Source organism: Glaciibacter sp. 2TAF33, assembly GCF_052114945.1.
In the GTDB taxonomy this organism is placed as follows: domain Bacteria; phylum Actinomycetota; class Actinomycetes; order Actinomycetales; family Microbacteriaceae; genus Cryobacterium.
Window position 1 is genome coordinate 55,433 of record NZ_JBFRFS010000011.1, and the last position, 56,558, is coordinate 111,990.

Annotated in this window: 55 protein-coding genes (2 of these 55 running past the window's edge); 30 read left to right on the forward strand and 25 right to left on the reverse strand. The window is 67.5% G+C overall.

Annotated features, from left to right (window positions below):
• Nucleotides 1-1,463, reverse strand: the 5' portion of a protein-coding gene (locus AB4Y94_RS12880; protein WP_441728231.1) for a leucyl aminopeptidase. It extends 25 nt beyond the left edge of the window; 1,463 of the gene's 1,488 nt are visible here — the first part of the coding sequence; the start codon lies at nt 1,461-1,463; its stop codon lies off the left edge, out of view.
• A gap of 123 nt (nt 1,464-1,586) precedes the next feature.
• Here AB4Y94_RS12880 and AB4Y94_RS12885 point away from each other — a divergent pair, with 123 nt between their 5' ends.
• The 5 genes from AB4Y94_RS12885 (at nt 1,587) to AB4Y94_RS12905 (ending at nt 7,530) form a co-directional block, all read left to right on the forward strand.
• Entirely contained in the window at nt 1,587-2,510 is a 924-nt protein-coding gene (locus tag AB4Y94_RS12885; protein WP_441728232.1) for a proteasome assembly chaperone family protein, read from the forward strand.
• A gap of 68 nt (nt 2,511-2,578) precedes the next feature.
• Entirely contained in the window at nt 2,579-3,925 is a 1,347-nt protein-coding gene (locus AB4Y94_RS12890; protein WP_441728233.1) for an MFS transporter, read from the forward strand.
• 210 nt (nt 3,926-4,135) lie between these two features.
• Entirely contained in the window at nt 4,136-5,467 is a 1,332-nt protein-coding gene (locus tag AB4Y94_RS12895; protein ID WP_441728234.1) for an RNA polymerase sigma factor, read from the forward strand.
• 9 nt (nt 5,468-5,476) lie between these two features.
• Nucleotides 5,477-6,808: a MurT ligase domain-containing protein gene (locus AB4Y94_RS12900; protein ID WP_441728235.1), complete on the forward strand. Its 1,332-nt coding sequence runs from the start codon at nt 5,477-5,479 to the stop codon at nt 6,806-6,808.
• Nucleotides 6,805-7,530: a type 1 glutamine amidotransferase gene (locus AB4Y94_RS12905; protein WP_441728236.1), complete on the forward strand. Its 726-nt coding sequence runs from the start codon at nt 6,805-6,807 to the stop codon at nt 7,528-7,530. Before AB4Y94_RS12900 ends, AB4Y94_RS12905 begins: the two co-directional genes overlap by 4 nt.
• Nucleotides 7,531-7,539: 9 nt before the next feature.
• Here the strand turns inward: AB4Y94_RS12905 and AB4Y94_RS12910 are convergent, their stop codons facing one another.
• Nucleotides 7,540-7,779 (reverse strand): DUF7455 domain-containing protein, encoded by a 240-nt coding sequence (locus AB4Y94_RS12910; protein WP_441728237.1) that lies wholly within the window; start codon nt 7,777-7,779, stop codon nt 7,540-7,542.
• 184 nt (nt 7,780-7,963) lie between these two features.
• Here AB4Y94_RS12910 and AB4Y94_RS12915 point away from each other — a divergent pair, with 184 nt between their 5' ends.
• Entirely contained in the window at nt 7,964-10,045 is a 2,082-nt protein-coding gene (locus tag AB4Y94_RS12915) for a DNA gyrase/topoisomerase IV subunit B (protein ID WP_441728238.1), read from the forward strand.
• Nucleotides 10,046-10,142: 97 nt separating this feature from the next.
• Here AB4Y94_RS12915 and AB4Y94_RS12920 read toward each other — a convergent pair whose 3' ends face one another.
• Complete coding sequence (locus AB4Y94_RS12920; protein ID WP_441728239.1) at nt 10,143-12,632, reverse strand: DNA gyrase/topoisomerase IV subunit A; 2,490 nt, start codon at nt 12,630-12,632, stop codon at nt 10,143-10,145.
• Between the two features lie 81 nt (nt 12,633-12,713).
• Here AB4Y94_RS12920 and AB4Y94_RS12925 point away from each other — a divergent pair, with 81 nt between their 5' ends.
• The gene (locus AB4Y94_RS12925; RefSeq protein WP_441728240.1) at nt 12,714-13,862 is read left to right on the forward strand and encodes an alkaline phosphatase family protein; all 1,149 of its coding nucleotides are present in this window, start codon (nt 12,714-12,716) and stop codon (nt 13,860-13,862) included.
• Between the two features lie 106 nt (nt 13,863-13,968).
• Here the strand turns inward: AB4Y94_RS12925 and AB4Y94_RS12930 are convergent, their stop codons facing one another.
• On the reverse strand, nt 13,969-14,568 hold the full coding sequence (locus AB4Y94_RS12930; protein WP_441728241.1) for a DUF3043 domain-containing protein: 600 nt from the start codon (nt 14,566-14,568) through the stop codon (nt 13,969-13,971).
• Nucleotides 14,569-14,606: 38 nt separating this feature from the next.
• Between AB4Y94_RS12930 and AB4Y94_RS12935 the strand changes: the two genes are divergently transcribed.
• The 6 genes from AB4Y94_RS12935 (at nt 14,607) to AB4Y94_RS12960 (ending at nt 20,515) form a co-directional block, all read left to right on the forward strand.
• Nucleotides 14,607-16,061, forward strand: a complete 1,455-nt coding sequence (locus AB4Y94_RS12935; protein WP_441728242.1) for a dipeptidase — start codon at nt 14,607-14,609, stop codon at nt 16,059-16,061.
• Between the two features lie 35 nt (nt 16,062-16,096).
• Nucleotides 16,097-16,465, forward strand: a complete 369-nt coding sequence (locus AB4Y94_RS12940) for a HesB/IscA family protein (RefSeq protein WP_441728243.1) — start codon at nt 16,097-16,099, stop codon at nt 16,463-16,465.
• 230 nt (nt 16,466-16,695) lie between these two features.
• Nucleotides 16,696-17,586 (forward strand): aa3-type cytochrome oxidase subunit II, encoded by an 891-nt coding sequence (ctaC, locus tag AB4Y94_RS12945; protein ID WP_441728244.1) that lies wholly within the window; start codon nt 16,696-16,698, stop codon nt 17,584-17,586.
• A gap of 2 nt (nt 17,587-17,588) precedes the next feature.
• Nucleotides 17,589-19,316, forward strand: a complete 1,728-nt coding sequence (ctaD, locus tag AB4Y94_RS12950; RefSeq protein ID WP_441728245.1) for an aa3-type cytochrome oxidase subunit I — start codon at nt 17,589-17,591, stop codon at nt 19,314-19,316.
• On the forward strand, nt 19,317-19,739 hold the full coding sequence (locus tag AB4Y94_RS12955; RefSeq protein WP_441728246.1) for a cytochrome c oxidase subunit 4: 423 nt from the start codon (nt 19,317-19,319) through the stop codon (nt 19,737-19,739).
• Between the two features lie 14 nt (nt 19,740-19,753).
• Nucleotides 19,754-20,515 (forward strand): GNAT family N-acetyltransferase, encoded by a 762-nt coding sequence (locus tag AB4Y94_RS12960; RefSeq protein ID WP_441728345.1) that lies wholly within the window; start codon nt 19,754-19,756, stop codon nt 20,513-20,515.
• Here AB4Y94_RS12960 and AB4Y94_RS12965 read toward each other — a convergent pair.
• From AB4Y94_RS12965 to ctaE, 5 genes are all read right to left on the reverse strand, one after another.
• Nucleotides 20,466-21,296 (reverse strand): methyltransferase domain-containing protein, encoded by an 831-nt coding sequence (locus tag AB4Y94_RS12965; protein WP_441728247.1) that lies wholly within the window; start codon nt 21,294-21,296, stop codon nt 20,466-20,468. The genes AB4Y94_RS12960 and AB4Y94_RS12965 overlap by 50 nt on opposite strands.
• A gap of 106 nt (nt 21,297-21,402) precedes the next feature.
• Nucleotides 21,403-23,031: a cytochrome bc1 complex cytochrome b subunit gene (qcrB, locus tag AB4Y94_RS12970; RefSeq protein ID WP_441728248.1), complete on the reverse strand. Its 1,629-nt coding sequence runs from the start codon at nt 23,029-23,031 to the stop codon at nt 21,403-21,405.
• Nucleotides 23,028-24,104, reverse strand: a complete 1,077-nt coding sequence (qcrA, locus tag AB4Y94_RS12975) for a cytochrome bc1 complex Rieske iron-sulfur subunit (RefSeq protein WP_441728249.1) — start codon at nt 24,102-24,104, stop codon at nt 23,028-23,030. The genes qcrB and qcrA overlap by 4 nt, the downstream gene beginning before the upstream one ends.
• Before the next feature lie 47 nt (nt 24,105-24,151).
• Nucleotides 24,152-24,964 (reverse strand): cytochrome bc1 complex diheme cytochrome c subunit, encoded by an 813-nt coding sequence (qcrC, locus tag AB4Y94_RS12980; RefSeq protein WP_441728250.1) that lies wholly within the window; start codon nt 24,962-24,964, stop codon nt 24,152-24,154.
• Nucleotides 24,965-24,988: 24 nt separating this feature from the next.
• Nucleotides 24,989-25,657: an aa3-type cytochrome oxidase subunit III gene (gene ctaE / locus AB4Y94_RS12985; RefSeq protein ID WP_441728251.1), complete on the reverse strand. Its 669-nt coding sequence runs from the start codon at nt 25,655-25,657 to the stop codon at nt 24,989-24,991.
• A gap of 116 nt (nt 25,658-25,773) precedes the next feature.
• Here ctaE and trpD point away from each other — a divergent pair, with 116 nt between their 5' ends.
• Complete coding sequence (gene trpD / locus AB4Y94_RS12990; protein WP_441728252.1) at nt 25,774-26,838, forward strand: anthranilate phosphoribosyltransferase; 1,065 nt, start codon at nt 25,774-25,776, stop codon at nt 26,836-26,838.
• 6 nt (nt 26,839-26,844) lie between these two features.
• On the opposite strand, the gene glpK is transcribed toward trpD, so the two are convergent.
• Together glpK and AB4Y94_RS13000 are read right to left on the reverse strand one after the other, a co-directional pair.
• Nucleotides 26,845-28,359: a glycerol kinase GlpK gene (glpK, locus tag AB4Y94_RS12995; protein WP_441728253.1), complete on the reverse strand. Its 1,515-nt coding sequence runs from the start codon at nt 28,357-28,359 to the stop codon at nt 26,845-26,847.
• A gap of 88 nt (nt 28,360-28,447) precedes the next feature.
• Nucleotides 28,448-29,161 (reverse strand): MIP/aquaporin family protein, encoded by a 714-nt coding sequence (locus tag AB4Y94_RS13000; RefSeq protein WP_441728346.1) that lies wholly within the window; start codon nt 29,159-29,161, stop codon nt 28,448-28,450.
• A gap of 250 nt (nt 29,162-29,411) precedes the next feature.
• Between AB4Y94_RS13000 and dhaK the strand changes: the two genes are divergently transcribed.
• The 10 genes from dhaK (at nt 29,412) to AB4Y94_RS13050 (ending at nt 36,396) form a co-directional block, all read left to right on the forward strand.
• Nucleotides 29,412-30,413 (forward strand): dihydroxyacetone kinase subunit DhaK, encoded by a 1,002-nt coding sequence (dhaK, locus tag AB4Y94_RS13005; protein ID WP_441728254.1) that lies wholly within the window; start codon nt 29,412-29,414, stop codon nt 30,411-30,413.
• Between the two features lie 10 nt (nt 30,414-30,423).
• Nucleotides 30,424-31,080 (forward strand): dihydroxyacetone kinase subunit DhaL, encoded by a 657-nt coding sequence (gene dhaL, locus AB4Y94_RS13010; protein WP_441728255.1) that lies wholly within the window; start codon nt 30,424-30,426, stop codon nt 31,078-31,080.
• Nucleotides 31,080-31,802, forward strand: coding sequence for a dihydroxyacetone kinase phosphoryl donor subunit DhaM (gene dhaM / locus AB4Y94_RS13015; RefSeq protein WP_441728256.1), 723 nt, complete (start codon nt 31,080-31,082; stop codon nt 31,800-31,802). Before dhaL ends, dhaM begins: the two co-directional genes overlap by 1 nt.
• A gap of 50 nt (nt 31,803-31,852) precedes the next feature.
• Nucleotides 31,853-32,194: a hypothetical protein gene (locus AB4Y94_RS13020; protein ID WP_441728257.1), complete on the forward strand. Its 342-nt coding sequence runs from the start codon at nt 31,853-31,855 to the stop codon at nt 32,192-32,194.
• A gap of 68 nt (nt 32,195-32,262) precedes the next feature.
• Complete coding sequence (locus AB4Y94_RS13025; RefSeq protein ID WP_441728258.1) at nt 32,263-32,625, forward strand: VOC family protein; 363 nt, start codon at nt 32,263-32,265, stop codon at nt 32,623-32,625.
• 236 nt (nt 32,626-32,861) lie between these two features.
• Nucleotides 32,862-33,812 carry a patatin-like phospholipase family protein gene (locus tag AB4Y94_RS13030; protein WP_441728259.1) on the forward strand — a complete coding sequence of 317 codons (951 nt, stop codon included), beginning with the start codon at nt 32,862-32,864 and terminating at the stop codon, nt 33,810-33,812.
• 271 nt (nt 33,813-34,083) lie between these two features.
• Complete coding sequence (locus AB4Y94_RS13035) at nt 34,084-34,434, forward strand: PadR family transcriptional regulator (protein ID WP_441728260.1); 351 nt, start codon at nt 34,084-34,086, stop codon at nt 34,432-34,434.
• Nucleotides 34,435-34,436: 2 nt separating this feature from the next.
• Entirely contained in the window at nt 34,437-34,802 is a 366-nt protein-coding gene (locus AB4Y94_RS13040; RefSeq protein ID WP_441728261.1) for a DUF1048 domain-containing protein, read from the forward strand.
• A gap of 26 nt (nt 34,803-34,828) precedes the next feature.
• Nucleotides 34,829-35,635: an ABC transporter ATP-binding protein gene (locus AB4Y94_RS13045; protein WP_441728262.1), complete on the forward strand. Its 807-nt coding sequence runs from the start codon at nt 34,829-34,831 to the stop codon at nt 35,633-35,635.
• Nucleotides 35,632-36,396 (forward strand): ABC transporter permease, encoded by a 765-nt coding sequence (locus AB4Y94_RS13050; RefSeq protein WP_441728263.1) that lies wholly within the window; start codon nt 35,632-35,634, stop codon nt 36,394-36,396. The genes AB4Y94_RS13045 and AB4Y94_RS13050 overlap by 4 nt, the downstream gene beginning before the upstream one ends.
• Before the next feature lie 19 nt (nt 36,397-36,415).
• Here AB4Y94_RS13050 and AB4Y94_RS13055 read toward each other — a convergent pair whose 3' ends face one another.
• Nucleotides 36,416-38,794, reverse strand: coding sequence for an ATP-binding cassette domain-containing protein (locus tag AB4Y94_RS13055; RefSeq protein WP_441728264.1), 2,379 nt, complete (start codon nt 38,792-38,794; stop codon nt 36,416-36,418).
• Between the two features lie 192 nt (nt 38,795-38,986).
• Between AB4Y94_RS13055 and AB4Y94_RS13060 the strand changes: the two genes are divergently transcribed.
• The gene (locus AB4Y94_RS13060) at nt 38,987-39,520 is read left to right on the forward strand and encodes an HdeD family acid-resistance protein (RefSeq protein WP_441728265.1); all 534 of its coding nucleotides are present in this window, start codon (nt 38,987-38,989) and stop codon (nt 39,518-39,520) included.
• Here AB4Y94_RS13060 and AB4Y94_RS13065 read toward each other — a convergent pair.
• Nucleotides 39,507-40,271, reverse strand: a complete 765-nt coding sequence (locus tag AB4Y94_RS13065) for an SDR family oxidoreductase (RefSeq protein WP_441728266.1) — start codon at nt 40,269-40,271, stop codon at nt 39,507-39,509. The genes AB4Y94_RS13060 and AB4Y94_RS13065 overlap by 14 nt on opposite strands.
• A 99-nt stretch (nt 40,272-40,370) precedes the next feature.
• Between AB4Y94_RS13065 and AB4Y94_RS13070 the strand changes: the two genes are divergently transcribed.
• The 4 genes from AB4Y94_RS13070 (at nt 40,371) to AB4Y94_RS13085 (ending at nt 43,056) form a co-directional block, all read left to right on the forward strand.
• Nucleotides 40,371-40,844, forward strand: a complete 474-nt coding sequence (locus AB4Y94_RS13070) for an NfeD family protein (protein ID WP_441728267.1) — start codon at nt 40,371-40,373, stop codon at nt 40,842-40,844.
• On the forward strand, nt 40,841-41,818 hold the full coding sequence (locus AB4Y94_RS13075; RefSeq protein WP_441728268.1) for an SPFH domain-containing protein: 978 nt from the start codon (nt 40,841-40,843) through the stop codon (nt 41,816-41,818). Before AB4Y94_RS13070 ends, AB4Y94_RS13075 begins: the two co-directional genes overlap by 4 nt.
• Nucleotides 41,819-41,827: 9 nt before the next feature.
• The gene (locus AB4Y94_RS13080; protein ID WP_441728269.1) at nt 41,828-42,595 is read left to right on the forward strand and encodes a glycerophosphodiester phosphodiesterase family protein; all 768 of its coding nucleotides are present in this window, start codon (nt 41,828-41,830) and stop codon (nt 42,593-42,595) included.
• Between the two features lie 95 nt (nt 42,596-42,690).
• The gene (locus AB4Y94_RS13085) at nt 42,691-43,056 is read left to right on the forward strand and encodes an RNA polymerase-binding protein RbpA (RefSeq protein WP_441728270.1); all 366 of its coding nucleotides are present in this window, start codon (nt 42,691-42,693) and stop codon (nt 43,054-43,056) included.
• Between the two features lie 108 nt (nt 43,057-43,164).
• Here the strand turns inward: AB4Y94_RS13085 and lnt are convergent, their stop codons facing one another.
• From lnt to AB4Y94_RS13135, 10 genes are all read right to left on the reverse strand, one after another.
• Nucleotides 43,165-44,688, reverse strand: coding sequence for an apolipoprotein N-acyltransferase (gene lnt / locus AB4Y94_RS13090; protein WP_441728271.1), 1,524 nt, complete (start codon nt 44,686-44,688; stop codon nt 43,165-43,167).
• 9 nt (nt 44,689-44,697) lie between these two features.
• Nucleotides 44,698-47,130, reverse strand: a complete 2,433-nt coding sequence (locus AB4Y94_RS13095) for a DEAD/DEAH box helicase (RefSeq protein ID WP_441728272.1) — start codon at nt 47,128-47,130, stop codon at nt 44,698-44,700.
• Between the two features lie 2 nt (nt 47,131-47,132).
• Nucleotides 47,133-47,885: a twin-arginine translocase subunit TatC gene (tatC, locus tag AB4Y94_RS13100; protein ID WP_441728347.1), complete on the reverse strand. Its 753-nt coding sequence runs from the start codon at nt 47,883-47,885 to the stop codon at nt 47,133-47,135.
• Nucleotides 47,886-47,932: 47 nt separating this feature from the next.
• Nucleotides 47,933-48,181 carry a Sec-independent protein translocase subunit TatA gene (gene tatA, locus AB4Y94_RS13105; protein ID WP_441728273.1) on the reverse strand — a complete coding sequence of 83 codons (249 nt, stop codon included), beginning with the start codon at nt 48,179-48,181 and terminating at the stop codon, nt 47,933-47,935.
• Nucleotides 48,174-48,518 carry a hypothetical protein gene (locus AB4Y94_RS13110; RefSeq protein WP_441728274.1) on the reverse strand — a complete coding sequence of 115 codons (345 nt, stop codon included), beginning with the start codon at nt 48,516-48,518 and terminating at the stop codon, nt 48,174-48,176. The genes tatA and AB4Y94_RS13110 overlap by 8 nt, the downstream gene beginning before the upstream one ends.
• 2 nt (nt 48,519-48,520) lie before the next feature.
• Nucleotides 48,521-49,495 (reverse strand): helix-turn-helix transcriptional regulator, encoded by a 975-nt coding sequence (locus tag AB4Y94_RS13115; protein ID WP_441728275.1) that lies wholly within the window; start codon nt 49,493-49,495, stop codon nt 48,521-48,523.
• Nucleotides 49,492-50,595, reverse strand: a complete 1,104-nt coding sequence (locus tag AB4Y94_RS13120) for a helix-turn-helix transcriptional regulator (protein WP_441728276.1) — start codon at nt 50,593-50,595, stop codon at nt 49,492-49,494. Before AB4Y94_RS13120 ends, AB4Y94_RS13115 begins: the two co-directional genes overlap by 4 nt.
• Nucleotides 50,596-50,696: 101 nt before the next feature.
• Complete coding sequence (locus tag AB4Y94_RS13125) at nt 50,697-51,671, reverse strand: FKBP-type peptidyl-prolyl cis-trans isomerase (protein WP_441728277.1); 975 nt, start codon at nt 51,669-51,671, stop codon at nt 50,697-50,699.
• A 108-nt stretch (nt 51,672-51,779) separates the two neighbouring features.
• Nucleotides 51,780-52,781 carry a tRNA (adenine-N1)-methyltransferase gene (locus tag AB4Y94_RS13130; RefSeq protein WP_441728278.1) on the reverse strand — a complete coding sequence of 334 codons (1,002 nt, stop codon included), beginning with the start codon at nt 52,779-52,781 and terminating at the stop codon, nt 51,780-51,782.
• Nucleotides 52,778-53,434: an HAD family hydrolase gene (locus AB4Y94_RS13135; protein ID WP_441728348.1), complete on the reverse strand. Its 657-nt coding sequence runs from the start codon at nt 53,432-53,434 to the stop codon at nt 52,778-52,780. The genes AB4Y94_RS13130 and AB4Y94_RS13135 overlap by 4 nt, the downstream gene beginning before the upstream one ends.
• A 146-nt stretch (nt 53,435-53,580) precedes the next feature.
• On the opposite strand from AB4Y94_RS13135, the gene AB4Y94_RS13140 reads away from it, so the two are divergent.
• Nucleotides 53,581-54,540, forward strand: a complete 960-nt coding sequence (locus AB4Y94_RS13140) for a proteasome assembly chaperone family protein (protein WP_441728279.1) — start codon at nt 53,581-53,583, stop codon at nt 54,538-54,540.
• A gap of 52 nt (nt 54,541-54,592) precedes the next feature.
• Here AB4Y94_RS13140 and mshC read toward each other — a convergent pair whose 3' ends face one another.
• Both mshC and AB4Y94_RS13150 read right to left on the reverse strand, forming a co-directional pair.
• Nucleotides 54,593-55,858 carry a cysteine--1-D-myo-inosityl 2-amino-2-deoxy-alpha-D-glucopyranoside ligase gene (gene mshC, locus AB4Y94_RS13145; RefSeq protein WP_441728280.1) on the reverse strand — a complete coding sequence of 422 codons (1,266 nt, stop codon included), beginning with the start codon at nt 55,856-55,858 and terminating at the stop codon, nt 54,593-54,595.
• 13 nt (nt 55,859-55,871) lie between these two features.
• Nucleotides 55,872-56,558, reverse strand: partial view of an undecaprenyl-diphosphate phosphatase gene (locus AB4Y94_RS13150; RefSeq protein WP_441728281.1) — the 3' portion only. 168 nt of this gene lie beyond the right edge of the window; 687 of the gene's 855 nt are visible here — the last part of the coding sequence; the start codon falls outside the window, past its right edge — the gene reads right to left on this strand; it ends in the stop codon at nt 55,872-55,874.

The following is a 56,558-nucleotide window of genomic DNA, read 5'->3' on the forward strand; positions in this document are numbered from 1 at the left end:
AGCCGAATCAGTGCCCGAACGCTGACCCCGGTCGGTCCGGCTTTGGTGAATCCCCAGCCGCCGCCCTCGTTCTGGGCCGAGCCTGCGATGTCCAGGTGTGCCCACGGGATGCGAGCCGCATCCTCGCTGTCGCCGTTGGTCCCGATGAACTCCTGGAGGAAGACCCCGGCCAGCAGCATCCCTGCAGCCTTGTTGCCGATCTTCGCGTTGGCGATGTCGGCGACGTCCGATCGCAGGAGCCCCCGCAGCTCGCCGGGGAGCGGCATCGGCCAGGCCAGTTCATCCACCGCCCTGCTGGCGGAGAGGACCTGTCCGACCAGCTCCTCGTCGCCCATCACCGCGAAATACCTCGTGCCGAGGGCGACCGTCGCAGCCCCGGTCAGAGTGGCCACGTCGATGATGGCGTCAGGGTGTTCCTCGCCGGCCGCGACCAGGCCGTCGGCCAGTACGAGGCGACCCTCGGCATCCGTGTTGAGCACTTCCACAGTGCGACCTCCGCGGATCCGGAGCACATCCTCCGGGCGGATGGCCGAACCGGACGGCATGTTCTCCGCGATGCAGAGCCACGCGGTGAGCCGTACCGGGATGGCGAGCCTCGCCGCGGCCAGCGTCACCGCGAGCACCGTCGCCGCGCCGGTCATGTCGTACTTCATTCCGACCATCGACGCGGCAGGCTTGAGCGACAGTCCGCCGGTGTCGAAGGTGATGCCCTTGCCGACGAGGGCGACGTGCTTGTCGGCGTCGGCGGGGGAGTAGCTGACCTTGACCAGCCGAGGCGGCCGGGTCGAGCCCTGCCCGACGCCCAGGATGCCGCCGAAGCCCTCGGCGGCCAGTTGGGCCTCGTCCCAGACCTGCACGTCGACCGGCAGCCCCGCCGCCGCCTCGACGGCCCGGTCGGCGAGCGCCTGCGGGAACATGTCAGAGGGCGGGGTGTTGACCAGGTCCTTCACCAGCTTCATGGCCTCGGCAACCGCCAGCGCCCTGCTGAGGGCGTCACCGGCATCCACGCCGGTGTGCACGGTGACCTCGGCGGCGGGCAGCCTCGTGGCCGCGAGCGAGGCCTGGCGATAGGACGTGAACGCGTAGCCGCCGAGCGCCGCGCCCTCGAGCACGGCTTCGAGCTGCTCCGTCGAGTCCAGTGGGAACCCGATGGCGAGCGATCCGACGCCGGTGAGCTGGCGCACGGCGCTTCCTGCGGCCTGGCGGAGCGCATCCGCTGTCAGCTCCGAACCCACGCCGACGATGGCGATGCTCCGGGCAGAGCCGATCGACGCGGGGATTCGCACCACCTCGTCCCGCCCGCCGGTCACGCCGAGGGCCGACAGGGCGTCGGCGATCGAGTCGAACGCCCGGTCCGCAAGGAGGACCGGCCCGTCCTCTGCGGCGCGCGCGCCGAGGATCAGGACGTCGGCGGTCGAATCGAGGGGCGGCTGGGCGGATACGGCAAGAGCGGGAACGGTCATGACTGAATGCTACCCACCGGCGCCAAACCGGCGCCCGGCGGCCGGGAGGGCTGTTCGCTCTCGGCATCAACCGCGCCGGCCGGAATCGAAGGGAGAGCCGGGAGGGGAGTTTAGAGTTGGAACATGCGCGATCCTGCCGACCTGTACGAGCTGACCGGGGATGCCCTGCGCGTTCCGGAAGGGCTGCACCTGGTGGCGGGCCTGACCGGGTTCGCGGATGCCGGCGGAGCGGTCTCGCAGTTCAACGAGTACCTGCTCGACCGGCTCGATTCCACGGTGGTTGCCACGTTCGACGCCGACGTGCTGCTGGACTACCGGGCCCGCCGGCCGATCATCTACTTCGACCAGGACCACCTCACCAACTACCAGGCCTCCACCCTCCGCCTGTACCTCGCCACCGATGAGATCGGCCAGCCGTTCCTGTTCCTGGCCGGGTTCGAACCCGACTTCCGCTGGGAGCAGTTCACCGCGGCGGTGCTGGAACTCGTGCTGCGGTTCAAGGTCGCCTCGACCACCTGGGTGCACGCCATCCCGATGCCGGTGCCGCACACCCGTCCGATCGGCGTCACTGTGAGCGGCAACCGCTCCGACCTGATCGAGACCATGTCGGTCTGGCGCCCGCACACCCAGGTTCCGTCGAACGTGTTGCATCTGGTGGAATACCGGCTGTCGGCCAGCGGCGCGACCGTGGTCGGGTTCGTCCTGCTCGTTCCGCATTACCTCGCCGACACCGAATTCCCCTCCACCGCCCTCTCGGCGCTGGAGAGCACCAGTGCTGCGACAGGCCTGATCTTCCCGACCGACCACCTGCGGGAACAGAACCGCGAGTTCGTCGCCCGGATCGACGAACAGGTCGCAGAGAACCCGGAACTGGGCAAGCTCGTCGGCACCCTGGAGGCGCGCTACGACGCCTACATGGAGGGAAGCACCCTGCGTTCCCCGCTTACCGACGAAGACGGCGAGCTGCCCAGCGCCGACGAGATCGCCGCGGAACTGGAGAAGTTCCTTGCGATCCGGCGCACGAAGGACGACGGCTCCGCGTCGTAGTGGGCCCGGGAGCGGATGTTCGGCCGATTCGACCCGGCAGGCGCCATTGTCCCGGGTAAGTTAGTGGAGTGAACTCCCGTCGGTCCTGGTTAATCTTCATCATCGGGTCGATTGCGTACCTGTCCGCTATTCTGCAGCGCACCTCGCTCGGCATTGCCGGCGTGGCCGCGACCGAACGGTTCGGCGGGTCGGCGGCCGTGCTGTCGAGCCTCGCCGTCGTGCAGCTCATCGTCTACGCGGCAGCGCAGATCCCGGTCGGGGTGCTCATCGACCGCTTCGGCCCGCGGGTGCTGATGATCTCCGGCACGGCGCTGATGGTCGTCGGGCAGCTCACCCTCGCCTTCGCCCCGTCGATCACGTTCGCCGTGATCGGGCGAATCCTGGTCGGCGCCGGCGACGCCACCATCTTCATCTCCGTGATCCGGTTGATCAGTTCCTGGTTCAGCGGCAAGGTCGTGCCGCAACTGTCGCAGTGGTTCGGCAACATCGGCCAGCTCGGCCAGGTGCTTTCGGCGGTGCCGTTGGCGTGGGTGCTGCACCTCTGGGGCTGGACCGCCGCCTTCTGCTCTGCGGCATCCGTTGCCGTGATCGCACTGATCGTGATCGTCATCTGCATCAAGGACCGCCCGGCCGGCTCGGTGGAGACCCCGGTGGCGACCAGCCTGAAGGCCGCGCTCACCCAGCTTCGCCTGGCGTTCAGGAGGCCGGGCACGCAACTGGGCTTCTGGTCGCACTACGTGACCCAGTCATCCGGCGCGGTGTTCAGCCTGCTGTGGGGATTCCCGTTCATGGTCTACGGGTTGGGCTACGAGCCGGCGATGGCCGCGGCGATGCTCACGATCCTGGTCGGGGCCGGCATCGTCTTCGGCCCGTTCCTCGGGATCCTGACGGCGCGGCATCCGCTTCGGCGGAGCAACATCGTGCTCGGCATCGTCACCGCCATGGGGCTGGCCTGGGGTCTCGTGCTGCTCTGGCCGGGGCAGCCGCCGGTCTGGGTGATCGTGCTGCTCCTGGTCGTGATCGGCATCGGCGGCCCCGGCTCCCTGATCGGCTTCGACTTCGCCCGCACCTCCAACCCGCAAAGCAGCCACGGGTCCGCGAACGGGGTGGTCAACGTGGGCGGGTTCACCGCGAGTTTCGTGACCATGTTCCTGGTCGGGCTGCTCCTGGATGTGCAGGATTCCTGGCGGGTGGGCGGCGGCGGGTCCAGCGACCTCTACGCCCTTGGCTCGTTCAAGGTGGCCTTCGCCGTGCAATACCTGGTCGTCGGGATCGGTGTGGCGTTCCTGGTCCGCGCCCGGCGACGCACCCGGCGCCAGCTTTCCCGCGACGAGGGAATACAAGTGGCCCCCTTGTGGGTTGCAGTATCCAAGGCATGGCAGCGCCGCACCGACCGCAGGGCTGATCGCAATTGACGCGCCGTGGCTGGTGTACTAAGCAAAGCGTGCAATAATTGTCAATAGGACCCGGTCTGGTTTCTCGGAACATCGCAGAGTTTTTGATGCTCCAGGAACTTGACATGGGTCTTAGTACTGCCCAAATCTCGTCCCGGCCCGCCCGACGGCCGGAGTATGCCGGTGATTTGGGTGCGCTCCCGCGCACAACCCAGCATGAGAGGTGTTCGAATGGCAACCCCCGCAAATATTGAGGCGACCGAGACCACCGAGACCACTGCGGCAGCAGTGAAGAGCCCCGCAGCACAGGCCAAGACCGCAGCAACCAAGACCGCTGCGGCCAAGGCTCCGGCCGCGAAGAAGCCGGCCGCGAAGAAGGCCGCCGCTCCGGCCGGCAAGGCTGCACCCAAGAAGCGTGCCGCCTCCACCAAGTCCAAGGCCGGTTCGTCGGATGACGAGTCAGCCCCCGAGGTCGACGAAGCCGCCCTCCTTGAGGCTGCCAAGGCCGACGAGGCGGACGAAGACGAGACGGACGAGGACGGCGCCAAGCGCTCCGCCCCGGCCGAACCGCTTCCCTCCGGTGCGCTCGTGCTGTCGCTGGTCGACGATGAGGACGAGGTCCCGGTCTACTCCAGCGCCATCACCGGTGCCACAGCGGACCCGGTCAAGGATTACCTGAAGCAGATCGGTAAGGTCGCCCTGCTGAATGCGGCCGAAGAGGTCGAGCTGGCCATGCGCATCGAGGCGGGCCTGTTCGCCGAGGACAAACTGTCCCAGATGACGGATGCCGAGAAGCGCAACTCCCTGGGACGTGAACTGCAGTGGGTCGCCAAGGACGGCGCCCGCGCGAAGAGCCACCTGCTCGGCGCGAACCTCCGCCTGGTGGTGTCGCTGGCCAAGCGCTACACCGGCCGTGGCATGCAGTTCCTGGACCTGATCCAGGAAGGCAACCTGGGCCTCATCCGTGCGGTGGAGAAATTCGACTACACCAAGGGCTTCAAGTTCTCCACCTACGCCACCTGGTGGATCCGCCAGGCCATCACCCGCGCCATGGCCGACCAGGCGCGCACCATCCGCATCCCGGTGCACATGGTCGAGGTCATCAACAAGCTGGCCCGCGTCCAGCGTCAGATGCTGCAGGACCTGGGCCGCGAGCCCACGCCAGAGGAACTCAGCCGCGAACTCGACATGACGCCGGAGAAGGTGGTCGAGGTGCAGAAGTACGGCCGCGAGCCGATCTCCCTGCACACGCCGCTTGGTGAAGACGGCGACAGCGAATTCGGTGACCTGATCGAAGACACCGAAGCCGTGGTACCGGCGGACGCCGTGGGCTTCACCATGCTGCAGAAGCAGTTGGAGAGCCTGCTCGATTCCCTCTCCGAGCGCGAGGCCGGCGTGATCCGGATGCGTTTCGGCCTGGGCGACGGCATGCCGAAGACACTCGACCAGATCGGCGACACGTTCGGCGTCACGCGTGAGCGGATCCGACAGATCGAGTCGAAGACCATGGCGAAGCTGCGTCACCCGTCCCGGTCGCAGTCACTGCGCGACTACCTCGAGTAAGGCGCACGGGTGCGCTATGCACCGGCGATCCTGGTCGGCAGGATCGTCCGGAAACTCGCACGCTGGCGGAAGCCGGGAGGCGGTTCGGCCGTTCCCGGCCTGATCGTCAACCGGCTGGCTCCCGGCTTCCTGGCGCGAACCCTGAACGGGTTCCCGGAGGGGCTGGTGATCGTCACCGGGTCCAGCGGCAAGTCGACCACGACGAAGATGCTGGTCGCCGCGCTCCGGGCCAACGGAAAGACGGTGTTCACCAACCCGTCCACCGCCAACATCAGCCAGGGGCTGACCTCCGCCCTGCTTGAGCGCGCCAGCATCACGGGCCGGATCGACGGCGACATCGCCGTGCTGGAGATGGATGAGGGTCACGGGGCGCTGATCTCCGGAACCCTCACCCCGCGCGTGGTGACCCTCACCAATGTGATGGTCGACCAGATCGACAGGTTCCACGACTCGGACATGGTCGCCGCGATGCTCCGCAGGATCGCGGCCCGCGCCACCGAGACCGTCGTGATCAACGCCGACGACCTGTACCTGGCCTCCATTGCCGCCGGCCTGGGCCAGGCCGTGCGGGTGGAACGGTACGGCGTCACCGCCGCCGTCCTGCACGACAGCCCGCGCGGACTCGGCTACTCGCAGACGACCCAGGAGCGGCTGGCGCCGGGCGCCGGAGTCCTGGTCACCAGTGTCAGCGGTCGCGACGCCAGCCTGAGCTGGCCGGCCCAGGGCGGTCTGGGAGGGCCGCCCACGGCCAGCCTGAACGTCAGCCTGCCCGCCCGCGGCACCCACTACGCCGTCGACGCCGCCACGGCATTCGCCACCGCCCGTGCCGTGTTGGGCTCGCAGTTCGATGCCGCTGCAGCCCTGCGGGCGATCTCGGTTATTCCGCCGGTCTTCGGGCGCGGCGAGATCGTCACCGTCCGCGGCAAGCAGGTGGAATTCGTCCTGGTGCAGAACCCCGCGAGTTTCCAGCTCAACGTGGACAGCCTTGAGCCGGCCACCGAGCAGATCATGGTGGCGATCGGATCCGACGTGCGCGACCCCTCCTACTTCTGGCCGGTCGACACCTCCCGGATCGGCCGGGTACTGATCGCGTCGGGGTCCAAGTCCTGGGACATCGCCCTGCAGCTCAGCTACGACGGGGTCGTCGTCGACCGGGTGGAACCCGACCTCGCCACGGCCATCGACGATTTCCTCGCCCTTCCCGAACCCGCTGTGGGCCTGAAGACGATCATCTTCTCCGCCGACTCGATGCGCCGCACCCGCGCGCACCTGGGACTGGCCACGAACGCCGACGATGCCGCCGCGCCCGCGCCGTCCGAGATAACAGGGGAGCAGGCATGACCGCCCTGACCATCGTCAGCCTCCTTCCGGAGCTCCTCAACACGAACGGCGACGCGGCGAACGCCCGGGTCCTCGCCCAGCGTGCCCGCTGGGCCGGCCTCTCGGCGACCGTCGTCGACGTGCACACCGCCGCGGACATGCCCGCCGTCGTTGATGCCGTCGTCATCGGGTCCGGAACCGACGCTGACCTGCCCGCTGCTCGCGATGCCCTCCTGCCGATGGTCGACCGGCTGCGGGAACTGACCACTGCAGGGGTTCCGATCCTCGCAGTCGGGACCGGCTGGGAGGTGCTCAGCTGGGGCATCGAACTCGGCGATGGCACCGTGGTCGAGGGGCTTGGCCTCGTCGCCGGGCGCGCTGTTCCCGCGCCCACCCGGGCGACCGACGACCTCGTCGTCACCACCAAGTTCGGGCGGCTGGTCGGGTTCGAGAACCACGCCCGCGCCTACACCGGGGCCGAGGCCTCGCCGCTCGGCCGGGTCGTGCACGGCACCGGCAATGGCCAGGGCCAGGAGGGCCTGACCATGGGTGACCTGTTCTGCACGCACCTCCACGGACCGGTGCTCGCCCGCAACCCGCAGTTCGCCGACCACCTGCTCACCATCGCCCTGGCCCGCCATGGTGCTGTCTACACGAGCGGTGCGCACAGCGCCGCGGTCGATGACATAGCGAAAGCCGCACGCAATCAGATTGCAGTGCGGCTGAGTCTCGCTACCGAGTGACTCCCGGGATCAGGAGCGCTGGTCTTCGAAGAGCCGGGCCGACTCGTCGTGCCAGCTCTCTGCGATGGCGGCCAGCTTCTCCTGGTGCTTGCGGCCGTGGTGGGCGCAGAAGAGCAGCTCGCTGTTGTTCACGACGACACGGATGTACGCCTGTGCACCGCACGCGTCGCAGCGGTCGGCTGCGGTGAGCTGGTGGGGGGCTGCGTCGAGCTCATCGACTGCACCATTCTGGGCGATGATCTGGGACATGTGCTCCTCCTCCAGATTGAGACCAATAAATCCTGATACTCCATGTAAACACGCCTTCCCCCAGTTATCGAGTTGGGGAGAGGGTATTTCGCTCACCGCGTAGCCGGGCGTCCGGTGTGGGCCGCGGTGATGCGGCGAGTGTCGGGTCGGGGTCTGTCCCCGTCAGTCAGTAGTCTTAACCGTTGTGAGTTCTGACTATTCCGCCCGTCACCTTTCTGTGCTCGAAGGCCTCGAGGCTGTTCGCAAGCGACCCGGCATGTACATCGGCTCGACCGACTCCCGTGGCCTCATGCACTGCCTCTGGGAAATCATCGACAACTCGGTCGATGAGGCACTCGGCGGGCACGGAACCAGGATCGACATCCTGCTCCACCCTGACCAGAGCGTCGAAGTCCGCGACACGGCTCGCGGCATCCCCGTCGACATCGAGCCGAAGACCGGCCTGTCCGGCGTTGAGGTGGTCTTCACCAAGCTGCACGCCGGCGGCAAGTTCGGCGGCGGGTCGTACGCGGCGTCCGGCGGACTGCATGGTGTGGGCGCATCCGTCGTCAACGCGCTCTCCGAACGCCTCGACGTCGAGGTCGACCGCGGCGGCAAGACCTGGGCGATGTCGTTCCACCGCGGCGAGCCCGGCATCTTCGCCGACAGCAACGGGCAGAAGAGCCCGGATTCGCCCTTCACGCCGTTCGAGAACAAGAGCGAACTCCGCGTCGTCGGCAAGGTCGCCAAGGGCGTCACCGGAACCCGCATCCGCTACTGGGCTGACCGGCAGATCTTCACCAAGGGCGCCACCTTCCAGACCGAAGAACTGCTCGCCCGCGCCCGGCAGACCGCCTTCCTGGTGCCCGGGCTGTCGATCGACGTCGCCGACCAGCGGGGCGAGGAGCCGGTCAACGAGTCGTTCAAGTTCGACGGCGGCATCTCGGAGTTCGTCGACCACCTGGCCACGGATGCGCCGATCACCGACACCTGGCGACTCACCGGCGACGGCGCCTTCACCGAGACGGTGCCGGTGCTCTCACCCACCGGTGCGATGGTGCCCACCGAACTGACCCGTGACTGCCATGTCGACGTCGCGCTGCGCTGGGGCACCGGCTACGACACCGTGGTGCGCAGCTTCGTCAACATCATCGCGACCCCGAAGGGCGGCACCCACCAGGCGGGCTTCGACGCGGGCCTGCTCAAGTTCCTGCGGGCGCAGGTCGAGCAGAACGCCCGGCGGCTGAAGGCCGGCTCCGACAAGCTCGAGAAGGACGACGTGATGGCGGGCCTCACCGTCGTCCTCACCGTGCGCCTGCCCGAGCCGCAGTTCGAGGGGCAGACCAAGGAGATCCTGGGCACGCCGGCCGTGCGGTCCATCGTCTCCACCGTGGTCGCCAAGGCGATGCAGGAGCGGTTCAGCTCCAGCAAACGAGACGATAAGGCGCAGTCCGCACTGGTGCTCGACAAGATCGTCGCCGAAATGAAGTCCCGCATCTCGGCTCGCGCGCACAAGGAGACCCAGCGCCGCAAGAACGCGCTGGAAAGTTCTTCGCTGCCCGCGAAGCTGGTCGACTGCCGCAGCAACGACGTCGTCACCAGCGAACTGTTCATCGTCGAGGGCGACTCCGCGCTCGGCACCGCCAAACTGGCCCGTGACAGCGAACACCAGGCCCTGTTGCCGATCCGCGGCAAGATCCTCAACGTGCAGAAGGCATCCGTCTCCGACATGCTCGGAAACGCGGAGTGCGCCTCGATCATCCAGGTGATCGGCGCCGGTTCCGGCCGGAGCTTCGACCTGTCCGCGGCCCGGTACGGCAAGGTGATCATCATGAGCGACGCCGATGTGGACGGCGCGCACATCCGCACCCTGCTGCTCACCCTGTTCTTCCGCTACATGCGCCCGATGATCGAGGACGGCCGGGTGTTCGCTGCCGTGCCGCCGCTGCACCGGGTGGTGGTGGTCAACCCCGGCAGCAAGCCGAACGAGACGCTGTACACCTACTCGGAGGCCGAACTCGCCGGGGTGCTCGCCGGCCTCAAGAAGACCGGCAAGCGCTACCAGGACCCGATCCAGCGCTACAAGGGCCTCGGCGAGATGGATGCGGACCAGTTGGCGACCACCACCATGGACCGGTCGCACCGCACCCTCCGCCGGGTGCAGGTGCCCGACGCGGAGATGGCCGGCAAGGTGTTCGAGCTGTTGATGGGCAACGACGTGGCGCCGCGCAAGGAGTTCATCATCGACAGCTCAGACCAGCTCTCCCGCGACCGCATCGACGTGTAATCGACGGGCGGCTGGGGAATTCTCGCGACGCGGGCCGAACGCCGCTGCGCGGATCGAATCCAACCCGCGCAGCGGCGTCCAACCGGCGTAGCCCGGCTCAGGCGATCGGGGCGCCGATCGCGGCCACGACGGCGTCCAGCGGGGTGCCGGAGGCATCCCGACGCGACCCGGACTCGGGGAGAGCCCGCGGCGACCCCTCTGGGCCCACGGCCCGCGCCGGTGCCGGGCCCACCCAGGCCAGGGCGAGGGTGTCCTCGCCCTTGAGGAAGCGATGCGAGCGCACCCCGCCGGTTGCCCGCCCCTTGGCCGGGTACTCGGCGAAGTCGGAGACCTTGGCGCTGCCCGGGTCGGTGCCGGGAAGCACCTGGCTGCTCGTCGAAATCGTCACGACAACAGCTGCCGCGCCCACCTCAGCTGACAGGCTGGTGAAGTGGATGACCGTGGCGTCCTGGCCGAGCTTGATGCCCGCCATGCCACCCGCGGCGCGACCCTGCGGGCGCACACTGGACGCCGGGAAGCGCAACAGTTGTGAGTCGGATGCGATGAAGACCAGCTCATCGTCGTCGGCCCCCTGAACGGCGCCGACAACCTCGTCTTTGGCCTTCAGGCTGATCAGCTCGAAGTCCGGCTTGTTCGCCCAGTCACCCGGGGTGACCCGCTTCACCACGCCGTCGCGGGTGCCGAGCGCGATGGCGTTGGCCGACTCAAGAGAAACCAGCGCCAGGATCTTCTCCTGCCGGTTGGCCATGGCCAGGTAGTCGGCGACCCGCACGCCGGCGGCGAGCTGGATCGACGTCTGCGGCATCACCGGCAGGTCGACGGGGGAGAAGCGGATGAGCCGGCCCAGACTGGTCACCGCGCCGATTTCGGTGCGGCTGGTGGTGTCGAGCACCCCGCGGATGGCGTCGTGCTTGCTGCGGCGTAGCACCGGCGCCGCGCGCTGGTCGACCGGTTCGGTGCCGTCGGCCGGGGCGTCGACCCGGGCGATCCGGCCGGTCACGCTGAGGTAGACGCGGGTGGGCGTGTCCCGCACCTCCAGTACAGCGGCGTTGCGCTTGGCGGTGGCGCCGGCGATGCTGGGCTTCGCCTCCGTGAGCACGGTGCGCCGGGGGGTGCCGAATTTCTCGGCGACCGCCGCGAGCTCGTCGGAGACCAGCGTGCGGATGGCCTGTTTGCTGCCGAGGAGGCTCTCCAACTCACTGATCTCGGCGAGAAGCTTGTCGCGCTCGGTTTCCAGCTCGATCCGGGAGAACCGGGTGAGTCGGCGTAACTGCAGCTCGAGGATGTAGTCGGCCTGCACCTGACTGAGGTCGAAAACATCGATCAGGCGCGCCCGTGCCTGGGCGGTGTCGTCGCTGGTGCGGATGACCTGGATGACCTCGTCGATGTCGAGGATCGCGACCAGGAGGCCCTCGACCAGGTGCAGCCGTTCCTTGCGCCGTGCGAGGCGCCACGCGGACCTGCGGGTGACCACGTCGATGCGGTGGTCGACGTACACCTGGAGCAGGTCCCGCAGGCCGAGCGTCTGCGGGCCGCCGTTCACCAGGGCGACGTTATTGATGTTGAACGAGTCTTCGAGCGGGGTGAACCGGTAGAGCTGCTCGAGTACGGCATCCGGACTGAACCCGGTCTTGATGCCGATCACCAGGCGCAGGCCCTTGGTGCGGTCGGTGAGGTCGGTGACGTCCGAGATGCCGCTGAGCTTCTTGGAGTTGACGCCGTCCTTGATCTTCTCGATCACCTTTTCCGGGCCGACGAGATAGGGGAGTTCGGTGACCACGAGGCCGGTCTTCCGGGCCGTGATGGCCTCGACCGATACCCGGGCACGGGTCTTGAAGCTGCCGCGGCCGGATTCGTACGCATCCTTGATTCCGGCCAGTCCCACAATGGTGCCGCCGGTGGGCAGGTCGGGTCCCGGAACGAACTCCATCAGTTCTTCCAGGGTGGCGTCCGGGTGGGCCAGCAGGTGCCGGGCGGCGCCGACGACCTCGATCAGGTTGTGCGGCGCCATGTTGGTCGCCATGCCGACCGCGATGCCGCTGGCCCCGTTCACGAGCAGGTTGGGGTACGCAGCGGGGAGCACGTCGGGCTGGGTGAGCTGGTTGTCGTAGTTGGGCACGAAGTCCACGACGTCTTCGTCGAGGTTCTCGGTCATCGCGAGTGCAGGGACAGCAAGGCGGGCCTCGGTGTAGCGCGGGGCGGCCGGGCCGTCGTCGAGCGACCCGAAGTTCCCATGCCCGTCGATCAGCGGCACGCGCAGGGTGAAGGCCTGCGCCATCCGCACCATGGCGTCGTAGATGGCGGTGTCACCGTGCGGGTGAAGCTTGCCCATCACCTCACCGACGACGCGAGCGGATTTCACGTGCCCGCGGTCGGGACGCAGGCCCATCTCCGCCATCTGGTACAGGATGCGGCGTTGCACGGGCTTCAGCCCGTCCCTGGCGTCGGGCAGGGCGCGGGAATAGATCACCGAATAGGCGTACTCAAGGAACGATCCCTGCATCTCGGCCGAAACGTCGACGTCCTCAATGCGTTCGGTGATTGCTGCGCCGGCTGAATCGGCTGTGGTCTTGTCTGAGCGGCTCATTCGTGAATTCTGCTGAAGCGTGCACTGCGGCACGACCGGTTTGTCGCGGGGCGCGAGGGCGCCTGTGGAAGACTGGCCTCGATGCCATCCATGCTACCGGCCCGCCAATTCAGCGCCCTGCGCCTTGCCGACGTCCTGCCAAGTTGCCTGGCGGCCGTGGCGGGGGAGGCGAACCCGCTCGGCCTGCCGGCGGTCGCCAAGGCGGTGCTGGTCCTGGCGGACGGGCTGGGTGCCGACGCCATCCGGCAGCGCGCCGGGCATGCCCGGTTCCTGGCCACGCGGATGCACAAGACCAGCATCATCGACAGCGTGTTCCCGACCACGACGGCGGCAGGCATTGCGACCCTCACGACGGGCGTCGAGCCTGGGCAACACGGGCTGGTCGGTTACCGGGTGCGGGACGAGGCCGGCGACCGGGTGGTGAACCAGCTGACCGGCTGGGACGCGGGCATGGATCCGGCGACCTGGCAGCGGGTGCGCACCGTGTTCGAGCAGGCGACGGATGCCGGCATCCCCAGTTTCGCGGTCGGCCAGAAGCGCTTCACGTCTTCGGGTTTCACGCAGGCCGTCCTCCGGGGCGCGCGCTACGTCGGCGCCGAAACCGTTGCCGACCGGTTCCGGGCGGCGCGCCGGATCCTGGACGAGCATCCGCGGGCGCTGGTCTACCTGTACGTGTCTGAGCTCGATGTCGCAGCGCACGCGAAGGGGTGGGAATCTGACGCCTGGCTGGCGGAACTCGAAACGCTGGACTCCGAGCTCGGCCGTTTCTCGGCCGCGTTGCGCCGGGACGAAGGCCTCGTGGTCACGGCGGACCATGGCGTGATCGATGTGCCCGCTGCCAAGCACGTTCTCTTCGACACCGCACCGCAACTGGTCGCCGGAGTGCGCCACGTCGGCGGCGACCCGCGTTGTGTGCAGCTGTACCTGGAGCCGGACCAGGCCGCCATCACGGCGGACTCACTGGCCGGGCTCTGGCGGGAAGCCGAGGGCGACCGGGCCTGGGTGCTCACCCGGCGCGAGGCGGTCGACGCCGGCTGGTTCGGAGTGGTGGCGCCGGAGGTCGAGGCGCGGATCGGCGATGTCATCGTCGCTGCCCGCAAACGCGTCGCCTACTACGATTCCCGGGAAGCCAACCAGTCCGGCCGCACGATGATCGGCCAGCACGGCGCCTTCACCGATGAGGAGCTGCGTGTGCCCCTGATCCGCGCTGGTGCGTTCCAGCCCCGCTAACCCGCCCGCCGGCATCCGCGAACCTGCAGTTGTTGGGGTTATCCGGCGCTCATAAACCCAACAACTGCGGGTTCGCGGAGCGAGGGGAGCGCGGGGGAGCGGGGAGCTAGTGCGGGTACTGGCCGCGCTTGACCTGCGGCTTCGGCAGGCGCATCACGCGCAGCTGGAGGGCGCGCATGGCGGCGTACCAGCGCACCTTCTCGGCGCGGTCCGCGCCGAACTTGTCCCGCACCTTGCGGGTCAGCAGGAAGCCGAGGACCACGCAGTCGATGACCGCAATGATGAAGAACGCCCAGAGCGCCAGGATCCCGTAGGTCTGGATGTTGGGGTCGGGGAAGAAGGTGAGGAGGATGACGAGGAACATCACCGGGATCATGAACTCGCCCACGTTGAACCGGGCGTCGACGTAGTCGCGCGCGAAACGCTTCTGCGGGCCGCGTTCGCGCGCCGGCAGGTACTTGTCGTCTCCGGCGGCCATCCCGATGCGTGCCTTCTCCCGAGCCAGCGCGGACTTCTCCCGCGCCTGTTTCGCGGCGACCTTGCGGTCGCCCGGCACCAGGGGGCGCTTCCGCGCCGCTTCCTGCTGCTTGCGGGTCGGCGTCGGCGCGCCCTTCCCGAGGGGGGTCCCGGACGCGAGGCGGGCCGCGGTCTGTTCTGCGGTCTCGGTCGAAGGTCCGGCGTCGGGGTTTACGGGTTGCTTAGCCACATCATGTCCTTGGAATTGGTTCCTTTAAGATTACCTGCATGACGCAGAGCGAAGAGACATTCCCAGCCAACGGGAAAGCACCCGCTGGCCACGCCGCAGACCACGCCGCCGAGCACGACGCGGCGGTGCGGCGCGCGGTCGAAGACGGCCTGCCCACCACGATCGCCGACCTGTGCGCACTGGTGCGCATCCCGTCGGTCTCCTGGGGCGCCTTCGACCGCAGCCACGTGCGGGAGAGCGCCGACGCGGTGGCCGACCTGGCGCGAGGCCTCGGGGTGTTCGACTCCGTCGAGGTGAAGCAGGCGGCCATCCCGGGCAGCAGCGACCTCGGCCAGCCGGCCGTCCTGGCGACACGGGCGGCGAAGAACGGTCGTCCGACGGTCCTCTTGTACGCCCACCACGACGTGCAGCCGCCCGGCAAGGACGCGGAATGGGAGTCAGACCCCTTCCAGCCGACCGTGCGCGGCGACCGCCTGTACGGCAGGGGCGCGGCAGACGACAAGGCCGGCGTGATGGCGCACATCGCGTCGATCAGGGCCCTCATCGAGTCCGTCGGCCCGGACTTCGATCTCGGCCTGGCCCTGTTCGTCGAGGGCGAGGAGGAGTTCGGCAGCCGCTCCTTCGCCACCTTCCTCGAGGAGAACCAGGACGCCCTCCGCGGTGACGCGATCATCGTCGCCGACTCCAACAACTGGGACACCAGCACTCCGGCGCTGACCGTCGGGCTGCGCGGGAACGTCACCTTCAACCTCACGGTCCGCACCCTCGGCCATGCGTCTCACTCCGGCATGTTCGGGGGAGCGGTGCCCGACGCGATGCTGGCGGCAGTCCGGCTGCTTGCCTCCCTGCATGCCGAGGACGGTTCCGTCGCGGTCGCCGGGCTCACCAGTCACCAGCAGGACACGCCAGAATACCCGGAGGAGCAGCTCCGCCTCGAGGCCGCACTCCTGCCCGGGGTGTCGCCGATCGGGACCGGGACGATCCTCAGCCGCATCTGGTCGCAGCCGTCGATCACGGTGACCGGTATCGACGCGCCGAGCGTGGCGAACGCGTCCAACACCCTCGCGCCGGCGGTGACCGTGCGGTTGAGCGCCCGCGTCGCACCCGGCCAGGCGGCGCAGGACGCGTACACCGCACTGGAGACCCACCTCCGCGCGCACGCCCCGTTCGGTGCGGTACTGGAGATCGGCGAGGTCGACCTGGGCGACCCGTTCCTGGTCGACACCAGCGGATGGGCGGTCGCTGAGACGCGGCGCGCGATGACGGATGCCTGGGGTGTCGTGCCGGTGGATATGGGCGTCGGCGGGTCCATTCCGTTCATCGCCGACCTGGTCCGCGTCTTTCCCGACGCGCAGATCCTCGTCACCGGGGTGGAGGACCCCGATTCGCGGGCGCACAGCCCGAACGAGTCCCTGCACCTGGGCGTCTTCAAACGGGCGGTGCTCAGTGAGGCGCTGCTCCTGGCCCGCCTGAACGCCCGCACGGGACACTGAGCTACAATTCTTCTACTGAACCCCGAAGGAGCAGCATGACTGACACGATCGTTGACACCACCGCCACCACCTCGGCAACCCACGGCGTCGGCCTGACTGACGTCGCGGCCGAGAAGGTGCGCAGCCTGCTGAACCAGGAGGGCCGCGACGACCTTCGCCTGCGGGTCGCCGTCCAGCCGGGCGGATGCTCCGGGCTGATCTACCAGCTCTACTTCGATGAGCGCATCCTCGACGGTGACGCGGTCCGCGATTTCGACGGCGTCGAAGTCGTCGTCGACAAGATGAGCGTGCCCTACCTCGAGGGGGCTTCCATCGACTTCGAGGACACCATCCAGAAGCAGGGTTTCACCATCGACAACCCCAACGCCGGCGGCAGCTGCGCCTGCGGGGATTCCTTCCACTAGGAGCCGACACACCGGTTGTGCCGCACGCATCCGCTGACATATTTTGCTGGGAGATCGCCCGAACGGGCGGTCTCCCAGCGTCGTTTCCGGCCGTATCATCGCCCCAATACTGAGGAAACTTCCCTGACTCGGCGGCGGGAGTGCGCATGGGCGCTGATCTCTCGGAGTAAGCTGGGACACGATCAAAGCACTTCCTGTGAAGTGTCCTCGAGTCTCCCGAAAGGTCACCGGTGCGCAATAACCGCCGTCTCCGATGGGCTGCAATTCCGATCGCAGCGACGTTAGCCATCGTTCTAGCTGGATGTACCCAAACCCAGTTGAACGGATTCCTCCCCGGCTTCGAGGAGGGTGACCAGCCGGCCGTCACCAACCACACTGAGCGGGTGGCCGGCCTGTGGACCACGTCATGGATCGTGCTCCTGATCGTCGGCCTGCTGACCTGGGGCCTGACCCTGTGGGCGGTCGTCGTCTATCGTCGACGCAAGGGACAGACCGGCTTGCCGGTGCAGCTGCGCTACAACATGCCGATCGAGATCTTCTACACGGTTGTGCCGCTGATCCTGGTGCTGGGCTTCTTCGCTTTCACCGCTCGCGACCAGGCAGCCATCGAAGCGCGATTCGACAAGCCCGACGTCAAGATCGAGGTCATGGGCAAGCAGTGGGCGTGGGACTTCAACTACGTCAACGAGGACGTCTTCTCCGCGGGTGTCCAGGGCCAGCCTGACCCGGAGGGCGCCAACGGCGCGCTCGTCGAGTCCGAGATCCCCACGCTGGTGCTTCCTGTCGGCAAGAAGGTCGAGCTCGCACTCGAATCCCGCGATGTGATCCACTCGTTCTGGGTGATCGACTTCCTGTACAAGAAGGACATGATCCCCGGCAAGACCAACTACATGTCGGTGATCCCGGAGCGCGTCGGAACCTACGACGGAAAGTGCGCTGAACTGTGTGGTGAGTACCACTCCCTGATGTTGTTCAAGGTCAAGGTCGTCTCGCCGGATGACTACGACACCTACATCCAGTCCCTGCGGGCAGCGGGCAACGAAGGCCAGTTGAACAAGGACTACGACCGCAACCAGAACCTCCCGGGCACTGGCGCTCCGACGGCTGAGGAGGGCAACTAGCCATGACCACGACCACCGCACCCGCCCCGACCCGGGCGCCGCTTGGCGCGTCCCGCGTCGAGAACAAGGGCAACATCCTGGTCAAGTGGATCACCTCCACCGACCATAAGGTGATCGGGTACATGTACCTGATCACGTCATTCGTGTACTTCTGCCTCGGCGGGGTGATGGCGCTCATCATCCGCGCCCAGTTGTTCGAGCCTGGCCTGCACATCGTGCAGACCAAGGAGCAGTACAACCAGCTGTTCACCATGCACGGCACGATCATGCTGCTGATGTTCGCGACGCCGTTGTTCTTCGGTTTCGCCAACGCGTTGATGCCGCTGCAGATCGGCGCACCCGACGTCGCCTTCCCGCGCCTGAACGCGTTCTCGTTCTGGCTGTTCTTCTTCGGCAGCCTCATCGCAGTGGCCGGTTTCGTCACCCCGCAGGGCGCGGCGTCCTTCGGCTGGTTCGCCTATCAACCCCTGGCGAGCACGACGTTCTCACCCGGGGTCGGCGGCAACCTCTGGATGGTCGGCCTCGGACTGTCGGGCTTCGGAACCATCCTCGGTGGCGTCAACTTCATCACCACGATCATCACCATGCGCGCACCGGGCATGACGATGTTCCGGATGCCGATCTTCACCTGGAACGCGCTCGTCACCTCGATCCTGATCCTGATGGCCTTCCCGGTTCTCGCCGCAGCGCTGCTGGCCGCGGCAGGTGACCGCATCTTCGACATGCACATTTACGATGCGGCCAACGGTGGCGCGATCCTGTGGCAACACCTGTTCTGGTTCTTCGGCCACCCCGAGGTGTACATCATCGCGTTGCCGTTCTTCGGCATCGTCTCCGAAGTCTTCCCGGTGTTCAGCCGCAAGCCGATTTTCGGGTACAAGACGCTGGTGTACGCCACGATCTCGATCGCGGCGCTGTCCGTCACCGTCTGGGCGCACCACATGTACGTCACCGGATCTGTCCTCCTGCCGTTCTTCTCCTTGATGACCATGCTGATCGCGGTTCCCACCGGGGTGAAGATCTTCAACTGGATCGGCACGATGTGGCGCGGATCGCTCACTTTCGAGACCCCGATGCTCTGGGCGATCGGCTTCCTGATCACGTTCACCTTCGGCGGGCTCACCGGTGTGATCCTGGCGTCGCCGCCGCTGGACTTCCACGTGTCGGACACCTATTTCGTGGTCGCCCACTTCCACTACGTGGTGTTCGGAACCGTCGTGTTCGCCATGTTCAGCGGGTTCTACTTCTGGTGGCCGAAGTGGACCGGCAAGATGCTCAACGAAGCCCTCGGCAAGTGGCACTTCTGGCTCTTGTTCATCGGGTTCCACACCACCTTCCTGGTGCAGCACTGGCTCGGTGTCGTCGGCATGCCGCGGCGGTACGCGACGTACTCGCCTGACGACGGGTTCACCTGGATGAACCAGCTGTCCACCATCGGCGCGATGATCCTGGGCATCTCGATGATCCCGTTCCTGCTGAACGTGTACCTCACCGCCCGGAGGGCGCCCCGGGTCACGGTCAACGACCCGTGGGGATACGGCGCGTCACTGGAGTGGGCCACGTCGTGCCCGCCGCCGCGTCACAACTTCACCTCCATCCCGCGCATCCGTTCCGAACGCCCGGCGTTCGACCTCAACCACCCCGAGGTGGGGATCCCGGTCGGGATCGGTCCGGCGAAGGATGCACCGGATGCCCCGATCTATGACGCGTCGTCCGAGAAGGTCAAATAAATGAGAGCAAACGCACGCCTGTTCTGGATCCTCGCCGTCTTCTTCGGCCTGGTGACAGTGCTCTACATCGTGTGGAGCCTGCTCGACTTCAACCACGGCACCGTGGAATGGGCCGGCACGTTCGGCCTCGGCCTGAGCATGCTGCTGAGCGCGTTCCTGGCGTTCTACCTCGGCCGCACCCACGCGGCACAGGGCGGCGAACTGCCGGAGGACCGCCTCGACGCCAACATCGACGACGGTGACCCTGAGCTTGGGTTCTTCAGCCCGTGGAGCTGGTGGCCGATCCTGCTCGCCGGCAGCGCGGCACTGCTGTTCCTCGGTCTCGCGGTCGGTTTCTGGATCTGTTTCATCGCCGTCGGCGTGGGCGTCATCAGCCTGATCGGCTGGACCTACGAGTACTACCGCGGCCTGTTCGCACGCTGATCCCACACCGTGAACTGGCTCGCACCTGGGCCGGGACCTGGCGCGCAGACGAAGAGCGCGAAGCCGACGGCTGGTTACTGCGTGCCAGCGGAGGGGTGACCAAGCGGGCCAATTCCGCCCTGCCGCCTGGCGACGCGGGGAGGCAGGAATCCGGGCTGCCCGCGATGGCGGACTTCTACCGGCAACGGGGACTCCCCGCGATTGTCCAGGTGCCAGACGGCCCCGGGTTCGAGCGGCTCGACTCCGAGCTCGCGAGGCGGGGCTACCTGCCGGCCGACCCGACGCTGGTGCTCAGGCGCCCGGTGCCGACCAGCCGTGCCGGCAGACGGCGAGGCCCGCGTCCGGAGGCCATGCGGCCGGGTCCCGGGACTCAGGTGACCGTCAGCGATGCTCCTGCCCCGGCGTGGTTTCGCACCTGGTGGTCCGTCGACGGACGGGGCGGCGACGATGCGGCCCGGACGGCGTCGCGGATCCTGTCCGCGACGCGGTCCCGCTATCTCTCCGTGGTGACCGACGGGGTGACCGTCGGTGTCGCCCGGCTGACCCCAACCCCCGGCTTCGGTGCGCTGGCCTGCGTGGCCGTGGCCGCTGAAGCCCGGCAGCGCGGCGTCGGCCGGCTCCTGCTCGATACCGCACTGGCCGAGGCGGCCCGCCTCGGCCTCGGTTCGCTGCAGCTGCAGGTCATCGCGGCCAATCCGGCTGCGGCCTGGTATCAGCGCGCCGGGTTCAGCCGGCTGTCCGGCTACCACTACCGGGTGCAACCGGCAGCGGCCTGAACCGGAGCAGTTCGAAGGCGGCGGTGACGGTCCGGCCGGCACCGTTCGCCTCGGCATCCGCTGCGGGGGACGAATCGGCGCTGATCTCGGTGCTGTTCCCGGTGTGGTGAGCGGATGGACCCATGCCGATCAGCGCGGCGACGTCGCCCGGCCCCAGGTCCATGGTGTATTCGAGACGATCTGTGGACTCCAGAGTGAAATGGCCGGCCAGCGACTTCACCAGTTGCGATGCCTTCCCAGGCTGCACGCTGATCATCAGCCCGGCGTCGCGGAGCTCCTGCAGGTGGGCGTCAGCCGGGATCACGATCACCAGCAGACCGTCGGCGGCGAGCACCCGTTGGAGTTCCGGCGCATTGCGCGGGGCGAAGACGACGAGGGCGACTTCGGCGGTTCCGGTGCGGAGCGGCAACGGCGACCAGACGTCGGCGACGAGGCCGTCGATCCGGCCCGACCGCCGCACGGTGCGGGCGACGGCGGCGGGGGAGAGGTCCATTCCCAGGCACTGCGCGTCCGGGACGGCATCGCACACGGAATCGAGGTAGTAGCCGGTTCCGCAGCCGACCTCGAGCACGCGCTGCGGTGAAGCGGATGCCGCGACGGCAGTCACCGCCGCCTGCAGCGGCTGGTACCATCCCGAGGCGAGGAACCGGTCCCTGGCGTCCAGCATCTGCGGCGAGTCGGAGACGAGGCGACGAGACCCGGCAACCAGGGAGACGAAGCCGCGCCGGTTCACGTCGAAGGAGTGACCGTTGTCGCATCCGATGGTCAACGCGCCGGTCACTGTGAGGTCCCGCACGCAGTTCGGGCACCGAAGCCACTCTGACAAAGTCTGGAGTGACATCGATGCCCGATCTGGTGCTGCCGACGCCGCCTGCGGGGCGGGGTTCCTAGTGGTGGTCTCCGTGAGCCTGTTCGAGCTCGGTCTGGGTCACCGGCACGATGCGATCCTCGAAGAACCAGCGGGAGAGACCGGCGCGCAGCCGCTCACCGGCGGTGATCCGACCACGGGCGTCCGGACGGATCATCAGTGGCTTGAAGTCCGCGTAGCCGACCAGTTTCCAGCGCTCGTACTCGGTGATCGGCTGGTGGACCTCGATGTACTCGCCGCCCGGGAGACGGACGATTCGTCCGGACTCGTAGCCGTGCAGCACGATCTCGCGGTCCTTCTTCTGCAGGGCCAGGCAGACCCGCTTGGCGATGAAGAAGGCGAGGAACGGGCCGAGAACGGTGATCGCCTGCAGCGCGTGGATCACGCCTTCCATCGTGAGGTGGAAGTGGGTGGCGATGAGGTCCGAGGAGGCGGCAGCCCACAGGCCGGCGTAGAACGTCACGCCTGCCGCACCGATGGCGGTGCGGGTCGGCGCGTTGCGCGGCCGGTCCAGGATGTGGTGCTCACGCTTGTCACCGGTGATCCAGGCCTCAATGAACGGGTAGAACATCACCGTCACGATGAAAATACCGATCACGATCAGCGGGATCAGGATGTTGAACGACCAGGTGTGGTTCAGCCAGACGAACTCCAGTCCCGGCGGGATCAGGCGGAGCGCCCCGTCGGCGAAGCCGATGTACCAGTCCGGCTGGGTACCGGCGGATACCGGTGACGGGTCATACGGCCCGTAGTTCCAGATCGGGTTGATCGTGAACAGGGAGGCGATCAACATGATCACGCCGAAGACGATGAAGAAGAAGCCGCCGCCCTTGGTCGCGAAGACCGGGAGGATCGGAACCCCGCGGACCGTCGTGTTGTTGTTGCCCGCCTGCGGGTACTGGGTGTGCTTGTGGATGAACACGTAGGCGAGGTGCACCGCGATCAGCGCCACAATGATCGCAGGCAGCAGCAGGATGTGCAGCGAGTACAGGCGCCCGACGATGTCCGTGCCGGGGAACTCCCCGCCGAACAACAGGAAGCTGATCCAGGTTCCCACCAGCGGGATGCCCTTCACCATGCCGTCGATGATCCGCAGGCCGTTACCCGAGAGCAGGTCGTCGGGGAGCGAGTAGCCGGTGAAGCCCTCGGCCATCGCCAGGATGAACAGGACGAATCCGATCACCCAGTTGATCTCGCGAGGTTTGCGGAAGGCACCGGTGAAGTAGATGCGCAGCATGTGCAGGCCGATCGACGCCACGAACAATAGCGCCGCCCAGTGGTGCACCTGGCGCATCAGGAGGCCGCCCCGGACGTCGAAGGAGATATCCAGGGTGGACGACATCGCCGCCGACATCTCGACGCCCTTGAGCGGGACGTAGGAGCCGTCGTAGTGCACCTCTGACATCGAGGCCTGGAAGAAGAAGGTCAGGAACGACCCGGAGATGAGGATGGCGACGAAGCTGTAGAGCGCGACTTCGCCGAGCATGAACGACCAGTGGTCAGGGAAGGCCTTGCGGCCGAGTCCCTTCACCGCGGTGGCGATGCCGGTGCGTTCGTTCAGGTAGGTGGCGGCGGCGGCGGTGAATCCACCGCCCAGGGGTTGGGTCTCGACCTCGGTGCTTGTGCGCGTGGTCTTGCTGATGGTCAATTTCGCTCCCAGAAACTCGGGCCGACGGGCTCAGTGAAATCGCTCTGCGCGATGAGGTAGCCCTCGGCGTCCACACTGATGGGAAGTTGCGGGAGGGGCCGTTTGGCCGGTCCGAAGATGACTTCGCAGTGGTTGGCCACATCGAACTGTGACTGGTGGCAAGGGCAGAGGAGGTGGTGGGTCTGCTGTTCGTAGAGCGCCACCGGGCAGCCGACGTGCGTGCAGATCTTGGAGTATGCGACGATCCCGTCGTATGACCAGGTCTTGCGGTCCGGCAGTTCGTTCAGGTCCTCAGGCTTGAGGCGCATCAAGAGGACGGCGGCCTTGGCCTTCTCCTCCAATTTGCCGTGCTCCAGGTCCTGAAGTCCTTCGGGGATGACGTGGAAGGCCGACCCGAGTGTCACTTCTGACGCCTTGATCGGCGTGCCGCTCGGGTCAAGCGCGAGCCGGGTTCCCTTTTTCCACATCGTGTGGCTGAGCAAAGCGACCGGGTCCTGGTCCTGCGGGCCGAGGCCGCGGAACAGGACGACCGCCGGGAGCGGGAACGCGATCAGCGCACCGAACAGGCTGTTGCGGATGAGCGTGCGGCGGCCGAAGCCGGATTCCTCATTGGCGACCCGGAACACCTCCACCGCGGCGGCCTTGGTGTCCTCCGAACCGCCGATGGTGTGCCGTTCATCGGTGACTTCGACGTCGGCCATGAGCGCCTTGCCCCAGTGCACGACGCCGATGCCGATGGCCAGCATGGCCAGGGCGAGCCCGAGTCCGATGAAGAGGTTGTTGAGCCGGACAGAGCCCGGGTCGTCCGCGTTGATCGGGAAGATCATGTACGCGGCGATCGCCCAGACGCTGGCGACGATGGACACGTAGAAGAGCGTGTAGACGGTACGCTCAGCACGCCGGTTGGCCTTCGGGTCGGTGTCGGTGACACGCAGCCGGTCGTGGGGCGGATACCCCGGGTTGACGATGGCATCGGCCGCGATGACGGCCGTACCAGGGTTCCCCTGGTCGTGCGCGTCGTGCGACGTACCGGCACGCGTCAGCTCCGCTCCGCCGTTATCGTCCTTGGCCATTGTTCTCCTTCAGGGGCTTTGTACGCTGGGTCATAACCGGGTTCCGGTCAGTTCGACTTCGCGGTGATCCACACGGTCAACGCCACGACGCTGCCGAGGCCGAAGATCCAGAGGAACAAGCCCTCCGACACCGGTCCCAGCGAGCCCAACGCGTATCCACCGGGGGATGGGTTGTTCTCGAGGTACTTCAAGTAGGTGATGACATCGCGCTTGTCTTCCGGCGAGATGTTCATGTCGTTGAACACCGGCATGTTCTGCGGGCCGGTGATCATGGCCTCGTAGATGTGCTGGGCGGAGACGCCGTCCAGTGCCGGCGCGAACTTGCCCTCGGTGAGCGCACCGCCGGCGCCGGCCACGTTGTGGCACATCGCGCAGTTGATCCGGAACAGTTCGGCGCCGTTCGCCGCGTCACCCTTGGCGTCCAGGAGGCTGGCCTCGGGGATGCCGGGACCGGGAGCGAGCGAAGCGACCCAGGCCGCCATCGCCGCGATGTCCTGGTCGGTGAACTGCACCGGCTTCTGCTCCGCCTGGGGCCCGTTGAGCTGCATGGGCATGCGCCCGGTGCCGACCTGGAAGTCGACGGATGCGGCGCCGACGCCGATCAGGCTGGGTGCGACCGAACTGCCCTGCGCGCTCAGGCCGTGGCAGCTGGCGCAGTTGGCTGCGAACAGTTTCTTGCCCTCGTCGATGGTCTGCTGCGACGTCATGTCGGTCTCAGCGCTGGCGGTGCTGGTGCTGAAAGCCGCATACGCGCCGCCGGTGAAGAGCAGGCCGATCGCGATGAGCGCGACGCTCGCCAGTGGATGGCGGCGCCCGGTCTTGCGGGACCTGCGGATCTGGGGTGATGTGTTCTCGGGCATGCTGAAGTTTTTCGCTCCTGATTCCTATTTGAGAACGTAGATGACCAGGAAGAGCCCGATCCAGACGACGTCGACGAAGTGCCAGTAGTAAGACACCACAATGGCGCTGGTGGCCTCACGGTGGCCGAAGTGCTTGACCGCGAAGGCGCGGCCGATGACCAGGAGGAACGCGATCAGTCCGCCGGTCACGTGGATGCCGTGGAAACCGGTGGTGAGGTAGAAGGCCGAACCGTAGGCGTTGGAGGAGAGCGACACGTGCTCGGAAACGAGGGTGGCGTACTCGAAGATCTGCCCGGAGACGAAGATGGCGCCGAGCGCATAGGTGAGGATGAACCATTCGACCATGCCCCACTGGCTGGGCTTCCACCCGGTCGAACGGGACTGCAGACGTTCGGCGGCGAACACGCCGAACTGGCAGGTCACCGAGGATGCGACGAGGATCAAGGTGTTGGTCAGCGCGTACGGGAAGTTGTGCTTCGCGGTCTCGAACGCCCACAGCTCGGGGGAGGTCGACCTGAGCGTGAAGTAGATCGCGAAGAGCCCGGCAAAGAACATCACTTCGCTGCCCAGCCACACAATGGTGCCCACCGCTACGCTGTTGGGCCTGTTCACTATCGGCGTAGTCGCCGCATGAGTAATTGAGGTGCTCGTCACCCCTCCATTATGGCCGATATCCGCACAGGTTTTTCCCATTCTGGCGTGCCAGTCGTGCGATCGGCAGGGTTAGGCGGTCCTTACCACAGGTCGGGGGCCTGGGCGAAATCACCGTGGTTTCGGGGGAGCAGCGGCCTGCACTTAAGATTGTGCCTATGCTCGACTCCCAATCCTGGCCCAATGTCCTGACCGCACTCCTGAACGGCGAGGACCTGAGCGTGGCCGACGCGGCGTGGAGCATGGAGCAGGTCATGCTGGGTGAGGCGTCGAATGCCCAGATCGCCGCGTTCCTGGTGGCGCTGTCCGCCAAGGGGGAGACGGTCGACGAGATCGTCGGCTTCCGGGATGCCATCCTCGACCACGCTGTGCCGCTGCGCGTTGACCCCATGGCCCTGGACATCGTCGGTACCGGCGGGGACCGGTTCGGCACCGTCAACGTGTCGACCATGTCGTCGATCGTGTGCGCCGCCGCCGGTGTCCCGGTGATCAAACACGGCAACCGGGCGGCCAGTTCCGCATCCGGCTCCTCCGACGTGCTGGCGGCGCTGGGCATCGACCTGACGCTGTCCGCTGACGCGGTGGCCGAGATCCTGGCCAGGACGGGCATCACTTTCGCCTACGCGGCGGCCTTTCATCCCGGATTCCGGCACGCCTCGGTGACCCGCGCCGAGCTCGGCATCCCGACGGTGTTCAACTACCTGGGTCCGCTCTGCAACCCGGCGCGGCCGGAGGCATCCGCTGTGGGCGTGGCCAGCCTCGACCGGATTCCGTTGTTCGTCGGCGTGTTCCAGACGCGCGGTGCCACGGCGCTGGTGTTCCGTGGCGACGATGGTCTCGACGAACTCACCACCACCGGGCACAGCCACGTCTGGGAGGTCTCCCGGGGGCTCGTCACCGAACACGACATCGAGCCGCGCGACCTCGGGATCGCCCGGGCGAAGATGAGCGACCTGGTCGGCGGTGACGCGGCGCACAACGCCGCCGTCGTGCGATCCGTGCTGGCCGGCCAGGACGGGCCGGTCAGGGACATCGTGTTGCTCAATGCGGCGGCCGGGCTGGTCGCCTATGAGCTGGCGAACAACCCGGCCCAGGTGCAGGTTGCGATCCTCGACCGGTTCCGCGCGAAGATGGCCGTGGCCGCCGAGACGATCGACTCGGGGGCGGCCACGGCCAAGCTCGCACAGTGGGTCGACGCGTCGAAAGCGAAGCCCCTGCAGTAGCGGGACTCAGACCACGTCTTTGTCGACCCAGTCGAAGGTCTTGGTGACGGCCTTCTTCCAGTTGCGCAGCTGACGGTCGCGCTCGTCGTCATCCATCTGCGGTGTCCACCGGCTGTCCTCCTGCCAGTTGTGGCGCAGGTCGTCCAGGTCGCTCCAGAAGCCAACGGCCAGGCCCGCCGCGTACGCTGCGCCGAGCGCCGTGGTCTCAGCCACGACCGGGCGGATCACCGGGACGCCGAGGATGTCGGCCTGGAACTGCATCAGGGTGTTGTTGGCGATCATTCCGCCGTCCACCTTCAGCTCGGTCAGCGGCACACCCGAATCGGCGTTCACCGCGTCGAGCACCTCACGGGTCTGGAAGGCTGTCGCCTCCAGTGCGGCCCGCGCGATGTGGCCCTTGTTCACGAACCGGGTCAGCCCCACCAGCGCTCCGCGGGCATCCGAGCGCCAATACGGAGCGAACAGGCCGGAGAACGCGGGGACGAAGTACGCGCCGCCGTTGTCGTCGACGGTCTTGGCCAGTTCCTCGATCTCCGGTGCTGAACTGATCAGGCCCAGGTTGTCGCGCAGCCACTGCACCAGCGACCCGGTCACCGCGATGGAGCCTTCCAGCGCGTAGTGCGGCTTGGCGTCGCCGAGCTTGTAGCCGAGAGTGGTGAGCAGCCCGTTCTTCGAGTGGATGATCTCCTCTCCGGTGTTGAAGATCAGGAAGTTGCCGGTGCCGTAGGTGTTCTTCGCTTCGCCCTGGTCGAACGCGGCCTGGCCGAACGTCGCGGCCTGCTGGTCGCCGAGGATGCCGGATATCGGCACCTCGCGGAGCAGGCTCGACGTGTGGGCGGTGCCGTAGACCTCGGAGGATGACCGGATCTGCGGCATCATGGACCTCGGCACGTTGAAGATGCCGAGGATCTCCTCGTCCCACTGCAGGGTCTCGAGGTCCATGAACAGGGTGCGGCTCGCGTTGGTGACGTCTGTCGCGTGCACGCCGCCGTCGACTCCGCCGGTGAGGTTCCACAGCACCCAGGCATCGGTGTTGCCGAACAGGAGGTTGCCGGCTTCTGCCTTCTCGCGGGCGCCCTCGACGTTCTCGAGGATCCAGACGATCTTGGTGCCCGAGAAGTAGGTGGCCAGGGGCAGGCCGACTTTCTGCTTGAACCGTTCGACGCCTCCGTCGGCGGCGAAGCGGTCGACGATCGGCTGGGTGCGGGTGTCCTGCCAGACGATGGCGTTGTACACCGGTTCGCCGGTGGTCTTGTCCCAGACCACCGCGGTCTCGCGCTGGTTGGTGATGCCGACCGCCTGGATGTTGTGCCGGGTGATGTTGGCCTTGGAGAGCGCCTGTCCGATCACCTCGCGGGTGTTGTCCCAGATCTCTTTGGGGTCGTGCTCGACCCAGCCGGCCTGGGGGAAGATCTGCTTGTGCTCCTTCTGGCCGCTCGAGACGATGGATCCGGACTTGTCGAAGATGATCGCCCGGCTGCTGGTCGTGCCTTGGTCGATCGCGAGAATGTAGTCAGTCATGATTTACCTCCTTGTACGTTGGTACGTGGTGACGCGCAGGGTCGAGCAGGAAGGGCCGGGCCTCAAGCGGCCCGGCCCTTCCTGCCGGTCAGGTGAGGACGGGCAGAAGCAGGAACGACGCCCAGCCGGCAAGGAGTCCGCCGATGACGGGCCCGGCGACCGGGACCCAGGAGTAAGCCCAGTCCGAGGAGCCCTTGCCCTTGATCGGCAGGATGAAGTGCGCGATGCGCGGGCCGAGGTCACGGGCGGGGTTGATCGCGTAGCCGGTCGGGCCACCGAGCGAGGTGCCGATCACGATAACCAGCAGTGCGACGGGGAGGGCACCGAGGGCCGCGAGGCCGCCGTCGCCCTGGCGCCCGCCGCCGAAGGCGATCACCACGAAGACCAGCACGAAGGTGCCGATGATCTCGGTGACCAGGTTCCAGCCGTAGGAACGGATCGCCGGTCCCGTGGAGAACACACCGAGTTTGTTCGCCGGCTCGGGTTCCGCGTCGAAGTGCTGCTTGTATGCCAACCAGACGACGACGGCGCCGAGGATCGCGCCGATCAGCTCACCGGCGATATAGACGAGCACTGAGATGACGTTCACCGGGACTCCGGAACCGAACTCGCTGGCCCCGGAGGCGACCAGGCCGAGCGTGACGGCCGGGTTCAGGTGGGCGCCGGAGTTGTAGGCGACGATGACACCGCAGAAGACCGCGAGGCCCCAGCCGATGTTCACCATCAGGAACCCGCCGCCGAGACCCTTGTTCTTGGCCAGCGCGACGTTTGCCACAACACCGCAACCGAGGAGCACAAGCATTGCCGTGCCCACGATCTCTGAGAGGAAGACGACTCCTATATTGTCCACGTTGACCTTTCCGTTGAGCCTTACGGGTGACTATGTGCGTACACCCTAGCGCTAGGACAAGACCGAGGGGAATGGCCTGTTTGCCGGGCGGGCTTTCCACCTATCGTCGGCGGCGTCTGGCCACTATGTTGGGCAGACAACCGCGGAGCGCGAAACGGCATTGTGTCGAACGGGGCGTTCCCCATCGATCGAAGGGTTAATCGTGAAGAAGCTCATCAACGATCCGAAGAACGTCGTGAACGAGGCCGTCGCGGGTTTTGAGGCGGCCCATTCAGACCTGGTGCGGGTCTCGCACGACCCGATCTACATTGTGCGAGCGGATGCCCCGGTTTCGGGCAAGGTCGGCATCGTCAGCGGCGGCGGCAGCGGGCACGAGCCCATGCACGGCGGACTGGTCGGACCGGGAATGCTCGACGCAGCGGTACCCGGCCCGGTTTTCACGTCGCCGACCCCGGACCCGATCCTCGCAGCGACGCAGGCGGTCAACGGCGGTGCCGGGGTGCTGCATATCGTGAAGAACTACACCGGTGATGTGCTGAACTTCGAGACCGCGGCCGACCTCGCCACGGCGGACGGGATCGAGGTGCGATCCGTCATTGTCAACGACGATGTCGCGGTCAAGGACTCCCTCTATACGGCCGGCCGCCGCGGGGTGGCAGGAACGGTGCTGGTCGAGAAGATCGCCGGCGCCGCCGCGGAACGCGGCGACGACCTCGAGGCCGTGGCCGCGGTCGCGGAGAAGGTGATCGGCCAGGTGCGGTCGATGGGTGTGGCGCTCACCCCGTGCGTCGTCCCGCACGCCGGTGAACCCAGTTTCACCCTGGCCGACGACGAGATCGAGATCGGCATCGGGATCCATGGCGAACCCGGCCGGGAACGGATCAAACTGGAACCGGCGGATGCCATCGTCGACCGGATCCTGGCGCCGGTCATCGACGACATCCCGTTCGCCTCCGGCGACGAGGTGCTCCTGTTCGTCAATGGCATGGGCGGCACTCCGCAGGTCGAGTTGTACATTGTATTTCGCCGCGCGGCCGAAGTCCTGGCGGAGAAGGGCATCGACGTCACGCGGAGCCTGGTCGGCAACTTCACCACCTCGCTGGAGATGCAGGGTGCCTCGATCACCGTGCTCAAACTCGACGATGAACTGACCGAACTGTGGGATGCCCCGGTTCACACTGCCGCACTGCGGTGGGGAAGGTAGAGGAGCCGGCATGGCTTTGGATGCAGCGTGGGCCACCGCGTGGGTGCGGAGAAGCGCGGAGGTGATCGCGGAACACCGGGTCGAGCTGATCACCCTCGACCGCGACATCGGCGACGGCGATCACGGTGAGAACATGGACCGCGGGTTCCAGGCGGTGCTGCCCAAGCTCGACGGCCTCGCCGAGGACGCCGTACCGTCCGACGTGCTGAAGCTCCTGGCGACGACGCTCATCTCCACCGTCGGAGGCGCCGCCGGGCCGTTGTACGGCACCGCCTACCTCAAGGCGGCGACGGCGATCAGCGGCGTCGCGGACCTCGACGGTGCTATGGTGGCCGCCCTGCTGGCCGCGGCCAGGGACGGGATCGTGCTGCGCGGCAAGGCTGAGCCCGGTGACAAGACCATGGTCGACGCGTGGACTCCGGCGGTGGCCGCCGCCGAGGCCGCAGCGCTTCAGGACGACGATCCGGAGGCGGTCCTCCGTGCTGCGGCCGATGCGGCCGCGGAGGGCGCCGTCGCAACCGAGCCCCTCGTGGCTCGTAAGGGGCGGGCCAGTTACCTCGGCGAACGTGCCATCGGACACCGCGATCCCGGGGCGCAGTCAACGGCGCTGCTGCTGCGGGCGGCAGCGGACACCGCGGCTGCCCGCGCCGGCGCGGGGGAGCGGTAGTGGCCGAAGCAGGCGGAGCCGCGGACGGCGCGTCGGCCCTGGTGGGCCTGGTCTTCGTCTCCCACAGTTCCAAGATCGCCGAGGGCCTGGTCGAACTCGCGCGCCAGATGGCCGGGGGCGTTGCCCTGGTCGCGGCCGGCGGCACCGACGAGGATGGCATCGGGACCAGTTTCGGCAAGGTGACCGCAGCGATCGCGGCGGCGGATGCCGGTCGCGGCGTGGTCGTGCTGTGTGACCTGGGATCGGCGATCCTCACCGCGGAGACGGCGCTGGACTTCCTTGACGACGTCATCCGCGAACGCGTGCTGATCGTCGATGCGCCGCTGGTGGAGGGGGGAGTGGCCGCCGCGGTGGCCGCCGAGACCGGCGGGGACCTGGCGGCGGTGGCGGCGGCCGCACGGACCGCGATACCCGCCGCGCCGGAGCCGGCCGGCGAACCAGCGGCATCCGCTCCGGGTGCGCCGGGGGCGGTGAGCCGCACGGTCACGCTCGTGAACAAGGACGGGCTGCATGCCCGGCCCGCCGCCGAGTTCGTCAAACTCGCCAGCACGTTCCCGGCCAAGGTCACCGTGAACGGCAAGGACGCCAAGAGTCTGCTCGGGATCATGTCGCTCGGGCTCACCAAAGGGAAGCTGGTCGAGATCGCCTCGCCTGATGCCGACGCCACGGCGGCGGTGAACGCCCTCGCCGACCTGATCGAGTCTGGCTTCGGCGAAGAGTAGGCGTGCGTTTGTGTCGTGACGAAAGCTCAGTTGCGGCGTATCGTGGGGGCATGGTTCAGGACAACAGGTCACAGGACGGCTCGTCTGGCGCCACCGGGCAGGGAAAGCGCCCGCGCGGCCACCTGTTCGAATGGGTCGAAGACAGGCTCAGGCCGGCGTTTGAGAATCCACAGCCGGGTACCTACGACGCCGGTGAGGTGGTGAAGGACGCCGACCAGCTCACCCGCTGCCCGGTCTGTGGGCGGCCCATGAGTGAGCACACCATCGACCACTCGAAATCGAATACGGTGCTCAACTGCCCGGTGCCGCACCCCGGCGCATGGGACAGGGACGCATTCGAGCCGGTCAACGAATTCGGCATGGTCATCCACGACAAGCCGGGGGAGTCCTGAGCCGGCTGCCGGCAGTCGTCCACTACGCTCGAACTGCGACCCACGGCGGTGGCACAGGGAGGCCGACCATGGCGGTGACGGGAATCGGCGGACTCTTCTTCCGCAGCGGCGATCCAGCCGCACGGGCGGCCTGGTATCGCGAGCACCTCGGCATCGACGCCGGTCATGACGCCATCTGGCAGCAGCAGGCCGGCATGACAGTGTTCACCCCCTTCCCGGCCGATTCCGACTATTTTGCGGCCGACCAGTCGTTCATGCTGAACCTCCGCGTCACCGAACTGGATGCGTTGGCCGAGCAGTTGGAGGCGGCGGGGATTGCTGTCGAGCGCCGGCCCGAGTGGGACACGACAGACTATGGCCGCTTCGTGCGCATCCACGACCCGGAAGGCCTGCCGATCGAACTGTGGGAACCCCCGGCGTCAGGCAACTGACCCGACATCGTCATGCCACAGCGGGCAGGGCGCCGAGGATTGTTTCGGTTGACGCAGGTGGTCGCCGTCGACACACTGGGCCCAAACCGGTAGAGTTTCCGGCGAACGTAACACGATTCGAGGAGGTGAGCCCGATGTACACACAGTCCACTCCGGGCGCTCCTTCGAGTTCACGATCGCGCGACTGACGTAGCCGTCGCGGGGAGCGCCGCACGCACTCCCAGAAAGCTACGACTATGAAACATTCTCTTCAGTTCAACTCGGAAAACCCCGCTTCCGATGTCCCTGAGCACCACTCCGGCACCGCCCTGGTCCTTGCCGGCGGGGGAGCGGCAGGCAATGCCTGGGAGCTCGGCCTGATCGCCGGACTGTCCGACGCCGGCGTCGATGTCACCGATGCCGACCTGATCATCGGGACATCGTCAGGATCGACGGTGGCAGCCCAGGTCACCAGCGGCGCGCGGCCGACCGAGCTGTATGCCGCCATTCTTGCAGAGGTGCCGAGGCCGCGCGGCGGAGGGCCAGGGTCCGGCAGGGGACGCGGACCGAGTCTCTCGGAGCCGAGCTATCTGGAATGGTCGGACGCGATCATCGGTGCGGCCGAGGACGCGTCAGACATGCGCCGCAGGATGGGTGCCGCCGCGCTCGAGATGGATGCGCCCGACGAGCCGGGCCAGCCCCGCTGGCGCGATATTGTCGCGGCTCGGCTTCCCAGCCACGACTGGCCGCAGCAGGCTGTGCTGATTGCGGCGGTCGACGCGCACACCGGGGAACCGGTGGTGTTCGACCGGCACAGCGGCATCGACCTGGTGGACGCCGTCGCTGCCAGCACCAGCAACGGCTTCGGAGGGCCATACCGGATCGGGGAGAACCGGTACCTCAACGGCGGTTATCGCCGCAGCGAGAACGCCGACCTGGCGGCCGGATACGGACGGGTGCTGGTGTTCTCGCCATTCGGCGGCAGGTCGCGGATGCCGCGGGGGTGGGGCATGGATCTTGCGACCCAGGTCACAGAGCTCCGCTCCGGGGGCAGCCGGGTGGAGACCGTCTTTCCGGACGCCGGTGCGGGTGACGTGTTCAACGCCAACGCGTTGGATCCGTCAACACGTCTGCCGGCCGCACGAGGAGGCTTCGACCAGGGCCGCGCCCTCGCCGGGCAGCTCAGCGAGTTCTGGCACACGGCATGACGGCAGTCGAGACGAGAGTTCACTCGACTTGACATAATGTGCATTATCGGTCACTTGTGGAGGTCCGCTTGTCGTGTGGGGCGACCGGCGATGACCGGCGGAACAGGCCGGAGTTCATCCGCTGCCCAGCTGCCCCTGCCGCGCCCGCCGGCACGTGGTGCCACGGCGCCGGCGCGCGCACGGAACTCGTCGTTTACTCGCGCGCGCCATCGCTATTCAGTGTTACTATCTAGTGGTAGTCAGTGACGCTGAGTAGTTGGAGGACCGTCGTATGGGAAAGCAGATGACCGAGATGCTCAAGGGCACTCTCGAGGGCATCGTCGTCGCGATCCTGGCCGTGCGGCCGGCATACGGCTACGAGATCACGGCGCGGCTGCGGGATGAGGGATTCTCCGACATCGTCGAGGGCACCGTCTATGCGCTGCTGGTGCGGATCGAGCAGCGCGGCCTCGTCGACGTGGCGAAGGTCCCGTCCGAGAAGGGACCGCCGCGCAAGGTCTACTCGCTGAACGCATTCGGCGTCGACTACCTCGAGGAGTTCTGGACGAGCTGGACCTTCCTTGCCGGCCGGATCGAACAGCTCCACCACCACATCGAACACCCGCAGGAAGAAGGAGAGTAATCATGGCCGCACGATGGATCGAACAGGTCACCGGCTCGTTCGACGACAAGAAACGCTGGCGCCAGTACAAGGCACGCAAGGAACAACTCCCCCCGAGCTACCGCACGGCGATCGACGGACTCGAGCGATATTTCATGTACGCCGGGTCGATCGTCAAGGGGGATGTCATCGTGCAGATGCTGGAAGACCTCGCTGACCTGATCGAGCGGGCCGCTGTCGACGGGACCCCGATCCGCGACATCGTCGGGGACGACCCGGTGGAGTTCGCGGACACCTTCATCGAGAACTACTCCGACGGCCAGTGGATCAACAAGGAGCGCAAGCGCCTGACCGACGCCATCGACCAGGCCGCCGGCAACGACGTGTAGAACAACCCCAGATCGGAGAACCGGACATGACCACCGGACACGCCCTCCAACCCGCGATCCGGGTGCAGGGCATCGAGAAGTCCTTCACGGACGTGCACGTGCTGCGGGGGGTCGACCTGGAAGTGAGGGCGGGGAGCATCTTCGCACTTCTCGGCTCCAACGGCGCAGGCAAGACCACCCTGGTGCGGATCCTGTCGACCCTGCTGAAGGCCGACGCGGGCAGCGCCACGGTCCACGGCTTCGACGTCGCAACGCAGCCCTGCGACGTGCGCGAGTCGATCAGCCTGACCGGCCAGTTCGCCGCGGTCGATGACGTGCTCAGCGGCCGGGAGAACCTGCTGCTGGTCGCCAGGTTGCGTCACCTGGAGCACCGGGGTGCGATCGTCGACGACCTTCTCTCCCGTTTCTCGCTCACCGAGGCGGGGAACCGCAAGGCGTCGACGTATTCGGGCGGCATGCGACGCCGACTCGACATCGCGATGAGCCTGGTCGGCAACCCGCCGGTCATCTTCCTCGACGAGCCGACAACAGGGCTCGACCCCCAGGCGCGCATCGAGGTCTGGCAGACCGTCAAGCGGCTGGCCGGCCAGGGCACGACGGTGCTGCTCACCACGCAGTACCTCGACGAGGCGGAGCAGCTCGCCGACCGCATCGCGATCCTGCACCAGGGCACGATCATCCAGAACGGCACCCTCGCCGAACTCAAGCGCCTACTCCCCCCCGCCACGGTCGAATACATCGAGAAGCAGCCCTCCCTCGAGGACGTCTTCCTCGCCCTCGTCGGTAGCGACCAGACCGACGACACGGTCCCGGCACGAAAGGAACTCCGATGACCACCCACGTCCTCGCCGACACCAGCGTCCTGACCGGCCGCTCGCTGCGCCACATCCTCCGCAGCCCCGACACCATCATCACCACCGCAGTCACCCCGATCGCGCTGATGCTGCTGTTCGTGTACGTGTTCGGCGGCGCCATCACAACCGGATCCGACGAGTCATATGTCAACTACCTGCTCCCCGGCATCCTGCTCATCACGATCGCGTCCGGCGTCGCATACACCGCGTACCGGCTGTTCCTCGATATGCAGGGCGGCATCTTCGAACGCTTCCAGTCCATGCCGATCGCGAGGTCCAGCGTGCTCTGGGCGCACGTGCTCACCTCCCTGGTCGCGAACCTGGTCGCCGTCGCGGTCGTTATCGGCGTCGCAGTGATCATGGGATTCCGGAGCGGGGCATCAGTTGCCGCCTGGCTCGCCGTCGCCGCCATCCTGATCCTGTTCACCCTCGCGCTGACCTGGATCGCCGTGATCGCCGGGCTGTCCGCGAAGACCATCGACGGCGCGAGCGCGTTCAGCTACCCGCTGATCTTCCTGCCCTTCATCAGCTCAGCGTTCGTGCCCACTGACTCGATGCCCGGCCCCGTCGCCTGGTTCGCCGAGAACCAGCCGGTGACCTCCGTGGTGAACACCATCCGCGCCCTGTTCACGGAGGGACCCGTCGGCGGTGACATCTGGATCGCCCTCGCCTGGCTGGTCGGCATCCTGGTCGTCGCATACGCGTTCGCGATCGCCGGCTACCGGCGCAAGATCAGCTGAGGCCCATCGTTAGCACGGCTCAGGCGCCCACATACGCCGCGAGATGCTCCCCGGTGAGGGTGGAGCGGGCGGCGACGAGCTCGGCGGGCGTGCCCTCGAAGACGACCCGGCCGCCGTCGTGACCGGCGCCGGGACCGAGGTCGATGATCCAGTCGGCGTGCGTCATCACGGCCTGGTGGTGCTCGATCACGATGACTGACTTACCGGAGTCGACGAGGCGGTCGAGGAGCCGGAGCAACTGCTCCACATCCGCGAGGTGCAGTCCGGTGGTCGGCTCGTCCAGCACGTACACCCCGCCCTTCTCCCCCATGTGCGTTGCCAGTTTCAGCCGTTGCCGTTCGCCGCCGGACAGGGTGGTGAGCGGCTGCCCGATGTTGAGGTAGCCGAGCCCGACGTCGGAGAGCCGGTCGAGGATGGCGTGCCCCGCCGGTGTTCGTGCCTCACCGGTCCGGAAGAACTCCTCCGCCTCGGTGACCGACATCGCGAGCACCTCGGCAATGTTGCGCCCGCCGAGTCGGTACTCCAGCACTGATGCCTGGAACCGTTTTCCCTCACACTCCTCGCAGAGGGTGGCGACGGTGTCCATGAAGCCCAGGTCGGTGTAGATCATCCCGGCACCGTTGCAGGTGGGGCAGGCGCCTTCCGAGTTGGCACTGAAGAGTGCCGGCTTCACCCCGTTGGCTTTCGCGAACGCCTTGCGGATCGGCTCGAGCAGTCCGGTGTAGGTGGCGGGGTTGCTGCGCCGTGAACCCTTGATCGCGCCCTGGTCGATCGACACGACCCCGTCCCGTCCCGACACCGAGCCGTGGATCAGCGAGCTCTTGCCTGAGCCGGCCACACCGGTGACCACGACGAGCACCCCGAGCGGCACATCGACGTCGACACCCTGCAGGTTGTGTTCATTCGCGCCGCGGATCTCCAGGGTGTCGGTGGGCCGGCGGACACTCGCCTTGACGGTGGCCCGGTAGTCCAGGTGCCGGCCGGTGAGGGTGCCGCTGGCCCGCAGGCCGTCGAGGGTGCCCTCGTAGCAGATGCTGCCGCCGGCGGCGCCGGCGCCCGGCCCCAGGTCGATGACATGGTCGGCGATCGCGATCGCCTCTGGTTTGTGCTCGACGACGAGCACCGTGTTGCCCTTGTCGCGCAGCTGAAGCAGCAGTTTGTTCATCCGCTGGATGTCGTGCGGGTGCAGGCCGATCGTCGGCTCGTCGAAGACGTAGGTGATGTCGGTCAGGGACGAGCCGAGGTGGCGGATCATCTTGGTGCGTTGCGCTTCCCCGCCGGAGAGGGTGCCGGAGGGACGGTCGAGCGACAGGTACCCCAGACCGATGTCGACGAAAGAGTCGAGAGCCTGCTGCAGGGTGGCGAGGAGCGGCGCGACCGACGGTTCAGCCAGGCCCCGCACCCACTCGGCCAGGTCGCTGATCTGCAGGGCGCAGGCGTCGGCGATGTTGAGTCCGCCGACCCGGGACGACCTGGCGCCCTCGCTGAGCCGGGTGCCGCCGCAGTCCGGGCAGGCGACGAAGGTGACGGCGCGCTCCACGAATGTTCGGATGTGGGACTGCATCGCCTCCTTGTCCTTGGCGAGCATCGACTTCTGGATCTTGGGGATCAGCCCCTCATAGGTCATATTGATCCCCTGCAGCTTGACCTTCGTGGGCGCCTTGTGCAGGAAGTCGTGCAGCTCGGTGTCGCTGTAGTCACGGATCGGCTTGTTCGGGTCGAGGAATCCGGATTCGCTGAAGATCCGCACCATCCACCCGTCCGCGCTGTACCCGGGAATGGTGATCGCGCCGCCGGCGAGCGACTTGCTGTCGTCGTACAGTTCGGCGAGGTCGATGTCGGAGACAGTGCCCATGCCCTCGCAGCGGGGGCACATTCCGCCGGTGAGGGTGTACGTCTTCCGGACCGTCTCGCCCTTTCCTTCGCCCCGAGCGACCGTGATGGCGCCGGATCCCGTGACCGACGGCACATTGAACGAGAATGCGTTGGACGACCCGATGTGCGGCTGTCCGAGCTTGCTGAACAGGATGCGCAGGAGGGCGTTGGCGTCGGTGGCCGTGCCGAGGGTGGAGCGTACGTTGGCGCCCATCCGCTCCTGGTTGACGATGATCGCCGTGGTCAGTCCGTCCAGCACATCGACGTCTGGCCTGGCCATCGACGGCATGAAGGTCTGCACGAACGTGCTGTAGGTCTCGTTGATCATGCGCTGCGATTCTGCGGCGATCGTGGCGAACACCAGCGAACTCTTGCCCGACCCGGAAACGCCGGTGAACACCGTCAGCCGGCGCTTCGGGATCTCGAGGCTGACATCCTTGAGGTTGTTCTCCCGCGCGCCTTGCACGCGGATCAGATCGTGGCTGTCGGCAACGTGCGTGTTGGCGGTCGGCGCAATGCTCATTGTGGCTCCATCTGTGACACGGTTTCTGTGACGCGGCATCGGTGACGCTGCATTGCCTCCCCGGTTGCGCTCGGCTACGCCTGGACCAATCTAAGCAGCAGACCGGCGCGGGAGTTCGCGCTTCTCGATTCCTGCTCGGGCTCACTCACCGCGGCCGCTCCGGTCCTGGGCGGCGCGAACGCTGGCCTGACCGTGGCGATCGTGCTCGGCATCATGGTGCTGGTGTGGCCCTCGGCAACCGTCAGCCTGGTTGCGATCCTCGTCGGGCTGTACTTCCTGGTCAGCGGGGCCATCAGGCTCGGCCGCGGAGTCTTCATGAAGGGGGGCACCATCGGCGGCCGGGTTCTCGGGATCCTGCTCGGCGTGCTGCTGGTCGTGACCGGGATCGTCGCGATCCGGAATCCGCTGAACACCCTGGTGGTCCTCGGACTGGTGATCGGGATCTCGTGGATCGTCGAAGGGGTGGGCGCGATTGTCGAGACCGCACCCGATTCCAGCAAGTGGTTCGAAACGCTGTTCGGAGCCATCAGCGTTGTGGCCGGGATCGTCGTGCTGCTGTCGCCGTTGGACGGGGTGGCCATCCTGGCGGTCATCGCCGGCATCTTCCTCGTGGTGTCCGGCATCATGCAGGTGGTTCAGGCCTTCACTCTCGGGGCGTTCCCGGGGACAGTCCTCCGCCATCCGCGACGCGGCACCCGCCCGCTGAGCGGGGTCAGCGGGCGTTGAAGCCGGTGGTGTCCCCCACGTAACGCGTGTTGTTCGCGGGGACCGGCTCGACGGCAGCCAGGGCGATTTCGGCCGCGAACTCGCTCACGTTGTACAGCTTGCCGGCCGCGTCCTTCCGGGCGCTGATGGCGCCGGGGTTCGCGCGCTCGAGCAGCGTGGCCGTGATCGTTCCCTCGATCATGTCACCGGAGACGACGACAAACCTGATCCCCTTCGCGTCCAGTTCGGGGATCATGGCACGGAGTGCGTCCTCGCCGGCGCGCTTGCTGCGAGCGACCGGTTCGTACTCCGGCATCGTCGGGGTGGTCTCGATGAAATGCGCCTGATGGCTGGTCACGAACACGACCCGGGCATCCGCTGAGAGCAACGGAACAGCCATGGTCAGCAGGTCGACCTGCGCGTCCCGGTTGAGCTGCATGGCGTAGTCGGCCGCCATGCCGCTCTCCATCCCCCCTGACGCGTTCATCACCAGGATGTCGAGTCCGCCGTACTCAGCGGTGATGGTGTCGAACATCCGCTGCACCGACTCAGGGTCGGTGAGGTCGGCGCCGACGGTGATGGCCACTCCCCCGGCCGCGGTGATCGAGTCGGCGAGCTTCTGCGCCCTGGCCGCCTTGTTCCGGTAGTTGATGACCACGCGCGCGCCCGCGGCGGCGAAGTAGCCGACGGTGTCAGCGCCGATGCCACGGGACGAGCCGGTGACCAGTACACGCTGTCCGTCGAGCGATCCTGCGGCGAGTGGGTTGGTCACGCGTGCTCCTTCAGTCGGTGGTTCTCGCAGACGACACTACCAATAAGGCAGTGCGCCACCTGATAGCTTCAAGGATGAACGACGAGCAAAGGGGAACACGTGGATGCTTTCGTGACCGACTACGGCTGGATCGTCTGGCTGGTGCTCATCCTGTTGTTCGTGACCATCGAAATGGTCACCCTCGAGTTGACCTTCCTCATGATCGCCCTGGGCAGTGTGGGCGGCCTCGTCTCCGGGTTGCTCGGCGCCCCCTGGTGGCTGGAGCTGCTCATCGCCGCCGCTTTGTCGGTTGTCCTCCTCTTCGGAATCAAGCCACCCCTGCTCCGGGCGCTCAAGCGCGGCGGCGACCCCTCGCGCAGTAATGTGGACGCGCTGCTGGGCATCGACGGCCATGTCGTGCGCTCACTCGACACCTCCGGCGGCCAGGTTCGACTCTCCAACGGGGAAACCTGGACCGCTCGTCTCTCCCCTGTCACCGAACAACGCATCGTCGAACCCGGCGAACGCGTCCTGGTGACCGCAATCGAGGGAGCGACGGCCATCGTCGTCCCGGCTGAAAGGAACCCGCAATGACCGATGCAGGCCAGATCATCGCGACGGTGATTGTGATCGTCGTCGTCGTCATCCTGGTGATCTTCGTGATCGTCACGCTGTTCAAGGCGATCCGGATCATCCCGCAGGCCACCGCCGGCGTCGTCGAACGGCTGGGCCGATACCACAAGACGCTGACGCCGGGCCTCAACATCCTGATCCCCTTCATCGACCGGCTCCGGCCGCTCATCGACCTGCGCGAGCAGGTCATCACGTTCCCTCCGCAGCCCGTCATCACCGAAGACAACCTCGTCGTCTCCATCGACACGGTGGTCTACCTGCAGGTGACGGATGCCCGCGCCGCGACGTACGAGATCCAGAACTACCTCATCGGCGTGGAGCAGCTCGCCACGACGACCCTCCGCAACGTGGTCGGCGGGCTCAACCTCGAGGAGACGCTGACCAGCCGCGATGCGATCAACGGCAAGCTGCGGATCGTGCTCGATGAGGCGACCGGCAAATGGGGAATCCGTGTCGGCCGTGTGGAATTGAAGGCCATCGACCCGCCCCACTCGATCCAGGACGCGATGGAGAAGCAGATGCGCGCCGAGCGCGACCGGCGCGCCGTCATCCTCACGGCTGAAGGCACGAAGCAGTCGGCGATCCTCAACGCCGAAGGCGCCAGGCAGGCGGCGATCCTGTCGGCGGAGGGTGACGCCCGGGCCGCTGTGCTGCGTGCCGAGGGTGAGGCATCCGCCATCACCACCGTGTTCCAGGCGATCCACGCCGGCGACCCGGATCCCAAGCTGCTGGCCTACCAGTACCTGCTGACCCTGCCGAAACTGGCGGAGGGAAGTGCGAACAAACTCTGGATCGTGCCGAGCGAACTGACAGAGGCGATGAAGGGCATCGGCCGGGCGTTCGGGCCCGCCCCGGTCCCCGGCGAGCACGTTCCATCGCCCGGAGCCGCACCCGCTGCGCCGCCCTCGGCCCCGCCCGCCGCACCCCTGGAGTAATCGCGGCTCGTGCCCTCCGACGCGGAATCCGCATTCCTCGCGACCTCCCGGCCGCGAGTGTTGGCGCACCGCGGCTTGGCGGTCGATGCGCCGGAGAACACGCTGCTGGCCTTCCTCTCCGCGCTGTCACACGGTGCGACCCACCTGGAAACGGATGTCCACCTGTCGTTGGACGGGGTCCCGGTACTCAGCCACGACCCCGACCTCACCCGGCTGGGCGGTCGCACGGTGCGGATCGACCAGCTCACCATGGCCGAACTCAGGCGCATCGACCTGGGCGGCGGCCAGGCGTTCGCCTCGCTCGCCGAAGCGCTCGACGCCTTTCCCGACGCGCGCTTCAACATCGACGTCAAGTCTGACGCGGCCCCGGAGGCCACGGCCGCGGCACTCATCAAGGCCAGGGCGATCCCCCGGGTGCTGGTGACCTCATTCTCCGAGCGGCGGCGACGACGCACCGTCGACCTGCTCCCCCACGTGGCCACCTCGCCATCCGCTGCGGTCCTCAGGTCCGTGATACCGGCGGCCGCACTGCACGCCGACTCCGCGGTGCGGCGTGGCCTGGCCGGCTTCGCCGCGGTGCAGGTTCCGGAACGGGTCAGGAGCGTGCGGATCGTGACGCCGCGGTTCGTCGACGCGGTGCATGCGGCCGGCGTGGAGGTTCACGTCTGGACCGTGAACGAGCCGGATGCGATGACCCGGCTCCTCGACCTCGGCGTGGACGGCCTCGTCACCGACCGCTGCGATGTCGCCGCGGCCCTGATCGCCGGACGCGGCTGAGCCTGTGAGTTCTCTCCGAGAACGGGCGTAACGGAAAGAGAACGCCCAGCTTGATGGTTTACAACTGGGAGTGCATCGCGAGAGGAGACCACACGATGGCGGATCGCAGTTTGCGTGGGATGAGATTGGGCGCACAAAGCCTGCAGAGCGAAGAGGGCGTCACCTTCTCACCACGAGTCAGTCACACCTACCTGTGTGCCACGTGCGGACGTGAAACAGTCATGGTCTTCTCGGCGGAGGCCGAAGCGCCTGACGAATGGGAATGCAAGTACTGCGCCCACACCGCCACCCGGCTCGTCGACTCGAAGCCGGTGATCGTCGATCACTCGGACGAGAAGATCGCCCGCACCCACTGGGACATGCTGCTGGAACGCCGCACCAGGGCCGAGCTTGAAGAGTTGCTCGAGGAACGCCTCAGCGTGCTGCGCGCCCGTCGCGGCCAGCACAAGATCGGCGCCTGAACCGGCGCTTCACCAGACGACCACCGGCGCCAGCGCGGACTTCGACTCGAAGTCGGCTGGCGTCGGCTGTATCCGGAGGCGACGGGCGGGGCGGCGTGGCAGAGCGGTTTACCGCATCCGGCGGGCGCTGAACGCGCACAGCAGGAACCCGGCCAGGCCGAGGCCGGAGACCAGCCATTCCAGGCCGCGTCCGACCGCCATGGCCGGGGTGACCGTGTCGCTCAGCGGCACCGTCTGCACCATCGCACCCGGAACCCAGGTCGGCAGGTCGTCCAGCGTTTCGCCGTCCGGGGTGATGATGGCGCTGGAGCCGACGGTGGAGATGTTGACCACGGTGCGGCCCGCCTCGATCGCCCGGAGCCTGGCGATCGCCAGTTGCTGCACGCTCTCGTCGGTGTGCCCGAAGTCCGCGTTGTTGGTCTGCGCCAGGACGATGTTGGCGTGGCCGTCGACCATCTCCTTGACCAGTTGGTCGTCGGCGATGTCGAAGCAGATGGCGATTCCGGCCTGGATCGCACCGATGTCGAACACGTTGCTGCGGGTGCCGATGGAGTAGTCCCGCGCGATCAGGTCGATCAGCTGCGGCGCGAACGGCCGCCAGAATGCCCGATCGGGCATGTACTCGGCGAACGGCACCGGATGCACCTTGTCGTACCAGTCGACGGCGCCCTTCCCCGCCTCCCACAGCAGCGACGTGTTGTAGAAGGACCCGCCCCTGGCGGTGATGGTTCCGGCGACCACCGGCGCTTTCATCGCCTCGGAGATGTAGTCGAGCACCGTGGCGGCCTGGGGGAACCGGGTCGGATCGATGTCGGAGGCGTTCTCCGGCCAGACCACGAGGTCGACGTCCTCCCCGATCAGCGGCAGGGTCGCGGAGGTGTGGTCGTTCAGGATCTGCCCCGGCGAGTACTGGGCGAACAAACCGGCGTCTGACGCCCCCTGCACCGCGGCAATCCGTGCGGTTCCGGACGACAGGGTCGGCCAGGCGGGCACCACCAGCAAGGCGGCGACGGCCGCGACCCCGATCGCGGTGCGGGTGAACGCCGCCAGTTCCGGCTCCCGCAGCAGTTGCAGGCACAGGGCAGCCAGCCACACCATCAGGAAACTGAGCCCGGACATGCCAGCCCAGGCCACCAGCGAGTTGAACGGGCTCTCGGACTGGGAGATCGCCACCCGGCCCCAGGCGAACCCGCCGTACGGCCAGACCGCGGAGATCGCTTCCCGGGCGGTCCACAGGCCGGCCACCACGACCGGCACCATCCCGAGCCGGCCGAGTGGTGTCGGCCACAGTGCCGGGCCCACCCGCAGGACCACGCCGACCAGGCACATTCCGACCGCGAAGAACAGTGACTCCAGTACCGCCAGCGCCAGCCACGGCACGGGCCCGAGGTACAGGGTGAGCCAGCTGATGTGGATCAGCCAGAACGACAACCCGGCAACCCAACCGACAAGCAGCCCGGTCCAGGTGCCACGGCCGACCAGGGCCAGCAGCATCAGCGCGACGCCGACCGGTCCGAGCACCCACCAGCCACGATCAGGGAAACCACCGTCGAGGATCGCGCCGGCGCCGGCCGCGAGCAGTACGGATGCCCACAGCGGCATATTCAGTCGCCAGGGTCCCGGGTGTGTCACCCTGACAGCCTAGGCGACCGAACTGTAGGCAACGATCCCGCGGCGGATGGCGTCCATGGCCTGCCGCGCCGTGCGGCCGACGTGCCCGTCGGCGACCACGGACAACTGGTCGAGGAGGTCGATGGTCTGCTTGGTCCAGCGCACGAAGTCCCCCGCCGCCATGTCGGCCTCAGAGAGCACATCGCTGAGGGATCCGCCGCGCGCCCACTTCCACATCGGCAGGCTGAGGCCCACCGAGAGTGGGTTGCTGCCCGGGAGTTTGTGGTCGCGTTCGAGGTCGTCGATGCGGCTCCAGAGGTCCTGGGTCTCCCCGAGGGCGGGCCGGAACGGGCCCTTCGGCAGGTAGCGCTCCGAGGTGTCGCCCTCGTCCCTTCTTGGTTCGAATACCAACGCGCACGCCATGGCCGCCAGACTCGCCGCATCGAGGCTGCTCCACAGTCCGCGCTGGAGGGACTCGGCCACCAGCAGGTCCCGTTCCCCGTAGATCCGGCGCAGGATGCGGCCGCTCTCACTCAGGCGCACCTGCCCGTGCTCGTCGTGCACGAGGTAGCCGAACCCGAGGAGCACGTCGGTGACGCGGTCGAAGACCCGGGCCACGGCGCCGGTGCGGGCCGAGATCTGCTGGTGCAGGGCATCCGTTTGCTTCTTCAGCCGCCAGTAGCGTTCGGCCCATCGGGCATGCTGCTCCCGCTCAGGGCAACTGTGGCAGGGGTGGCTGCGAAGCCGCTTGCGGAGGCTCTGCAGCTCGCGCTGTCGTTTCTCACGCCGGGCCCGCGACGGGGGTTCGCCGCCGGCACCGGTCTCCCGCTCGAGATCGGTGAGGGCGCGACGGATGCCGGAGTACTCGGTGAAGTCGCCCAGGTGGCAGGTCATCGACTCCGTGTACCCGGCCAGCGACGCCTCCTGCTGGCGGGCCTTCCTGGCGAGGTCGACGACGGCGCGGTCGGCCTGGAACTGGGCGAATGAGGACTCCAGCACGTCCCTGGTGCGTTCACGCCCGAACTGGTCGATCAGGTTGACCGCCATGTTGTAGGTCGGTTTGAAGCTGGAGTTGAGCGGATAGGTGCGCCGGGAGGCGAGTGAAGCCACGGACTGCGGGTCGAGTCCCTGCTGCCACTGGATCACCGAGTGGCCCTCCACGTCGATTCCCCGGCGGCCGGCCCGCCCGGTCAGCTGGGTGTACTCCCCCGGCGTGATCGGCACTCGCGCCTCACCGTTGAACTTCTCCAGTTTCTCCAGCACCACGGTGCGGGCCGGCATGTTGATACCGAGGGCCAGGGTCTCGGTGGCGAAGACGGCCTTGACCAGCTTCTTCTGGAACAATTCCTCGACGACTTCCTTGAACGCGGGGAGCATCCCGGCGTGGTGGGCGGCGACGCCGCGTTCCAGGCCGTCCAGCCATTCCCAGTAGCCGAGGACGGCGAGGTCCTCGTCGAGCAGGGTGCGGCAGCGTTCGTCCACGATCTGCCGGATCTCGTCGCGCTCGTGAGCCTCGGTGAGCCGCACCCCGGCGCGGAGCACCTGGCGGACGGCCTGGTCGCAGCCGACCCGGCTGAAGATGAAGAAGATCGCCGGAAGCAGGTGCTTGCCACGGAGCATCTCGACGATGCCCGCGCGGTCCATCCTGCCGGTGTCGAACTGTTGCCGCTCGTGGTAGCGGCCGCGCCCGCCGCGCACCTTGCCTTCCGGCGGACGCCCGCCGGACTGGGCGAGCCGCACCAGTTCCGGGTTGACCCGGTGGGTCGCGGCCAGGCCCGACGAGTCGAACAGGTCGAGCATCTTGCTCTTGACCAGCACGTGCTGCTCCAGCGGCACCGGGCGTTCCTCGGAGACGATGACATCCGTTTCGCCGCGCACCGCCTGCAGCCAGTCGCCGAATTCCTCCGCGTTGGACACCGTCGCGCTCAGGGAGACCAGGCGCACCTCCTGCGGGAGGTGGATGATCACCTCTTCCCAGACGGCGCCGCGGAACCGGTCGGCCAGGTAGTGCACCTCGTCCATGATGACGAAGGCGAGGTTGGTCAGCAGGTCGGAGTCCGCGTACAGCATGTTGCGGAGGACTTCGGTGGTCATCACCACGATCCGCGCCTGCGAGTTGATGTTGGTGTCGCCGGTGAGGAGGCCGACCTCATCCGGGCCGTACTCGGCGACGAACTCCTGGAACTTCTGGTTGCTGAGCGCCTTCATCGGCGCGGTGTAGAACACTTTCGCACGCGGCTGCTGCATCGCGAGGTAGACCGCGAACTCGGCGACGATGGTCTTACCGGCCCCCGTGGGCGCGGCGACCAGCACGCTGTTGCCGGCCTCCAGCGACGCACCGGCGGCCAGCTGGAACGGGTCGAGGTCGAAGCGGAGGCCCGTGCGGAACGCGGTGAGCTGGGCATGCTCGGCGTGCAAGCGGGATTCCGCGTACCGCTCGGCGGGGGATCTGACGTCGGTCACGCCTACAGCGCCAGGCTCTGCTCGAAGGCGAGGGTGCGCCTGGCCACCCGCCGGTCATGCAGCCAGGCGATCCCATAGGCGGCGAAGTACAGGACCACCATCGGGATGGCCAGCAGGAACATCGAGACGACGTCTGCGGCGGGGGTGGCGATGGCGGTGAACAGGATGATGACGAGGATCGCGACCCGCCATGACTTGATGATCGAGACTGCGCTGATCACACCGGCGAAGTTGAGCAGCACGATGAACACCGGCAGCACGAAAGCGACGCCGACCGCGACCACGAGCTTGAGCACGAAGTCGAGGTAGTCGGTGGCGACGATGAACGCGGCGTCCTCCTTCGGGGCGAAACTGGTCATCAATTCGACGACGTGTGGGAGCACGTACCAGCCGGCCGCGCAGCCGGCCAGGAACAGCGGGATCGCGGTGAAGAAGAACCCGAAGGTGTACTGCTTCTCTTTCCGGGTCAGCCCCGGGGTGAGGAAGGCGAAGATCTGGTACAGCCACATAGGGCTCGAGACCACGAGGCCGACATAGAGCGAGATCTTCAGCTTCAGGTCGAACGCGGAGGTGATGTTGGGGTAGTTGATCTGGGCGTTCCGGTGCTGCGCGTTGATGATCGCATAGATGGGCTCGCGGAGCTGGTCCCAGACGAAATCGGACAGGAACCAGCCGATGACGCCGCCCACGAAAATACCGGCTGCGGCCAGGAACAGCCGCTTCCGCAGCTCGAGCAGGTGCTGCCCGAGTGACATCTTCGCGTCGCGGCTGGCACGCCGGGGGGTGCGCACTGCCACAGGTGTTACGGCTTCGGGTTGGTGTCGGCCGAGCCTGCGGCCTTGCGTGTCTCGTCGCGAATCGTCGACTGGGCGGTGTTCGAGGGCGCGGCGTCAGGGTCTTCGTCGACCTTGTCGCTCTTGATCTCGCTCTTGAAGATCTTCATCGACTGGCCGAGGCTCCGGGCGAGGCCGGGGAGTTTGGGGGCGCCGAAAAGGAGCAGGATGACCACGAGAATGATCAGGAAATGCCATCCGGTCAGATTGCTAAGCATGAGGCTGTGTCCTCTGTTCAATCGGTGCGTGTCGGAGTAGTTTACCCCGGTTGATCGCGAGATCCCTGCGTTCCTGGCGTCGACGGGCGCGTCGGTCCCGGTTTCGCTCGACGTCCAGTGCCAGCTCGTCCCGGTCCGCAAAGACGGCCGGACGGAATGGGTCGGGCGCCAGTTGGTCGACGGCGACGTCGAGCTCGGCGAGCTGGTTACCCAAGTCGCTGAGGGCATCCGCTATGGTCATGAGTTTCCTGAACAAGCGCACGCCGAACCACGCCAGCATGCCCAGCAGCGCCCCGGCCAGGATGACCCAGATGATGACCCACGACCACCACGGCATGGCTACTCCGCCGCCCCGTACCGGGCGGCTCCGGCGGCCGCCCAGTCGGCGACCACCCGGCGAGCTTCGGCCGGCTCGACCACGGTGACCAGCCCGGCCAGCCGGCTGACGAGGCGCTTCAGCCCGTGGAAATGCGCCACCCGCAGCACGGCCCGCACCCGGCCGCCGCCGAGTTCGGTCACCTGCTCCGGCACGTAGTCGCTGATCAACGGCAGGGCGGATGCCGGCAATTCGATCACCACGGACCTGTCGTCCGCGGTCCCCTGGAACAGGGTCTCCGGCAGGGCGACGTCGGTGGTGTGGTCTTCGGCGGGGTGATCGGTCGCCGTGAGCGCGCTCATCCGGTCCAGCCGGAAGGTGCGCACCGCCTGGCGCAGGTGGCACCAGCCGCGCAGGTACCAGTCCTGGTCGACGGATTCGACCCGCAACGGGTCGACCTGGCGGTGTTCGTGCACACCGCGCGCGCCCCGGTAGTCGAACTCGACCTGCCGGCCGGCCCGGACCGCGGCCTGGATGACCGAGATGGCGTCACCGGCATCCGTTGTCGCGACGGCCAGCTGGCTGGGCGCGGCCGACGCACTGCGGGTGAGCTTGGCCATCAGGGACGCGACGGCAGCGCGGTCGGCGTTCTCCGGCAGCGCGGACAGGTATTGCAGGCCGGCGATCAGCGCCGAGGCCTCGCGGGCGGAGAACCGCGGCGAATCGTCGATGGCCACCAGGTGGGTGAGCACGATCCGGTCGTCGTTCTCGAATTCGTCCCACTGGATGTCGAACAGGTCGCCGTGCAGGTACTGGCTGGTCTCCCCCGGTATGCCGGACATGGCAATCAGGCGGACCGCATCGCGGACGCGCGCGGCGGGGACCCCGAAATGGGCGGCGACCTCGTCGACGCTCACGCTGTCGTGGTCCATCAGGTACGGGACCAGGGACAGCAGGAACGTGAGCTTGTCTGACGCGCCGAGGTGCTGCGGGCTCATGCCTGGCTCCCGCTGTCGCCGTGCGCCCGGAGCACGCCGACCAGCCGGGCGCGGACCGCCTGCCGGAGTTCGAGGGGGGAGAGCACGAGCACCTCAGGGCCGTACCCGGCCAGTTCGTCGGCGAAAATGTTGAGGTCGGTGTAGTGCATGGTCATCGGGCGCAGGCCCGCGGTGCCGGCCGCGTCGGTGCCGGCCGCGTCGGTGCCTGCCGCGTCGGTGCCTGCCGCTGCAGTGGCCCCGGCCGCATGCTCGGCGCCGTCGGCGATGTTCCGCTTGCCGAGCCGTACGTCGGCGTCGCTTCCCGGTTCGACGTCGATCTCGGCGGTGTGGGAGTTCCACACCGCATCGAGTTCGTCGAGGGCCTGCCGTCCCTTGCCCTCCCCGTCGGGGCGGAAGGTCTCCCCCGGCACCACGGCGACCGGGCCGACGATCCGTGACAGCAGGAAGGTGCGGGGCGCCTGGGCGTCCTGGTCGACGGCGAACAGGTGCCACCGGCCTTCGTGCAGCACCACGGCGTGCGGGGCCACCCGCCGCCGGCGCGGCGCGGTCTCTCCCGGCTTCAGGTAGGGGAAGGTCACGACCTGGCCGCGGTCCATGGCCTTGCTGAGCGGTTCGAAGGCGCTCTCGCGCACCCGCAGGTGCGGCGCGTAGCCGAGGACCGGGTCGCTGGAGCCCACCCCGAGCGACCCGAGTTTGACCAGGGCCCGTTGCGATTCCGCGGACAGCGATCCCTCGCGCCAGACTGTCGCGGCGAGCTTCAGCAGCATCAGCTCATCCGGGGTGAACGAGACATCCGCCGGCAGGTCGTATTGGCCCTTCGGGATCCGGTAGCGCAGCGCGTGGTTGCTTCCCGGCTCGTCCTGGGATTCGATCGTCTCCAGCGGGATGCCGAGTTCCCGGATGTCGTCCTTGTCGCGTTCGAACTGGCGGTCGAGGCTGGAGTTGTCGCCGCCGTGCTGGTACCGCTGGCGGTACCCCTGCACGGTAGACAGGATGTCCGCCTTGGTCAGGCCGGTTTCGGTGGCGATCAGCGCGAGGACGAGGCTGAACAGGCGTTCCTCGACCGCGATGCGGGGGGAAGTCTCGGGGGTGGGCGGCACACAGCGAGTCTATCCAGCCCCCCGGCCCCGCGAACCCGCACTTGTTGGGCTTATCACGCACGTATAAGCCCAACAAGTGCGGTTTCGGCGAGGGGGTGGGGTTAGTTGACCCCGAGGATGTCGACGACGAAGATCAGGGTGTCGGTGCCGGTGATCCCCGCCTGCTGGTTGCCGGCCTCACCGTAGCCCTGGTTGGGCGGGATGACGGCAATCACCTGCGACCCGACGGTCTGGCCCACCAGCGCGTCGGCGAACCCGGGGATGACGCCGCCCTGGGTCTTGGACCCGTCGGCGGCCACGAACTCGGCCGGTTCCCCGCGCTCCCAGCTGGAGTCGAAGACCTTCTTGGTGTCCCAGACCAGGCCGGTGTAATGCACGGTGACGGGCTCACCCTCCTTGACCTTCGCGCCGGTGCCCTTCTTCAGCACGCCGACCTCAAGCTTGGTGGGCGCCTTGGCGGACGGCACGGTGACGCCGGGGGTGCCGTCTGCGGCGAGCACGACAGCGGGGAGGTTGCCCGCGACGGCCTGGTCCGCGCCGTTGGCGCGCGGCAGGTACGCCTTCACGACGTCGAGCACGAAGACCAGGGTGTCGTCTTTCGCGACGCCGATCTGCTCGTTGCCGCCCTGGGGCCCGAAGGCGTCGTCCGGCGAGACCACGGTGACCACGCGGGACCCGACCTGTGAGCACTTCAGCCCGTCGGTCAGGCCCTTGATGGTCTTGTCGTTGAGCACGAAGCTCGCCAGCGACTTGCCGTCGTAGGTGCTTTTCTCGATTTCCTTGCCCGACGTGCCGTTGTAGACGCTCAGATCGATCTTGACCTTCTGTCCCTCGACCAGTCCAGCGCCCGTGCCGGGGACCACGACGGCACGCTGTGTGGTCTTGGTCTTCAGCGGCGTCGGAAAATCGACCTTCGGCACGCTGCCGAACTTGCCGGTGACCTCCACCAGCTTCGACGCGGCACCGTCCTTGACCGGTGGTGTGCAGTCGGCGTTGGTGGCGCTCGGGCTGGCGCAGCCGGTCAGGACGGCGAGCAGCAGTCCAGCGGTTGCAATCAGAGCGGATGCTTTACGCACAAATCCTCGTTTCGGTACAGCGGGTGTCGGTGTGCCAGGCGCAGGCCTGGAAGTCAGTGCGGAAGGTGAGGCTGGAAAGTGGGGCCTGGATTCGAGCCGGAGCCCATCCTAACCGTCCCCGAGTTCCCGAGCCTTGGAGATCGCTGCACCCTGGCCGGCGGCGCGCACGCGCTTGCGCAGGCTTTTCGGGCTCACGGCGCGTTCGCCGAGCGCACCGGGGGTCCAGGCTTCGAAGTCGGCGTCGTCGAAGTCGGTCTTCGACGGGCGCCGCTTCAGCTCGGGCAGAACGGTGTCCGGCGCGAGCCGGCGAGCGGTGATGAGGAAACCGGTGTGTCCGATCATGCGGTGGTCAGGCCGCACCGCCAGGCCTTCCACATGCCAGCCGCGCACCATCGTCTCGTTCGACTCCGGGTTGGTGTACAGGCCAGACCCACGGACGGCTTCCGCCACCCGGGACAGCTGGGTGACCGTGGCCACATAGCAGAGGAGCACACCACCGGGCTTCAGCGCGGCGGAGACCGCGTCGAGGCATTCCCAGGGCGCCAGCATGTCGAGCACCACCCGGTCCACGCTCTGGTCGTCCATGGTGGTCGGCAGCGCCTCGGCCAGGTCGCCGAGCGTCACCGACCAGTTCTCGGGGTCGTGACCGAGGAAGGTGGCGACGTTGCCGCGCGCCACGTCGGCGAACTCGTCGCGCCGTTCGAACGAGGCGAGCCGGCCGGCCGGCCCGATCGCGCGCAGCAGCCAGAGCGACATCGCGCCGGAGCCGACGCCGGCCTCGACGACGGTCGCCCCCGGGAAGATGTCGGCCTGGGCGATGATCTGCGCGGCGTCTTTGGGGTAGATGATCGCGGCGCCACGCGGCATCGACATGACGAAGTCGTTCAGCAGCGGGCGGAGCGCCAGGTGCTCAACGCCGACATTGTTGGAGACCACCGAACCGTCGGGCAGGCCGATGACGTCGTCGTGGGCGAGGATGCCGCGGTGGGTGTGGAATTCCTTGCCCGGCTCGAGGGTGATGGTGTTCAGCTTGCCCTTCGGGCCGGTGAGCTGCACCCGGTCACCCGCGCGGAACGGGCCGCTGTTCTGGTTGGCCTGCTGGGTGTTCATGATCGTGCTGCTCTCTCGAGGTGGGCGTGCTGGTCGGTGTACAGGGTGGTGAGGTCGGCAACGGTCGCGTCCCGCAAGGTCGGCCACCGCGCGTACAGCGCGCTGGGCGGCAGGTCCACCTGGTGGGGAACGGCGATCACGATCGTGCCGGCTGCAACGGCGGCGGCCACCCCGGGGGCTGAATCCTCGATCGCGACGCAGTGCGCCGGGTCGACGCCGAGCGCCGCTGCCGCGGTGAGGTAAGCCTCCGGGTGCGGTTTGCTGTGCGTGACCATGTCGCCGGCGACGACGGTATCGAAGGCGGCGAAATCGATCAGGTCGATGACCTGGCGCGCCATCCGCTCCACCGACATCGTGACCAGCGCGGTGGGGATGCCGGCGTCCTTCACGGCGCGGAGCAGTTCCCGGGCGCCGGGCCGCCAGGGCACCCCGTGCACGGCGAGCTGCTCCTGGACCCGGTCGGTGAGCCGCTGCACGATCGCATCCGCTTCCAGGGCGACGCCGCGGTCCTGCAGGATGGTGGCCGACGCCCAGAGCCCGGAGCCGACCAGCAGCATGGCGTCGTCGTGCGTCCAGGTGCCGCCGAATGAGGCGACGAGTTCGTCCTCCGCGACCATCCAGTACGGCTCGGTGTCGACCAGGGTGCCGTCCATATCCCAGAGCACGGCGGCGGGTCGGGGCGGCGGGGCAGGGATATTTGCGGGGATCGAGATCACGGGGTTCAAGTCTAAGGGGCACCGCCTATCCTTGATTGAGGTTCGCCGACCGTGGCGGCCGGGGTGGATCGAGGTTCCTGGTAGTGACTGAGCGCAACGGATTCCTGAGCGGGCGCCTCCTGGTGGTGGCGTTCGAGGGCTGGAACGACGCCGGAGAGGCGGCCACCGGGGCAGTGCGCACCCTGAAGGAGCTGCTCGACGTCACCGAGATCACGAGCGTCGACCCGGAGTTGTACTTCGACTACCAGTTCAACCGTCCCACGATCTCCAGCGACGAAAGCAGCCGCCGCCAGCTGGAATGGCCCGGAGCGACACTCTACGGACCGTCCGGCCAGCAACTGCCCGGCGCGCCCCTGGCCGAGGACGCACAGCTCGCGGTGAGCGGTGCCAACGTGGGCAACATCTACCTGCTTCTCGGCACCGAGCCGTCACGGAGTTGGAAGAGTTTCGCCGCCGAGATGGTCGACGCCGCGTTGGCGGCCGATGTCGGCGGCGTCGTGTTCCTCGGTGCGATGCTGGCGGATGTCCCGCACACTCGCCCGATTTCCATCTTCGTCTCCAGCGACAACCCGCAGCTCCGAGCCGAGCTGCAGGTCGAGCGCAGCAGCTATGAGGGGCCGGTCGGCATCCTCAGCGTCCTGGCGCTGGCCGCCGAGGAAGCCGGGATCCCGACCATGTCGATCTGGGCATCCGTTCCGCACTACGTGCACAATGCTCCGTCGCCCAAGGCGATGCTGGCGCTGATCGACAAGCTCGAGGAGATCATCGACGTCGTGATCCCCCGTGGCGAACTGGTCGCCGAGGCCGCGGAATGGGAGGAGGGCATCGACGCCCTCGCCGCGGAGGACGAGGAGATGGCCGGCTACATCGCCCAGCTGGAGCAGGCCCGCGACACCGTGGACTCCCCAGAGGCCAGCGGCGAGGCGATCGCCCAGGAGTTCGAACAGTACCTGCGGAAACGCGGTGACGGTCGTGACGGTCGAGACGGTCGTGACGGCTGGGCCGACGGGCGCCCGGGTCCTGAGGGGCCACGCCCGTCCTGATCATCCGGCCCGGTCGAGGCCGGGGCCGGATCCGGATGCGAGGGTGACGCGGTCAGAGCCGGACGCCGAGCAGCGCCTCGATCGCGGAACGGACCAGCGCCGGGTCGGTCACCCCGGCGGCGGCTGCCGCATCCACCGCGCCCAACGCGCTCGGCGTGTCGAGGTCTTCGGCCAGCGCCGCCCGCATCTGGGCCAGCACAGCGTCGCTGTCACGGATGCCCGGGGTCGCCTCGGTTCCGAACGCCGCCTGCCAGCGGGCGAGGCGTCGCTCAGCGGCCACCAGATGCTCGCTCGTCCACTCCCAGTCGGAGCGGTAGTGCTCCGCCAGGAGCGCCAGCCGGATCGCACGGGGGTCGGCGCCTTCGGCCCTGAGCCCGGAGACCAGGACCAGGTTGCCAAGTGACTTGCTCATTTTCGTGCCCTGGTAGGCGACCATGCCGGCGTGGCTGTAGACCCCGGCCAGCGGATGCCCGGACAGCGCGGCAGCGTGGCCCGCGCTCATGTCGTGGTGCGGGAAGATCAGGTCGCTCCCGCCGCCCTGCACCGTGAAGTCCGCCCCGAGCTCCATCAGCGCGATCACCGAGCATTCGATGTGCCAGCCGGGCCGGCCGGAGCCCACCGGGGTGTCCCAGGCCGGTTCGCCCTCACGTGCCGCGCGCCAGAGCAGCGGGTCGAGCGGGTCGCGCTTGCCGACCCGGTCCGGGTCTCCCCCGCGCTCGGCGAACAGGGTGAGCATCTCCGTCCGGCCGAGGTTGCTCTCGTCGCCCAGCCGCCACGGCGACGTTCGTTCGGCCGCGGCGTTGTCGAAGTAGAGGTCGGAAGCCGGTGTCCCGTCCGCGTTCGGGAGGGCGTCTGACGCGTCCACCCGGTAGGCCAGGCCGTCGTCCCAGAGCCGGCACACGGCACGGGAGATCTCGTGGATCACCTCGGTCACCGCGACGTAGTGGTACGGCGGGAGCATGGCGAGGGCTTCCATGTCGGTGCGGAACAGTTCCACCTGCTCGGCCGCGAGGACACGCCAGTCGACGCCGGTCGCCGCGGCCCGTTCCAGCAGTGGATCGTCGACATCCGTCACGTTCTGGGCGTAGTGCACCGCGACGCCGGCGTCACGCCAGACCCGCTGCAGCGTGTCGAAGGCGAGGTAGGTGAACGCGTGGCCGAGGTGGGTGGCGTCGTACGGGGTGATCCCGCAGACATACAGCCGCGCGGCATCCGTCGGCCGCGCCTCGACCAGCCCACCGGTGGCGGTGTCATGCAACCGCGGCACGCCGGCGCTCCCGGGGAGGGTCGGGAGGTCTGGTCGGTTCCATGCACGCATGGAATCAGCCTAGCTACGCGGTGAGCACGTTTGTGCCGAGCAGAACGAACAACACGATGCCGAGCACGATGCGGTAGATCACGAACGGCAGGAAGCTCCGCCGGGAGATGTAGCTCATGAAGAAGGCGATCACCAGGAGTCCGACGACGAACGCGATCACGGTCGCGACCAGTGTCTCGACCGGCCCGAAGATCTCCGGGGTGCAGTTCGCCGCGGCCGCGACACAGGGCTGGGAGATCGACTTGTAGACCTGGTAAAAGCCACTGCCGAGCACCGCGGGAATGGCCAGCAGGAAGGCGTATCGCGCGGCGGCCTTGCGTTCGTACCCCATGAACAGGCCCGCGGTGATGGTGCCACCGGAGCGCGACACGCCGGGAATCAGGGCAAGCGCCTGGGCGAAGCCGTAGATCACGCCGTGGCCCACCGTGATGTCCTTGAGCCGGCGCTTCTTGGCGCCCACGTAGTCGGCGACGCCGAGCAGGATGCCGAACACGATCAGCATGGTGGCGGTGATCCAGAGCGACCGGAGCACGGTTTCGATCTGGTCCTGGAACAGCAGGCCGAGCACGATGATCGGCAGCGAGCCGAGGATGATCAGCCAGCCCATGCGGGCGTCGGGGTCCGTGCGTGGGACCTTGCCGGCCAGTGACCGCGCCCAGCGCCCGATGATGCGGGTGATGTCGCGCCAGAAGTAGAGCAC

Coding starts and splice junctions, on each gene's coding strand:
- AB4Y94_RS12885 (WP_441728232.1), top strand. CDS start 1,587: ATGCGCGATCCTGCCGACCTGTACGAGCTGACCGGGGATGCCCTGCGC.
- AB4Y94_RS12895 (WP_441728234.1), top strand. CDS start 4,136: ATGGCAACCCCCGCAAATATTGAGGCGACCGAGACCACCGAGACCACT.
- AB4Y94_RS12905 (WP_441728236.1), top strand. CDS start 6,805: ATGACCGCCCTGACCATCGTCAGCCTCCTTCCGGAGCTCCTCAACACG.
- AB4Y94_RS12910 (WP_441728237.1), bottom strand. CDS start 7,779: ATGTCCCAGATCATCGCCCAGAATGGTGCAGTCGATGAGCTCGACGCA.
- AB4Y94_RS12920 (WP_441728239.1), bottom strand. CDS start 12,632: ATGAGCCGCTCAGACAAGACCACAGCCGATTCAGCCGGCGCAGCAATC.
- AB4Y94_RS12925 (WP_441728240.1), top strand. CDS start 12,714: ATGCCATCCATGCTACCGGCCCGCCAATTCAGCGCCCTGCGCCTTGCC.
- AB4Y94_RS12935 (WP_441728242.1), top strand. CDS start 14,607: ATGACGCAGAGCGAAGAGACATTCCCAGCCAACGGGAAAGCACCCGCT.
- AB4Y94_RS12940 (WP_441728243.1), top strand. CDS start 16,097: ATGACTGACACGATCGTTGACACCACCGCCACCACCTCGGCAACCCAC.
- ctaD (WP_441728245.1), top strand. CDS start 17,589: ATGACCACGACCACCGCACCCGCCCCGACCCGGGCGCCGCTTGGCGCG.
- AB4Y94_RS12955 (WP_441728246.1), top strand. CDS start 19,317: ATGAGAGCAAACGCACGCCTGTTCTGGATCCTCGCCGTCTTCTTCGGC.
- qcrA (WP_441728249.1), bottom strand. CDS start 24,104: ATGGCCAAGGACGATAACGGCGGAGCGGAGCTGACGCGTGCCGGTACG.
- qcrC (WP_441728250.1), bottom strand. CDS start 24,964: ATGCCCGAGAACACATCACCCCAGATCCGCAGGTCCCGCAAGACCGGG.
- ctaE (WP_441728251.1), bottom strand. CDS start 25,657: ATGGGAAAAACCTGTGCGGATATCGGCCATAATGGAGGGGTGACGAGC.
- trpD (WP_441728252.1), top strand. CDS start 25,774: ATGCTCGACTCCCAATCCTGGCCCAATGTCCTGACCGCACTCCTGAAC.
- glpK (WP_441728253.1), bottom strand. CDS start 28,359: ATGACTGACTACATTCTCGCGATCGACCAAGGCACGACCAGCAGCCGG.
- AB4Y94_RS13000 (WP_441728346.1), bottom strand. CDS start 29,161: ATGCTTGTGCTCCTCGGTTGCGGTGTTGTGGCAAACGTCGCGCTGGCC.
- dhaL (WP_441728255.1), top strand. CDS start 30,424: ATGGCTTTGGATGCAGCGTGGGCCACCGCGTGGGTGCGGAGAAGCGCG.
- AB4Y94_RS13020 (WP_441728257.1), top strand. CDS start 31,853: ATGGTTCAGGACAACAGGTCACAGGACGGCTCGTCTGGCGCCACCGGG.
- AB4Y94_RS13025 (WP_441728258.1), top strand. CDS start 32,263: ATGGCGGTGACGGGAATCGGCGGACTCTTCTTCCGCAGCGGCGATCCA.
- AB4Y94_RS13030 (WP_441728259.1), top strand. CDS start 32,862: ATGAAACATTCTCTTCAGTTCAACTCGGAAAACCCCGCTTCCGATGTC.
- AB4Y94_RS13035 (WP_441728260.1), top strand. CDS start 34,084: ATGGGAAAGCAGATGACCGAGATGCTCAAGGGCACTCTCGAGGGCATC.
- AB4Y94_RS13040 (WP_441728261.1), top strand. CDS start 34,437: ATGGCCGCACGATGGATCGAACAGGTCACCGGCTCGTTCGACGACAAG.
- AB4Y94_RS13045 (WP_441728262.1), top strand. CDS start 34,829: ATGACCACCGGACACGCCCTCCAACCCGCGATCCGGGTGCAGGGCATC.
- AB4Y94_RS13050 (WP_441728263.1), top strand. CDS start 35,632: ATGACCACCCACGTCCTCGCCGACACCAGCGTCCTGACCGGCCGCTCG.
- AB4Y94_RS13055 (WP_441728264.1), bottom strand. CDS start 38,794: ATGAGCATTGCGCCGACCGCCAACACGCACGTTGCCGACAGCCACGAT.
- AB4Y94_RS13075 (WP_441728268.1), top strand. CDS start 40,841: ATGACCGATGCAGGCCAGATCATCGCGACGGTGATTGTGATCGTCGTC.
- AB4Y94_RS13085 (WP_441728270.1), top strand. CDS start 42,691: ATGGCGGATCGCAGTTTGCGTGGGATGAGATTGGGCGCACAAAGCCTG.
- tatC (WP_441728347.1), bottom strand. CDS start 47,885: ATGTCACTCGGGCAGCACCTGCTCGAGCTGCGGAAGCGGCTGTTCCTG.
- tatA (WP_441728273.1), bottom strand. CDS start 48,181: ATGCTTAGCAATCTGACCGGATGGCATTTCCTGATCATTCTCGTGGTC.
- AB4Y94_RS13110 (WP_441728274.1), bottom strand. CDS start 48,518: ATGCCGTGGTGGTCGTGGGTCATCATCTGGGTCATCCTGGCCGGGGCG.
- AB4Y94_RS13115 (WP_441728275.1), bottom strand. CDS start 49,495: ATGAGCCCGCAGCACCTCGGCGCGTCAGACAAGCTCACGTTCCTGCTG.
- AB4Y94_RS13130 (WP_441728278.1), bottom strand. CDS start 52,781: ATGAACACCCAGCAGGCCAACCAGAACAGCGGCCCGTTCCGCGCGGGT.
- AB4Y94_RS13135 (WP_441728348.1), bottom strand. CDS start 53,434: ATGGACGGCACCCTGGTCGACACCGAGCCGTACTGGATGGTCGCGGAG.
- mshC (WP_441728280.1), bottom strand. CDS start 55,858: ATGCGTGCATGGAACCGACCAGACCTCCCGACCCTCCCCGGGAGCGCC.